This is a genomic window from Luteimonas sp. 22616 (assembly GCF_052044325.1).
Classification (GTDB): Bacteria; Pseudomonadota; Gammaproteobacteria; order Xanthomonadales; family Xanthomonadaceae; genus Luteimonas.
On sequence record NZ_JBQEMW010000001.1, the window covers coordinates 1,396,215 to 1,453,044 of the forward strand.

Annotated in this window: 51 protein-coding genes and 1 tRNA gene (2 of these 52 only partly in view); 30 read left to right on the forward strand and 22 right to left on the reverse strand. The window is 68.3% G+C overall.

All coding sequences use genetic code 11. The features are described 5' to 3' along the window. A protein-coding gene (locus ACTJIL_RS06480) for a DUF885 domain-containing protein (protein ID WP_440754729.1) crosses the window boundary here: on the forward strand, positions 1-433 show its final stretch. It extends 1,388 nt beyond the left edge of the window; the window shows 433 of its 1,821 coding nt (coding positions 1,389-1,821); its start codon lies off the left edge, out of view; the stop codon is at positions 431-433. 240 nt (positions 434-673) lie between these two features. Here the strand turns inward: ACTJIL_RS06480 and ACTJIL_RS06485 are convergent, their stop codons facing one another. The 3 genes from ACTJIL_RS06485 to apbC all read right to left on the reverse strand — a co-directional run bounded on the left by ACTJIL_RS06485 (position 674) and on the right by apbC (position 2,798). Further along, a complete protein-coding gene (locus tag ACTJIL_RS06485; protein ID WP_440754730.1) occupies positions 674-1,147 on the reverse strand; it encodes an RDD family protein in 474 nt (157 codons plus the stop codon). 77 nt (positions 1,148-1,224) lie between these two features. Continuing rightward, positions 1,225-1,794, reverse strand: coding sequence for a dCTP deaminase (gene dcd / locus ACTJIL_RS06490; protein ID WP_440754731.1), 570 nt, complete (start codon positions 1,792-1,794; stop codon positions 1,225-1,227). A gap of 140 nt (positions 1,795-1,934) precedes the next feature. Beyond that, on the reverse strand, positions 1,935-2,798 hold the full coding sequence (gene apbC / locus ACTJIL_RS06495) for an iron-sulfur cluster carrier protein ApbC (RefSeq protein WP_440754732.1): 864 nt from the start codon (positions 2,796-2,798) through the stop codon (positions 1,935-1,937). Positions 2,799-3,033: 235 nt separating this feature from the next. Between apbC and ACTJIL_RS06500 the strand changes: the two genes are divergently transcribed. The 5 genes from ACTJIL_RS06500 (at position 3,034) to rnfB (ending at position 9,935) form a co-directional block, all read left to right on the forward strand. Continuing rightward, on the forward strand, positions 3,034-5,928 hold the full coding sequence (locus tag ACTJIL_RS06500) for a TonB-dependent receptor domain-containing protein (RefSeq protein ID WP_440754733.1): 2,895 nt from the start codon (positions 3,034-3,036) through the stop codon (positions 5,926-5,928). A gap of 176 nt (positions 5,929-6,104) precedes the next feature. Then, a complete protein-coding gene (locus ACTJIL_RS06505; protein ID WP_440754734.1) occupies positions 6,105-6,554 on the forward strand; it encodes a DUF2147 domain-containing protein in 450 nt (149 codons plus the stop codon). 236 nt (positions 6,555-6,790) lie between these two features. Beyond that, positions 6,791-8,866 carry a methionine--tRNA ligase gene (metG, locus tag ACTJIL_RS06510; protein WP_440754735.1) on the forward strand — a complete coding sequence of 692 codons (2,076 nt, stop codon included), beginning with the start codon at positions 6,791-6,793 and terminating at the stop codon, positions 8,864-8,866. Positions 8,867-8,886: 20 nt separating this feature from the next. Continuing rightward, positions 8,887-9,477 carry an HAD family hydrolase gene (locus ACTJIL_RS06515; RefSeq protein WP_440754736.1) on the forward strand — a complete coding sequence of 197 codons (591 nt, stop codon included), beginning with the start codon at positions 8,887-8,889 and terminating at the stop codon, positions 9,475-9,477. Between the two features lie 38 nt (positions 9,478-9,515). Then, a complete protein-coding gene (rnfB, locus tag ACTJIL_RS06520; RefSeq protein WP_440754737.1) occupies positions 9,516-9,935 on the forward strand; it encodes an Rnf electron transport complex subunit RnfB in 420 nt (139 codons plus the stop codon). Between the two features lie 4 nt (positions 9,936-9,939). Here the strand turns inward: rnfB and ACTJIL_RS06525 are convergent, their stop codons facing one another. From ACTJIL_RS06525 to ACTJIL_RS06555, 7 genes are all read right to left on the reverse strand, one after another. Then, positions 9,940-11,538: a sulfotransferase gene (locus ACTJIL_RS06525; protein WP_440754738.1), complete on the reverse strand. Its 1,599-nt coding sequence runs from the start codon at positions 11,536-11,538 to the stop codon at positions 9,940-9,942. After that, entirely contained in the window at positions 11,535-12,551 is a 1,017-nt protein-coding gene (locus ACTJIL_RS06530; protein ID WP_440754739.1) for a TraB/GumN family protein, read from the reverse strand. The genes ACTJIL_RS06525 and ACTJIL_RS06530 overlap by 4 nt, the downstream gene beginning before the upstream one ends. A gap of 33 nt (positions 12,552-12,584) precedes the next feature. Next, positions 12,585-13,526, reverse strand: a complete 942-nt coding sequence (locus tag ACTJIL_RS06535; RefSeq protein ID WP_440754740.1) for a DUF1684 domain-containing protein — start codon at positions 13,524-13,526, stop codon at positions 12,585-12,587. A 2-nt stretch (positions 13,527-13,528) separates the two neighbouring features. Beyond that, on the reverse strand, positions 13,529-15,355 hold the full coding sequence (gene mutL / locus ACTJIL_RS06540; protein ID WP_440754741.1) for a DNA mismatch repair endonuclease MutL: 1,827 nt from the start codon (positions 15,353-15,355) through the stop codon (positions 13,529-13,531). A gap of 114 nt (positions 15,356-15,469) precedes the next feature. Next, entirely contained in the window at positions 15,470-17,008 is a 1,539-nt protein-coding gene (locus ACTJIL_RS06545) for an N-acetylmuramoyl-L-alanine amidase (RefSeq protein WP_440754742.1), read from the reverse strand. 75 nt (positions 17,009-17,083) lie between these two features. Continuing rightward, positions 17,084-17,581: a tRNA (adenosine(37)-N6)-threonylcarbamoyltransferase complex ATPase subunit type 1 TsaE gene (gene tsaE, locus ACTJIL_RS06550; protein WP_440754743.1), complete on the reverse strand. Its 498-nt coding sequence runs from the start codon at positions 17,579-17,581 to the stop codon at positions 17,084-17,086. Beyond that, positions 17,578-19,053 carry an NAD(P)H-hydrate dehydratase gene (locus ACTJIL_RS06555; RefSeq protein ID WP_440754744.1) on the reverse strand — a complete coding sequence of 492 codons (1,476 nt, stop codon included), beginning with the start codon at positions 19,051-19,053 and terminating at the stop codon, positions 17,578-17,580. The genes tsaE and ACTJIL_RS06555 overlap by 4 nt, the downstream gene beginning before the upstream one ends. Before the next feature lie 26 nt (positions 19,054-19,079). On the opposite strand from ACTJIL_RS06555, the gene queG reads away from it, so the two are divergent. After that, positions 19,080-20,159, forward strand: coding sequence for a tRNA epoxyqueuosine(34) reductase QueG (gene queG, locus ACTJIL_RS06560; RefSeq protein ID WP_440754745.1), 1,080 nt, complete (start codon positions 19,080-19,082; stop codon positions 20,157-20,159). 78 nt (positions 20,160-20,237) lie between these two features. Here queG and panD read toward each other — a convergent pair whose 3' ends face one another. The 5 genes from panD to pcnB all read right to left on the reverse strand — a co-directional run bounded on the left by panD (position 20,238) and on the right by pcnB (position 24,449). Continuing rightward, complete coding sequence (panD, locus tag ACTJIL_RS06565) at positions 20,238-20,618, reverse strand: aspartate 1-decarboxylase (RefSeq protein ID WP_440755866.1); 381 nt, start codon at positions 20,616-20,618, stop codon at positions 20,238-20,240. 212 nt (positions 20,619-20,830) lie between these two features. Further along, entirely contained in the window at positions 20,831-21,676 is an 846-nt protein-coding gene (gene panC / locus ACTJIL_RS06570; RefSeq protein WP_440754746.1) for a pantoate--beta-alanine ligase, read from the reverse strand. A 76-nt stretch (positions 21,677-21,752) separates the two neighbouring features. After that, positions 21,753-22,568, reverse strand: coding sequence for a 3-methyl-2-oxobutanoate hydroxymethyltransferase (panB, locus tag ACTJIL_RS06575; protein WP_440754747.1), 816 nt, complete (start codon positions 22,566-22,568; stop codon positions 21,753-21,755). A gap of 43 nt (positions 22,569-22,611) precedes the next feature. Beyond that, positions 22,612-23,109, reverse strand: a complete 498-nt coding sequence (gene folK, locus ACTJIL_RS06580; RefSeq protein ID WP_440754748.1) for a 2-amino-4-hydroxy-6-hydroxymethyldihydropteridine diphosphokinase — start codon at positions 23,107-23,109, stop codon at positions 22,612-22,614. Further along, positions 23,106-24,449 carry a polynucleotide adenylyltransferase PcnB gene (pcnB, locus tag ACTJIL_RS06585; protein WP_440754749.1) on the reverse strand — a complete coding sequence of 448 codons (1,344 nt, stop codon included), beginning with the start codon at positions 24,447-24,449 and terminating at the stop codon, positions 23,106-23,108. Before pcnB ends, folK begins: the two co-directional genes overlap by 4 nt. Before the next feature lie 135 nt (positions 24,450-24,584). Between pcnB and ACTJIL_RS06590 the strand changes: the two genes are divergently transcribed. Next, positions 24,585-24,660, forward strand: a tRNA-Glu gene (locus tag ACTJIL_RS06590). A 463-nt stretch (positions 24,661-25,123) separates the two neighbouring features. Next, a complete protein-coding gene (gene fdxA, locus ACTJIL_RS06595) occupies positions 25,124-25,447 on the forward strand; it encodes a ferredoxin FdxA (protein WP_027079780.1) in 324 nt (107 codons plus the stop codon). A gap of 120 nt (positions 25,448-25,567) precedes the next feature. On the opposite strand, the gene ACTJIL_RS06600 is transcribed toward fdxA, so the two are convergent. From ACTJIL_RS06600 to dapA, 3 genes are all read right to left on the reverse strand, one after another. After that, positions 25,568-26,077, reverse strand: a complete 510-nt coding sequence (locus ACTJIL_RS06600; RefSeq protein ID WP_440754750.1) for a hypothetical protein — start codon at positions 26,075-26,077, stop codon at positions 25,568-25,570. 12 nt (positions 26,078-26,089) lie between these two features. After that, the gene (locus ACTJIL_RS06605) at positions 26,090-26,617 is read right to left on the reverse strand and encodes a hypothetical protein (protein WP_440754751.1); all 528 of its coding nucleotides are present in this window, start codon (positions 26,615-26,617) and stop codon (positions 26,090-26,092) included. Between the two features lie 94 nt (positions 26,618-26,711). Then, a complete protein-coding gene (dapA, locus tag ACTJIL_RS06610) occupies positions 26,712-27,620 on the reverse strand; it encodes a 4-hydroxy-tetrahydrodipicolinate synthase (RefSeq protein ID WP_440754752.1) in 909 nt (302 codons plus the stop codon). Positions 27,621-27,754: 134 nt separating this feature from the next. Here dapA and ACTJIL_RS06615 point away from each other — a divergent pair, with 134 nt between their 5' ends. From ACTJIL_RS06615 to ACTJIL_RS06625, 3 genes are all read left to right on the forward strand, one after another. Further along, positions 27,755-28,387, forward strand: a complete 633-nt coding sequence (locus ACTJIL_RS06615) for a glycine cleavage system protein R (RefSeq protein ID WP_027079776.1) — start codon at positions 27,755-27,757, stop codon at positions 28,385-28,387. Further along, positions 28,387-28,875, forward strand: a complete 489-nt coding sequence (locus tag ACTJIL_RS06620; RefSeq protein WP_051176140.1) for a peroxiredoxin — start codon at positions 28,387-28,389, stop codon at positions 28,873-28,875. The genes ACTJIL_RS06615 and ACTJIL_RS06620 overlap by 1 nt, the downstream gene beginning before the upstream one ends. Before the next feature lie 97 nt (positions 28,876-28,972). Further along, positions 28,973-30,367: a PhoH family protein gene (locus tag ACTJIL_RS06625; RefSeq protein WP_440754753.1), complete on the forward strand. Its 1,395-nt coding sequence runs from the start codon at positions 28,973-28,975 to the stop codon at positions 30,365-30,367. Between the two features lie 219 nt (positions 30,368-30,586). Here the strand turns inward: ACTJIL_RS06625 and ACTJIL_RS06630 are convergent, their stop codons facing one another. Both ACTJIL_RS06630 and ACTJIL_RS06635 read right to left on the reverse strand, forming a co-directional pair. Continuing rightward, the gene (locus tag ACTJIL_RS06630; protein ID WP_440754754.1) at positions 30,587-32,239 is read right to left on the reverse strand and encodes a SulP family inorganic anion transporter; all 1,653 of its coding nucleotides are present in this window, start codon (positions 32,237-32,239) and stop codon (positions 30,587-30,589) included. Then, positions 32,236-32,493, reverse strand: a complete 258-nt coding sequence (locus tag ACTJIL_RS06635) for a helix-turn-helix domain-containing protein (RefSeq protein WP_027079772.1) — start codon at positions 32,491-32,493, stop codon at positions 32,236-32,238. Before ACTJIL_RS06635 ends, ACTJIL_RS06630 begins: the two co-directional genes overlap by 4 nt. Before the next feature lie 140 nt (positions 32,494-32,633). Between ACTJIL_RS06635 and thiD the strand changes: the two genes are divergently transcribed. Continuing rightward, the gene (gene thiD, locus ACTJIL_RS06640) at positions 32,634-33,434 is read left to right on the forward strand and encodes a bifunctional hydroxymethylpyrimidine kinase/phosphomethylpyrimidine kinase (protein ID WP_440754755.1); all 801 of its coding nucleotides are present in this window, start codon (positions 32,634-32,636) and stop codon (positions 33,432-33,434) included. Further along, positions 33,431-34,306 (forward strand): alpha/beta hydrolase family protein, encoded by an 876-nt coding sequence (locus ACTJIL_RS06645; protein ID WP_440754756.1) that lies wholly within the window; start codon positions 33,431-33,433, stop codon positions 34,304-34,306. The genes thiD and ACTJIL_RS06645 overlap by 4 nt, the downstream gene beginning before the upstream one ends. 106 nt (positions 34,307-34,412) lie before the next feature. Here ACTJIL_RS06645 and galE read toward each other — a convergent pair whose 3' ends face one another. After that, positions 34,413-35,519, reverse strand: coding sequence for a UDP-glucose 4-epimerase GalE (gene galE, locus ACTJIL_RS06650; protein WP_440754757.1), 1,107 nt, complete (start codon positions 35,517-35,519; stop codon positions 34,413-34,415). A gap of 193 nt (positions 35,520-35,712) precedes the next feature. Between galE and ACTJIL_RS06655 the strand changes: the two genes are divergently transcribed. From ACTJIL_RS06655 to ACTJIL_RS06730, 16 genes are all read left to right on the forward strand, one after another. Next, a complete protein-coding gene (locus ACTJIL_RS06655; RefSeq protein ID WP_440754758.1) occupies positions 35,713-37,017 on the forward strand; it encodes a nucleotide sugar dehydrogenase in 1,305 nt (434 codons plus the stop codon). A gap of 204 nt (positions 37,018-37,221) precedes the next feature. After that, positions 37,222-38,229: an NAD-dependent epimerase gene (locus ACTJIL_RS06660; RefSeq protein ID WP_440754759.1), complete on the forward strand. Its 1,008-nt coding sequence runs from the start codon at positions 37,222-37,224 to the stop codon at positions 38,227-38,229. 167 nt (positions 38,230-38,396) lie between these two features. Further along, the gene (locus ACTJIL_RS06665) at positions 38,397-39,137 is read left to right on the forward strand and encodes a class I SAM-dependent methyltransferase (protein ID WP_440754760.1); all 741 of its coding nucleotides are present in this window, start codon (positions 38,397-38,399) and stop codon (positions 39,135-39,137) included. Between the two features lie 132 nt (positions 39,138-39,269). Beyond that, positions 39,270-39,890, forward strand: coding sequence for an XrtA/PEP-CTERM system exopolysaccharide export protein (locus ACTJIL_RS06670; protein WP_440754761.1), 621 nt, complete (start codon positions 39,270-39,272; stop codon positions 39,888-39,890). 2 nt (positions 39,891-39,892) lie between these two features. Next, entirely contained in the window at positions 39,893-41,455 is a 1,563-nt protein-coding gene (locus ACTJIL_RS06675) for an XrtA system polysaccharide chain length determinant (protein ID WP_440754762.1), read from the forward strand. Further along, positions 41,452-42,198: a polysaccharide biosynthesis protein gene (locus ACTJIL_RS06680; RefSeq protein ID WP_440754763.1), complete on the forward strand. Its 747-nt coding sequence runs from the start codon at positions 41,452-41,454 to the stop codon at positions 42,196-42,198. The genes ACTJIL_RS06675 and ACTJIL_RS06680 overlap by 4 nt, the downstream gene beginning before the upstream one ends. Before the next feature lie 9 nt (positions 42,199-42,207). Next, positions 42,208-43,533 carry an outer membrane beta-barrel protein gene (locus ACTJIL_RS06685; RefSeq protein WP_440754764.1) on the forward strand — a complete coding sequence of 442 codons (1,326 nt, stop codon included), beginning with the start codon at positions 42,208-42,210 and terminating at the stop codon, positions 43,531-43,533. Between the two features lie 11 nt (positions 43,534-43,544). After that, on the forward strand, positions 43,545-44,339 hold the full coding sequence (locus ACTJIL_RS06690) for a polysaccharide deacetylase family protein (RefSeq protein ID WP_440754765.1): 795 nt from the start codon (positions 43,545-43,547) through the stop codon (positions 44,337-44,339). A gap of 2 nt (positions 44,340-44,341) precedes the next feature. Then, the gene (locus ACTJIL_RS06695; protein WP_440754766.1) at positions 44,342-45,493 is read left to right on the forward strand and encodes a glycosyltransferase family 2 protein; all 1,152 of its coding nucleotides are present in this window, start codon (positions 44,342-44,344) and stop codon (positions 45,491-45,493) included. Further along, positions 45,490-46,803 (forward strand): glycosyltransferase family 4 protein, encoded by a 1,314-nt coding sequence (locus tag ACTJIL_RS06700; RefSeq protein WP_440754767.1) that lies wholly within the window; start codon positions 45,490-45,492, stop codon positions 46,801-46,803. The genes ACTJIL_RS06695 and ACTJIL_RS06700 overlap by 4 nt, the downstream gene beginning before the upstream one ends. Then, on the forward strand, positions 46,796-48,031 hold the full coding sequence (locus ACTJIL_RS06705) for a glycosyltransferase (RefSeq protein WP_440754768.1): 1,236 nt from the start codon (positions 46,796-46,798) through the stop codon (positions 48,029-48,031). The genes ACTJIL_RS06700 and ACTJIL_RS06705 overlap by 8 nt, the downstream gene beginning before the upstream one ends. Beyond that, on the forward strand, positions 48,024-49,136 hold the full coding sequence (locus tag ACTJIL_RS06710; RefSeq protein WP_440754769.1) for a glycosyltransferase: 1,113 nt from the start codon (positions 48,024-48,026) through the stop codon (positions 49,134-49,136). The genes ACTJIL_RS06705 and ACTJIL_RS06710 overlap by 8 nt, the downstream gene beginning before the upstream one ends. Positions 49,137-49,231: 95 nt before the next feature. Then, the gene (locus ACTJIL_RS06715; RefSeq protein WP_440754770.1) at positions 49,232-50,974 is read left to right on the forward strand and encodes an asparagine synthetase B family protein; all 1,743 of its coding nucleotides are present in this window, start codon (positions 49,232-49,234) and stop codon (positions 50,972-50,974) included. Then, positions 50,964-52,142: a glycosyltransferase family 4 protein gene (locus tag ACTJIL_RS06720; protein WP_440754771.1), complete on the forward strand. Its 1,179-nt coding sequence runs from the start codon at positions 50,964-50,966 to the stop codon at positions 52,140-52,142. The genes ACTJIL_RS06715 and ACTJIL_RS06720 overlap by 11 nt, the downstream gene beginning before the upstream one ends. Further along, positions 52,142-54,001, forward strand: a complete 1,860-nt coding sequence (gene asnB / locus ACTJIL_RS06725; protein WP_440754772.1) for an asparagine synthase (glutamine-hydrolyzing) — start codon at positions 52,142-52,144, stop codon at positions 53,999-54,001. Before ACTJIL_RS06720 ends, asnB begins: the two co-directional genes overlap by 1 nt. A 2-nt stretch (positions 54,002-54,003) precedes the next feature. After that, on the forward strand, positions 54,004-55,329 hold the full coding sequence (locus tag ACTJIL_RS06730; protein ID WP_440754773.1) for an O-antigen ligase family protein: 1,326 nt from the start codon (positions 54,004-54,006) through the stop codon (positions 55,327-55,329). 93 nt (positions 55,330-55,422) lie between these two features. Here the strand turns inward: ACTJIL_RS06730 and ACTJIL_RS06735 are convergent, their stop codons facing one another. Next, positions 55,423-56,830 carry the 3' portion of an acyltransferase family protein gene (locus ACTJIL_RS06735; protein WP_440754774.1) on the reverse strand. The gene runs 677 nt beyond the window's last position, so only the last 1,408 of its 2,085 coding nucleotides appear in the window; its start codon lies off the right edge, out of view — the gene reads right to left on this strand; the stop codon is at positions 55,423-55,425.

Sequence of the window (56,830 nt, forward strand, 5' to 3'; positions counted from 1 at the left end):
GTTCGACGCCGGCCTAGACGGTGCCACGCCGGAGGTCCACATCGGCCAGCTCAGCAACGCGCTGCTGCGCGACGTGCGCTACCTCTCCGCGATCGGCCTGCACACCGGCGGCATGACCGTGGCGCAGTCGGAACAGATGTTCAGGGACAAGGCCTTCCAGGATCCCGGTAATGCGCGCCAGCAGGCCGCGCGCGGCACTTACGACCCGGCCTACCTCAACTACACGATGGGCAAGCTGATGATCATGCAGCTGCGCGAGGACTGGACTTCAACCCGCGGCGGTCGCAGCGCGTGGCGGGCGTTCCACGACCAGTTCCTCAGCTACGGCGGCCCGCCGGTGCCACTGGTGCGCGCGCAGATGATGGGCGGCAAGCCGGAGGCGAAGCTGTGGCAGCCGCCGGGGATGGGCGCGACGCCGCTCTCGTCGAACTAGCGACTTCCAGATGACTGCCCCTGTAGGAGCGGCTTCAGCCGCGAGCTTTTCGATGAGGCATCGTTGACCCGGCGAAGAGCTCGCGGCTGAAGCCGCTCCTGCAAGGACGAAAGCCAAGGACAAGGCGCATGGCGCGTGCACGCTGCGCGGCGGAAGGTACGTGGGGCCTGGCGTGCCCTTGAACGACGAAGCCCCGGGATTCGAACCCCGGGGCTTCATGGTATGCGACATGCGTCCGACTCAGTCCACGTGCACCACGCGGGTGCCGGCGATCAGGTCATGGCCGCAGCGGCGGTCGTTGCGGAAGATCAGCAGCACGTCGACCAGCGCGAGCACCGGCCCGATCATCGGGACGTTGCTGGCGACCTGGATGGGCAGGTAGCGCAGGCCCAGCAGGCGACCCAGCGGAGGCTTGTTGCCGGCAAGGTCCACGATCTTGATCTTGAGCGCCTTCTTGCCCCAGGTTTGCCCGGTCGCATTGAGCGGGAAGCCCTGCACGACGACAAAGATCACGAAACCGATCACCGCCCACATCAGCGTGGTGCCGAAGGGCACCTGCTCCCCGGCTTGCGCCGCAGCCGTGGCGGCCTGCATGTACCCGCCCATGTACATCACCGGCATGACGACCGCCAGCATGATGATGCCGTCGATGATCGCCGCGCCCAGCCGCGCCCAGCGGCCGGCCAATTCGTCGCCCGAAGAAAATTCAGCCACTGCGGCATCCGGCCCGCGATAAGGATTCTGCTCGTCCATCTGTCTCCCCTCTGCCTGGTTGGTTTGGATTACGTGGTTCAGGTACGCGGCAATGTCACCCCTGTCTGCCCCTGGTACTTGCCGCCGCGGTCCTTGTAGGAAGTTTCGCATACCTCGTCGGACTGGAAGAACAGCATCTGCGCCACGCCCTCGCCGGCGTAGATCTTGGCCGGCAGCGGGGTGGTGTTGGAGAACTCCAGGGTCACGTGGCCCTCCCACTCGGGCTCGAGCGGGGTCACGTTGACGATGATCCCGCAGCGGGCGTAGGTGCTCTTGCCCAGGCACACCACCAGCACGTCGCGCGGGATGCGGAAGAACTCCACCGTCCGCGCCAGGGCGAAGGAGTTCGGCGGGATGATGCACACGTCGGATTCCAGGTCGACGAAGCTGCCCGGGTCGAACGCCTTGGGGTCGACGATGGTGGAGTTGATGTTGGTGAAGATCTTGAACTCGCGCGAGCAGCGCACGTCGTAGCCGTAGCTGGAGGTGCCGTAGCTGACGATGCGGTGGCCATCGGCGGCGTGCTTGACCTGGCCGGGCTCGAACGGCTCGACCATGCCGTGCTGTTCGGCCATGCGGCGGATCCAGCGGTCGCTCTTGATGCTCATAGGGTGATTTCCATCGAATCAGCGGCCAGCGGCCGAAGCCGCGCATTGTAGGTCGGGGCCACGGCCCCGACGAGGTTGTCGGCATGCCGGGATACGGTCGAAGTGTCACTGGAAAGCCGTCGGGGGCGTAGTAGCCCGACCTACACCAGCGACGATGCGATCGGCATCGCCGCGCGCGGGCGCTTGTCCAGTTCGGCGATGACGTTGCGGGCCAGCTGCCGGTAGGCCTCGGCCGCGGTCGAACCGGGCGCGGCCGCGACAATCGGGGTACCGGCGTCGCCCTGTTCGCGGATCGCAATCTCCAGCGGCAGCGACCCCAGCAGCGGCACGCCGTACTTCGCCGCCATCCGTTCGCCGCCGCCCTGGCCGAAGATGTGCTCGGCGTGGCCGCAGTTCGTGCATACGTGCACGGCCATGTTCTCGACCAGGCCCAGCACCGGCACCTGCACCTTCTCGAACATCTTCAGCGCCTTCTTCGCATCCAGCGTGGCCACGTCCTGCGGCGTGGTCACGATCACCGCGCCGGCCACGGGAATCTTCTGCGCCAGGGTCAGCTGGATGTCGCCGGTTCCCGGCGGCAGGTCGATGAGCAGGTAATCCAGTTCACCACCGTCGCCGCCCCACAGGGTCTCGCCCAGCAGCTGGGTGAGCGCCGAGGTCGCCATCGGCCCGCGCCAGATCATCGGCGTTTCCTGCTCGACCAGCAGCCCGATCGACATCGCCTCGATCCCGTGCGCCCGCATCGGCTCGATCGACTTCCCGTCGGGGCTGTCCGGCCGGCCCGACAGGCCGAGCATCGTCGGGATGCTCGGGCCATACACATCGGCATCCAGCACCCCGACCCGCGCACCCTCCGCGGCCAGCGCCAGGGCCAGGTTGACGGCCGTGGTCGACTTGCCGACCCCGCCCTTGCCCGAACCGATGGCGATGATGTTGCGCACCCGCGGCAGCGGGCTGAGGTTGGGCTGGACGGCGTGGGCGCTGACCCTCCTGGGAGTGTTCAAGCAGCTGGCTCCTTCAACGACGGGTCACGGAGTTTACCGCCCCCTTCCCCGGTGGCTGCCGCGGCGCCGGCCCCGACCTCGCACGGGCCGGAGAACCGACCGCCCTCCCCATTAAACCCACGTGACAAATGTTGTTAGGTTCATGTTACTTTCACTTTGGGGATGACCCGGCGCTATCTGAAATCCGGACCAATGCCGGAAAGGCATTGTTTTTGCTCATAATTTTGGGGGAACCATGATGTCACCACGCAAGACCGCATCGCCCGCCCGCAGCCGGCTGAGTGCCGCGCTGTTCGTCGCATTGGCCCTGCCGCTCACCGGATCCGCGCTCGCGCAGGATGCGGCGACCGCCACCCCGGATGAGTCCGAGGTCAAGGCCAAGACGCTCGACAAGGTCGTCGTCACCGGCTCGCTGATCCCGCAAAGCCAGCTCGAGACCGTTACGCCGGTCATGACCATCACTGCCGAGGACATCCACGCGCGCGGCTTCACCAGCGTCGCCGACATCCTGCAGCAGAACAGCTTCGCGAGCGGCGGCATCCAGGGCGGCGAGACCTCGGCCTCGTTCACCCAGGGCGCCGAAGCGGTGAGCATGTTCGGCCTCTCGCCGGGCTACACCAAGTACCTGATCGACGGCCGCCCGATGGCCAATTACCCGGCGCTGTACAACGGCTCTGACGTGTTCAACAGCATCAGCGGCCTGCCGATCGACCTGATCGACCGCGTCGAGATCCTCCCCGGCGGCGCGTCGTCGCTGTACGGTTCGGACGCGCTGGCCGGCGTGGTGAACATCATCCTCAAGAAGAACATCGACGGCACCTCGCTGCGGGTCCGCGGCGGCGCGTATACCGGCGGTGGCGGCTCCAGCACGCGCATCAGCCTGTCGTCCGGTTTCTCGGCCGCCAATGACCGGTTCAATGGCGTGCTCGGCCTGCAGTACGAAGAGAAGGACCCGATCTGGGGCTACCAGCGTGACCTGACCGATTCGATGAACCAGAACGGCTACTCGGCCCCCGTGGCGCCGCGCGATTACCTGGTCTACGGCTACCGGAACATCGGCACGATGGGTCTGGGCGATTTCGGCTACGTGTTCCCGGACGCGGCCGACAATTGCTCCAGGGTGACCGACCAGTTCGGTGGCACCGAGCAGGTGCAGTTCCGTCCCGGCTCGGGCACGTACTGCGGCTCGATGTACTCGCCGGGCTGGCGCACCATCCGCAACGGCAAGATGAGCGGCCAGGCCTACGGGCACGGCACCTTCGACCTCAACGACAACATGCAGCTGTACGGCGACGTGCTCTACAGCCACGAGGCAACCCAGTACGCCACCGGCAGCAACTACACCTGGTGGGGTACGGGCACCAAGTACGGGTATTTCTACGACCCCGACTACGATGGCCTGATCAACCTTCAGCGAGTCTTCACGCCCGAAGACATCGGCGGCGAAGGCTACAAGGACATCATGAACAAGATCACCACGAACAACTACCAGGTCGCGTTCGGCCTGCGCGGTACGTTCGGGGAGAACTGGGACTACGACGCGAGCGTCACCCGCAACGAGTCGAAGTACACCGACCGCTCGTTCGTTCGCTGGGCGGACAAGATCAACGGCTACTTCGACGAACACGTGCTTGGTCCGCAGGACGGCGTCGACCCGTACTTCAACTATTACCCGGTCTTCCACCCCGACTATGCCGCGTTCTACAGCATGGATCTCTCGGCGGAGGACTTCGCCAACTTCACCGGCTATGCGATTTCCAAGGCCAGGACCTGGGACAACGTCTTCCGCGCACAGGTGACCAACACCGGACTGTTCTCTCTGCCGGGCGGCGATGCAGGCATGGCGGTGGCGATCGAAGCCGGCAACGAAGGCTGGGACTACGCTCCCGACCCGGGCTTCCTGAACGGCGACATCTGGGGTTCGACCGACGTCACCGGCGCCGGCCATCGCACGCGCTACGCCGCGATGGGTGAACTTCGCATGCCGATCGTCGACATGCTGACGGCATCGCTGTCCGCACGATACGACTCGTTCAAGGCCGGCGGCCGCACCATCGACAAGCCGACCTGGAGCGCGGGCCTGGAATTCCGCCCGATCGACAGCCTGCTGCTGCGCGGCAAGTACGGCACCGCGTTCAAGGCGCCGACCTTGTCGAACATGTTCCAGGGCCTCAGTGGCTTCTACAGCTACGCCACCGACTACTACCGCTGCGGCATGCCGGACAACGGCGGCTACGATCCGGCCGACACCGATGGTTGCTCCTACGACAGCGTGCAGTACTTCGGCACCCAGTCCGGCAACACCGAACTCGATCCGATCAACGCCGACGTCTGGAGCGCGGGCGTGGTGTTCTCGCCGATGAGCAACCTGTCGTTCAGCGTCGACTACTTCAACTGGGACATCTCGGACGAAGTGGCACAGCTCTCGGCCAACCAGGTGCTGCTGCAGGAATACTACTGCCGCAACAACCTGCCCAGCCCGGGCATCACGTCGTGCGAGAACGTCGCTGCGTGGGTGGAGCGCGGCGCCGGTGGCAACCTGGTTTCGGTCTATACCCCACAGGTGAACATCGCACGCCAGAATCTCGAGGTCTTCACCGCAACCGCCAAGTACGGCCTGAATACGGACAACTTCGGCGATTTCGCGTTCTCGGTGAACTACACCCAGACCCGCAAGCACACGCTGCAAACGGCGCCTGACGAGCCCGAGATCGACCTCATGAACCGCCCCGCCGCCAACTGGGCCTACGATGCCGGCCCGAAGTACAAGGCCGACGCCGCAGTGAGCTGGTCGATCAGCAAGTGGACCACCACGCTCTATGCCAACCAGCTCGGGCCGAGCTGGAACTACCTGGCGGCAGCAACCGATGATCCGAGCTACGTGCACTCTTCCGGTGAAAAGGCCGGCAAGTGGGGCGCTTACAATACCTACAACCTCGGCATCGACTACCAGGCACTCGAGAACCTGCGGCTGTCCCTGCAGGTCAACAACGTGACCAACAAGCTGCCGGACTTCCAGGCCCGCAACTACCCGGGCACCAGTTCTGTGCCGTACAACAACTTCCTGTACAGCGGCATGGGCCGGTCGTTCTACATGGAGATGCGCTACGACTTCGGCACCAGCCGCTGATCGCAGCTCACGCGTAGTCAATGCAATGCAAAGCCCCGTCCATGGACGGGGCTTTTTTCATAACCGCTTCCAAACCACGAGCCCGGAACCGACTGGCCCCGGTGGAAAATGCGGTATAAATCCGCGACGGACAGACCGTTCATCCGTCGGACACCAAGCATCCCTGGAGGGATCCCATGCGAATCAATTCAAAGCTCTGGCTGTGTTTGCTCGCCGCGTCGGCACTGCTCCCGATGTCTGTCGCCGCCCAGGATCCGGCATCGCCCACCGGCCGCTGGAAGACCATCGACGACGAAACCGGCAAGGTGAAGTCGATCGTCGAGATCACCCAGTCGGCAAACGGCACGCTGCAGGGCAAGGTCGTGGAGATCCTGCAGTCCGACCGCGGCCCGAACCCGACCTGCGACAAGTGCAAGGGCGCCAACAAGGACAAGCCGGTGAAAGGCATGACGATCCTGTGGGGCCTGAAGAAGGACGGCGACGAGTGGAGCGGTGGCACCGTGCTCGACCCCGCCAAGGGCAAGACCTACAAGTCCAAGGTCGAATTGCTCGAAGGCGGCAAGAAGCTCGGCATGTCCGGCTGCATCGCCTTCATCTGCCGGCAGCAGGTGTGGGTGCGCGAGTAAGGCTCGACACTCCTGGTGCAATCGTGCGCCCCGGCCTTGGCCGGGGCGTTTTGTTTCGGGCTCCGTCTTCCCATCCTTGTAGGAGCGGCTTCAGCCGCGAGCTTCTGGGACAGCGGCCGTGATCGATGACTCGAAGAAGAGCTCGCGGCTGAAGCCGCTCCTACAAGGGCACCAGGGTCGCCGTGGCCCCTACACCCCCATGCGATAATCACCGGCCGCCCGAAACCACGACCGCCATGCCCCGCAATGCCCTCGTCACCAGCGCCCTGCCCTACGCCAACGGTCCGCTGCACCTGGGCCACCTGGTGGGCTACATCCAGGCCGACATCTGGGTACGCGCACGGCGAATGGCGGGCGGAACCGCGCACTTCGTCTGCGCCGACGACACCCACGGCACGCCGATCATGCTGGCCGCGGAAAAGGCCGGCACCACGCCGGAGCAGTTCATCGCCGCCGTGCAGGCCGGGCATGAGCGTGACTTCGCCGCCTTCGGCGTCGCCTTCGACCACTACGATTCCACCCATTCGGCCGGCAACCGCACGCTGACCGAGGCGATCTACGGCAAGCTCGACAACAACGGCCATATCTCGCGGCGCTCGGTCGCGCAGCTTTACGACCCGGTGCGCGGCATGTTCCTGCCCGACCGCTACGTCAAGGGCATCTGCCCTAACTGCGGCACGCCGGACCAGTACGGCGACAACTGCGAGCACTGCGGCGCGACCTATTCGCCGACCGAGCTCAAGTCGCCTTACTCGGTGGTCAGCGGCGCGACGCCGGAGCTGCGCGAGTCGGAGCATTTCTTTTTCGAAGTCGGCCAGTTCGAGGCCTTCCTGCGTGAATGGCTGGCCGGCGACGTGGCCGTGCCCGGGGTTAAGGCCAAGCTGCAGGAGTGGCTGGACGGCGAAGGCGGTCTGCGCGCCTGGGACATCTCCCGCGACGCGCCGTACTTCGGCTTCGAGATCCCCGGCCATCCGGGCAAGTTCCTGTACGTCTGGCTGGACGCGCCGATCGGCTATCTCAGCAGTTTCCAGGCGCTATGCGAGCGCAACGGCGCGGATTTCTTCGAGTACATGGCGCCCGGCAGCGAAGCCGAACTGCACCATTTCATCGGCAAGGACATCGTCAACTTCCACGGCCTGTTCTGGCCCGCGGTGCTGCGCGGCGCCGGCATGCGCGTGCCCACGCGCCTGCACGTGAACGGCTACCTGACCGTCGACGGCGCCAAGATGTCGAAGTCGCGCGGCACCTTCGTGATGGCACGCACCTACCTCGACAGCGGCCTGCCGGCCGAGGCGTTGCGCTATTACTACGCGGCCAAGTCCTCGGGCGGGGTGGACGATCTCGACCTCAACCTGTCGGACTTCGTCGCGCGGGTGAACTCGGACGTGGTCGGCAAGTTCGTCAACCTCGCCAGCCGCTGCGCCGGCTTCATCGAAAAGCGTTTCGACGGCCGCCTCGCCTCTGCACTGCCGGAACCTGACACGTATGCGCGCTTCGTTGCCGCGCTCGGCCCGATCCGCGATGCGTACGAACGCAACGAACCGGCCACCGTCCTGCGCCTGGCAATGGCCCTAGCCGACGAAGCCAACCGCTACATCGACGAACGCAAGCCGTGGGTGCTGGCCAAGCAGGAAGGCGCCGACGCGGACCTGCAGGCGGTATGCACGCAGGGGCTGAACCTGTTCCGCGTGCTCGCCGGCGCGCTGCGGCCCGTGCTGCCGGCCATGGCGCGCAGCATCGAGGAATTCCTGGATGCGCCGCTGGCGGCCTGGCGTGATCTCGACGCTCCCCTGCTCGACCGTGCCATCCGCCCCTACAGCCCGCTGTTCACCCGCATCGACCCGAAACAGATTGCCGCCATGACCGAAACCAGCAAGGAAGACCTCAAGCCTGTGGGTAGCGCGGGAACGACTTCGGCTGCCGCCACCGTTGCGCCAAAGAAGGAAAAGTCCGCGACTGAAACCGCTCCTGCAGGCGACGGTTTCATCGGCATCGACGACTTCGCCAAGCTCGACCTGCGCGTGGGCAAGGTGCTGACCTGCGAATTCGTCGACGGCTCCGACAAGCTGCTGCGCTTCGAACTCGATGCCGGCGAACTGGGCAAGCGGCAGATCTTTTCCGGTATCCGCGCCAGCTATGGCGAGCCAGAGGCGCTGGTGGGCCGCAATGTCGTGTTCATCGCCAACCTGGCGCCGCGCAAGATGCGTTTCGGCCTGAGCGAAGGCATGATCCTGTCGGCCGGCTTCGACGCCGGGCAGCTTGCGCTGCTGGCCGTCGATGAAGGCGCGCAACCGGGAATGCCGGTCCGCTGAAGGCGCCAATCCGGCATCCCATGCACCTCGCGCTGTTTGACTTCGACCACACGATCACCACGGTCGACACCTACAGCGGCTTCCTGCGCCGGATTGCGACGCCGCGGCAGTTGTCACATGCGAAATGGAAAGTCGGGCCGTGGCTGGCCGGCTACCGCGTAGGCATCGTTCCGGCGGCCGGCATCCGTGCGCGGGTCACGCGGTTGGCTTTCACCGGGAGACCGGCGGAGGAAATCGAGGCCGAAGGCGCACGCTATGCCGCGCAGGCCCTACCGCAGGTCCTGCGCGCGGAGATGATGCACCGCATCGACGCGCACCAGGCTCGCGGCGATACCGTGGTCGTGGTGTCCGGATCGTTGGACGCCTACCTCCGGCCCTGGTGCGAACGCCACGGGCTCGAACTGATCTGCAACCGGCTCGAAAGCCGGGACGGCAAGCTGACAGGACGCTACCACCAGGGCGACTGTGGCAGCGACAAGGTCGCCCGCATCCGCGCACGCTACGATGTGGATGCGTGGCCGCGGATCCATGCCTACGGCGACAGCCGCGAGGACTGCGGCATGCTGGCGCTGGCGCACCATCGCTGGTACCGCGGCCGCCAGATCGCCTGAGCACCCACCGGCGCGTACGCCTCCTGCACCGACGAAGCATGCCAACCGCCATCGAAGCCCTCGCCAACCGCCTCGACCGCCTCCTGCCGCAGACCCAATGCGGCCAGTGCGGTTTCGACGGCTGCCGGCCGTATGCGGAAGCCATGGCCGCAGGCGAGGCCGGCGTCGAGCGCTGCCCGCCCGGCGGCGATGCCGGCGCGCGTGCGCTGGCACGGGTACTGGGCGTGGCGCCGCGGCCCTATGACCGCAGTCGCGGCGAACACAGGCCGCCGCAGGTCGCGCTGGTGGTGGAGGCCGACTGCATCGGCTGCACCAAATGCATCCAGGTCTGCCCGGTCGACGCCATCATCGGCGCATCGAAGCTGATGCACGTGGTGGTCGAAGATCTGTGCACCGGCTGCGAACTGTGCGTGCCGGCCTGCCCGGTCGACTGCATCGTGATGCTGCCTTCCGGATGAGCACTCAGTCGTCGACGGTGATCCCGCCGTCGACCAGCAGTTGCCGCAGCGGGTCGAGCTTGTCGCCGTAACGCTTCCAGCGCTGTACCGAACCGCGGTTCATGCCCGAGCGCACCTGCACCGCACTGGCCGTGGCCACCGGCGACTGGTTGTCCTCGAAGCGCAGGCAGGCGTCCTCCCACGGCAGGCCGCAGAAATCGAGCAATCCGCGCGTGGCGTTTTCCTGGTCGTCGACCAGCGCTTCATAGCGAAGCTCCAGGATCCGCCCCGGCATCTGGTGTCGCCAGAACGCCATCAATCGGTCGAACAGCAGGTAGTAGCGACCCGTGTCGAGCAGGTCGAGCGAATAGGCGTAGTTCGGCAGGTCCGGCGCGAACAACTGCCGGAAGTTGCTCAGGCAGGTGTCCATCGGGTCGCGACGCAGGCAGACGATCTTCGCCTTCGGCAGCGCTCGCGCAATGAAGCCGGCGTAAAGGAAGTTGTGCGGAAGCTTGTCGACGAAACGCGGCGTGCGGCCCGTGCCCGCCGGCCGGGTACTGTCGATGTAGGCCTTGCCGAGCGCCTCCCAGGCATCGAACGCGGGATCCAGGCTGGAAATGGTGTCGAGCAGCGAGCGTGCGGGCCGGCCGGTGGCCCGCTGCAGGGCGACGCCGAAGTTGACCAGTTCGCCTGCGGAGCCGACCTGGCTGTGGGTCGACAGGATCCGGTCGGTCAGCGTGGTGCCGGAGCGCGGCATACCCAGCACGAAGATCGGCTCGGCGCTGTCATGGCCCTTCGCGTCGGCGAGCGGGCGATCGAACCAGCGCTGCAATGCCGCGAACGTCGCCGCGTCACGCTCTGCCGACGGGCCCATCTTCGCGCGCTGCGCACCCTTGCCCTTCGCGTAGTGCTCGAACGCCTGCGGGTAATCGCCGAAGTCCTCCATCTCCTTGGCCAGCGACATGTGCAGGTACAACTGCGCCTCGGCATCGTCCGGATACCGGGCAAGCAGCGCCAGCATCCTGTCCACGTGGTTGTGTTCACGGGTCTGTTTCCGCAACTGCGCCAGCGCCAGGTAAGCGCGCCAATAGGTTGGATCGGCAGCCACGCAGGCTTCGTACTCGCGCTCGGCGGCTTCCATGTCGCCATGGAAGACGTACGAGGTGGCCATGTTGAACCGGAAGTTGGCGTGGCCCGGCATCAGTTCGGCGGCGCGCCGGAAGGCCTCGGCGGCGCGATCATGCGTTTGCGCCCGGCTGTAGACCACCCCCAGCGTGTCGAACGTCATCGCGTCTTCGCAGGGAAGCGACATGGCCCTGTCGGCCGCCGCGATTGCTTCGTGCAACTGGTGGCTCGATGCCAGGGCACGCGCGTATTGCGCAAGATAGTCGGCACGGTCCGGGGTGTAGTCGGTCGCCCGCTGCAGGTGGCCCAGCGCCAGTGGAATCTGCTGCATCTGCAGCGCAGCCACGCCGGCGATAAAATGCACGCCGCCGTGTCGCGGTGCATGCGGCGCGACCTCGGCCGCGAGACGCTGTGCCATCGGCCAGTCGCGACGATTGAGCGCTTCGATGGCCCGGGCATACAACGCCCGCGGATCGATCCCGCCGGCCGTGGCGTTCATCGGCCCGGGCCGGGCGGGACTGCCGCGCACGCCGAGCACATGCGCTCGACGATGTAACCCTTCCCGCGCAGCTTCTCCACCACGCCATCGTCGCCCAGCAGATGCAGCGCGCCGACCACCACCAGGGTGTCATCGGTTCCTGGCGCCGCCAGCAGCTGTTCGATCTTCGGGACCCAGGCGTCGTTGCGCTCGACGTTGATGTGCCGATACAGCTTCGGGTAGCGGTTGCGCATGTCGTCGCCCATCTCGTTCCAGATCGCGTCGGCGTCACCCGCGCGCCAGTAGGCATGCAGCGTCTGGAGGTCGTCGTTGGCGGCCTGCGACAGCGCCTCGTCGATGAACTGCAGTTGCTCGTCCGCGTCCATGCCGTCGAGCAGTGCGATCTGCTGCGCGGCGGTTTCGAAACCCCCGGTGCGCTTGCCGGCGAAATCGGCGGCGGCGATGAAGTGCTGGTCGAGGCCGAGCTTCGGATCCAGGCCCTGCTTGCCCATCTCGGTCATGCTGATCATCAAGCCCACGAACCACGGCTCGAACATCTGCATCCGCTCCGGGGTCAGCCCGGATGCCTGCAGCGTATCGGCGTTGGCGGCCTGCCAGTCCCGCAGGCGTGCGGCAGTGTCCGGCGGCAGCTGGCCGTCCAGACGGGTGCCGTCGGTGCGTACCGCGGCCTGCATCATCTGCACCGGAAGCTGCGGCGAGTTCATTTCCTCCGGGGGCAGCTCGAAGAACACCGCCTCCGCATCCGCGAACGCGTCGTTGACGTCGCCCGACAGCGGATAGTCGTCCGGCTTGAGCAGGTGGAACGAGCCCAGCAGGTAGACCGTGTTGTCGGCATCGGATACCCGCCACAGCAGCGGCAGCGGCGGATCCCTGGGCGGAACGAACACCACCTCCGGTGCAGGTACGGGCTCAGGCGCGTCGGCCAGCGGCGCCTGCGCGTACGCAAGGCCCGATGCGACGACCAGTACGGCGGCGAGCCGGGGCCAGGAGAACAACGAACGCAATGGCGACATTCCGGTTTCCTTATCGATTGCCGGCGGAACGGATCAATGCGCCGACCCGGCGTACTTCTTCTCGCCCGCAGTGACCGCCAGGTCGAGGCGGTTCTCCGGTGGCGGCAGCGGGCAGGTCGCGAACGCGGTGAACGCGCACGGCGGGTTGTAGGCCTGGTTGAAGTCGACCACGACATTGCCGTCGGCATCTGGCTTGTCGGCGTACACGAAGCGACCGGCGCCGTAGCTGTCGTGGCCATTGGTGCGGTCTGCGAACACGAGGAACAGCCGGCCATCGCCTTCGTCCAGCGCGTCGATGCGCCAGGTCTTGCCGTCACGCTGGAACTCCACCGCACCCGGGCTCGGTTCGTCGTTGATCGAGCCGATGATGTCGGCCACCGCGATGGTCTTGCCCGGCGGATTGGGAACGAACTTCGCGGCGACCTTCCACGACGGATCGGCCGGCCAGTAATCGAGGCCGGCGAATCCGGTGCGCGTTTCCGCATCGGCATGCTTGACCCGCAGTGCGTGGCGACCATCGCGCTTGATCAGGGTGATCAGGCCCTTGCCGTCGTCGAAGCCGATGACGCTGGGCGTTTCCGACAGATCGTCGTACAGCTCGACACGGCCGGTGACGGGTTCGCCGTCGAGCGTCAGCGCCACGCCTTTTTCGGGGGTGAGGAAGATCCGCTCGCCTTCGCGCTGCAGCAGGCCCAGCTTCGGCGGCCCCTTGGCCAAGCGGATGCCGCTGACCGCATCGCTGCCGATGAAGTGTGCCTTGAGCTCAATCCAGTGCAGGCCGATCAGGCTGGTCCAGCCGTCGGGCTTGCGCAGGCTTTCATCGCGCTTTGCGCGCCAGGCATTCTCTTCAGCCGTGAAACTTGCATCGGGTTGCATCATCTTGTCTCCGGCCGGCGCCTGCGGCGAATCGCTGCAGCCGGCAAAGGTCATTACGCAGCCGGCAAGCGCCAGCCCCAGGGTGAATTGCTTGCGCATCGTCAACGTCCTCGCAGGAACCAGCGGTCGATTTCGGGCAGGGTGAAGCGCGCCCACGTCGGGCGGCCGTGGTTGCACTGGCCCGAGCGCTCGGTGGCTTCCATCTCGCGCAGCAGCGCGTTCATCTCGGGAATCGTCAGCCGCCGGTTGGCGCGGATCGCACCGTGGCAGGCCATGGTCGACAGCAGTTCGTCGCGCGCGGCGCGGATGCGCAGGCTCTCTCCGTGTTCGCGCAGGTCGGCGAGCACGTCGCGCAGCAGTGCTTCGGTATCGCCATGGGCGAGCAGCGCCGGCACGCTGCGCAGCAGCAGTGACTGCGGGCCGGTGCGCGAAATCTCGAAGCCAAGGTCTGCAAGCGTGACGGCCTCGCGCTCGGCGACATCGGCTTCGCGCTCGCTGACAGCCACCGTCTGCGGCACCAGCAGCGGCTGGGTGCGCAGGCCTTCGCCGTCGTGCGCGGACTTGAGCTTCTCGTAGCCGATGCGCTCGTGCGCGGCGTGCATGTCGACCACGATCAGGCCGTCGCCGGTCTCGGCCAGCACGTAGATGCCGTGCAGCTGGGCGACGGCGTAGCCCAGCGGCGGGATGCGTTCGTCCTCGACCGGCGGCAGCATCGGCGCGGCCGCACTCTGCGCCTGCTGCGCAATCGCGGTGGCGGGCGTCGAATACAGCTGCGCGTAGGCGGAACGGGCTTCGTCGACGCGCAGCGACAGGTCGGGCTGCGGCGCGCGCGTGGCCCAGGGCGGCAGCGAACCGGTCGCGCCGGCGTCCGTGCCCACCGGATGGGAAGCGCCGGTCGACACGGCTACGCCCGCGCCGGCACGCGTCTCCGCCAGCGCACCCTGCAGCGTGCGATAGACGAAATCGTGCACCAGCCGCGCATCGCGGAAGCGCACCTCGTGCTTGGCCGGATGCACGTTGACGTCGACCCGGGTGGGGTCGAGTTCGAGGAACAACACGTAGGCCGGCTGGCGGCCGTGGAACAGCACGTCGGCGTAGGCCTGCTTCACCGCGTGCGCGACGCTGCGGTCGCGGATGCTGCGGCCGTTGACGTACAGGTACTGCTGGTCCGCGCTTGCACGGGAATACACCGGCTGCGCGATCCAGCCGTGCAGGCGCAGGCCGGCGCCTTCGTGTTCGATCCGCAGCGCGTGCTTCGCGAACTCCTCGCCCAGCGTCTCGCCGAGGCGCTCGCCGGATGACATGCCGGGAAGACCCGACTGGCCGTCGCCCTTGTAGCGGCGCGATGGCTTGCCGTTGTGGGACACGCGCAGTTCGACGTCCGGGCGCGCGAGCGCCAGCGAGCGCAGCCATTCCTCGACATGGCCCAGTTCAGTGCGTTCGGCACGCAGGAACTTGCGCCGCGCCGGCACGTTGTAGAACAGGTCACGCACTTCGACCGTCGTGCCGCGCGGGTGCGGCTTCGGTGCCACCGCGCCGACACTGCCGCCGTCGACCTGCAGGCTGGCACCGTGCGCGTCGTCCTCGCGGCGCGACGACAGCACGAAGCGGCTGACCGAGGCGATCGACGGCAGCGCCTCGCCGCGGAAGCCGAGCGTGGCGACCGCTTCGAGGTCGTCGAGCGAGGCGATCTTGCTGGTCGCGTGCCGGGACACCGCCAGCGGCAATTCGTCGGGTGCGATGCCGCCGCCGTCGTCGCGGATGCGGATCAGGCGGACGCCGCCTTCCTCCAGGTCGATGTCGACCCGGCGCGCGCCGGCGTCGAGCGCGTTCTCGACCAGTTCCTTGACCACGGACGCAGGCCGTTCGACGACCTCGCCGGCGGCGATCTGGTTGATGAGGGTGTCGGGAAGCTGTTGGATGCTCACCGGGGCAATGATACCGGCCGGTGGCGTGTGCATGCAGGCGCAACGGGAGCCGCGACCTCGGCCGCTCCCACTGCAACAACGCTTGATCTACGCCGCTCTCGTCCGAGGGGCCCGCTACGGGCTGCCGCCGGCCCCGGAATCGGCCTGGGCCGAAGCGCGCGCGGCATACAGCGTGCCCGGCGGCGGCTGGCGCAGGAAATAGGTGTCGACGCCGCGCAGGATCGCGGTCGCCAGCTTGCGCTGGTAGGCCGGATCGGTGAGCAGGCGTTCTTCGGTCGGGTTCGAGATGTAGGCGGTCTCGACTAGCATCGATGGCATGTCGGCGGTGCGCAGCACGGCGAAGTTCGCGCGTTCCACGCGACGCGTGTTGCCGACGTCGCCGAGGCTGTCGAGCACGTGGCGCGCGGCATCCTCGGACGCCTTCATGTGCCCGCTCTGGGTGAGGTCGAGCAGCACCGAGGCCAGCGTGTTGCCCGACTGCGGCATGCGCCCGCCGATCAGGTCGGCGGAGTTTTCCTTGTCGGCCAGCCAGCGCGCGCGCTGCGAGGACGCGCCCTTGAGCGACAGCACGTAGACCGACGCACCCGATGCGCTGCGGTTCTCGGCGGCATCGGCGTGGATCGAGACGAAGATGTCGGCCTTGGCCGCGCGCGCCAGCTGCGCGCGCCGGTTGAGCGGAATGAACACGTCCTTGTCGCGCGTCATGTAGGCCTTCAGGCCGGGCGTGGCGTTGATCTGCCGCGCCAGCTCGCGGCCGACGGCGAGGGTGACGTCCTTCTCGCGGCGGCCGCTCTTGCCGATCGCGCCGGGATCCTGGCCACCGTGGCCGGGATCGATCGCCACGATCAGCGGCCGCATGCCGCTGCGACGTGCCAGCGGCGGTGGCGGCGCGACGCCGGGGGCATCGGCAGGCACCTGCGATGCGCCGGTCACCGGGGTCGGGACGCCGGTCGCGATCCGGGTGGGAACCCCGGTGGCGACGGTGCCGGGCGCTTGCTGCACCGTTGGAGGCTGGGCCGGGACAGCTCCGGACGGGGCTGGCGCGGGTGGCGTCGACAGGAGCGGCGTGGAAGGCGCCGTGGTGGCGGCGGCCACCAGCCGCGAGGTCGCGGCGGCAGAGGCGATGGCCGGATCGGGCGGCGGCGGCGAAGCCGGCTGCGCGGAGGCACCTGTTGGCGGCGCAGCGTTGGTGGCCGCGACCGGGACCGAAGCCGTTGCCGCGGCGATGCGCGCGATCGGATCGCCGGTGTTGTCTCCCGGCCACTCCAGCACCAGGCGCGTGCCGCCGGCGGCCGGCTCGAAGTGCGGCTTCAGCGCCACCACGGGCGCGTGCAGGTCGAACACGATGCGGGTGGTGCCCGGTACCGGATGCCCGGTGCGGACGTCCTTCACCAGGCCCGCCGCCGCTGGCAGCTTCAGGCCGCGCACCGGGTCCACGCCGGGCAGGTCCACCACCAGCCGGTCCGGATTGGACAGGCTCAGGATCCTGTACTCGACCTGTGCGTCCAGGGCAATTTCGGCGCGGGTGCCCGTAGCGCCCACCGATACTTGCAAGTTATTGATTTCAGAGGCGTGCGCAAGATTCCAGCACAGCGCTGCCAGCAGCGCCAGGCCGAGAATGACTTGTTGGACGGAGATCCCCTTCGCTCGCATGCGGGCTAGTCAATCACCAAGCCGCAAGTTTTGCAACAACTTTTCCCTTATGAATCCGTAGCCTGCCGACCTTTGCTACGGGTTCGATTCAGGAAGCGGCCGCAAGTCACCCTCAATTTCCATTCGCTTAACCCATTCATCACCCGCGGGGCTCATCGCGAGCAGCCGGACGGCCCTGCCAGCGCCCTGGACCTGCAGGTCGACCTGCAGGTCGGCGGCAGGCAGGCTGCCGGTGCCGCGTTCGGGCCATTCCACCAGCCACAGGGCCGCGCCGGCCTCGTCCAGGCCGAGGAATTCCAGCTCCCCGGCGCCGCCGATCCGGTACAGATCCAGATGCAGCGCCTCGCCGCCAGGGATCGGATAGCGCTCGACCAGCGTGTAGGTGGGGCTGCGGATCGGTCCCTGGACGCCGAGCGCGCGCAGCCATGCACGCGCCAGCGTGGATTTCCCCGCCCCCAAGTCGCCATGCAGGTACACCACCGCCTGCGCCGGCTGGGTGACCGCCAGCGCCTGGCCCAGCGCGTCGGTCGCCTCGGCGTCGGGCAGGAAGCGTTCGACGGTCGTCCTGCTCATGGATTGGCCAGCCGTCGCAGCGGCGCGAACAGGTCGGAAGGCAGCAGGCCACGCTCGCCGCCGTCACGGGCCGCGGCATCGCCCGCCGCGCCGTGCAGCAGCGCACCACAGCACGCGGCGTCGAATGCTTCCAGCCCCTGCGCACGCAGCGCCGCGATCACACCGGTGAGCACGTCGCCCATGCCGCCGACCGCCATGCCGGGATTGCCCGCATCGATGATTCGCGCCCTGCGCCCCGGCGCGGCGACCACCGTGCCGGCCCCCTTGAGCACGATCGTGCAGTTGTAGCGTTCGCACAGTGCGCTCGCACTCGCGCGGCGATCGGCCTGCACTTCGCCCGTCGATATGCCGAGCAGTCGCGCCGCTTCACCGGGGTGCGGGGTCAGCACGGCATCCGGCGAAAGCTGTCGCGGATTCGCCGCCAGGATGTTCAGCGCATCGGCATCGATGACCAGTGGCCTGGCGATGCCAATCAAGGCTGAAAACAAGGCATTTCCCCATGATTCCTGCCCGAGGCCCGGACCGATCGCGATGACGTCCGCAAGTTCGGCCAGATCATGCAGGTCTGTTGGCGCGTCGATCGCGTGTGCCATCACCTCCGGCCGTCGCGACAGCAACGCCGGCACATGCGCGGCGCGGGTGGCAACGTCGACCAGGCCGGCGCCGCTGCGCAGCGCCGCTTCGGCGCACAGCATCACCGCCCCACCCTTGCCGTGATCGCCACCGACACACAGCACGCGGCCCGATTCGCCCTTGTGCGAGTTGCGGTGGCGCGGCGGCAGGAAGCCATGCAGGCTGCCGGCGTGGAGTGCTTCGGCAACGGCCGCGCTCGCGGGCAGGATGTCGTCGCCCACGTCCAGCGCGGCGAGCTCGCGCACGCCCACGTGGTCGAGCGCGGCGCCGGTCGCCAGTCCGGCATGCGCGCCGAGGAACTGCAGGGTGCGCGTGGCGCGGACGGCAACGCCGGGGACGCAGCCGGTGTCGGCATCGACGCCGCTGGGCACGTCGAGCGAGAGGACCGGTGCGGCGGCATCGTTCATCGCGGCCACCGGCGCCGCAGACGCCTCGTCCGGCGCGCGACCCAGCCCGATCCCGAACAGCGCGTCGACGACCAGGTCGGCGGCGTCGATTCCACCGGTGAAATCGGCCACCTGCCCGCCTGCCGTGAGGTATTCGTGCTTGGCGCGCCTTGCCATCTCGCTGCGCGGCGCGTGCCCCGGCAGGCGCAGCACGCGCACCTCGCGCCCGGCCTCGAGTGCATGTCGCGCCAGCACGTAACCGTCGCCACCATTGTTGCCAGGACCGCAGACAACGACGATGCGCTGCGCCTGCGGCCAGTACGCCAGCGCGCAATGCCATGCCGCCAGGCCCGCGCGCTGCATCAGGGTGAAATCGTCTCCCGCCAGCGACGCAGCCCGCCTTTCGGCCTGCCGCAGCGCGGCGTTGTCGTACAGGGGAAAGGAGCCGCTCATCGCCGCGATTCTATACTTGCCGCGCCGTGTCCCAGCCCACCGCCAACGCGCCCGCCCCCGACTATCCCGCACTCGCCGCGCGGATCCGCCTGCTTGCGCGCGAGGCCGGCTTCCAGCGCTGCGGCATCGCCGGCATCGACCTGGGCGACGACGAGCGGCACCTGCGCGACTGGCTGGCCAAGGGCCTGTACGGATCGATGGAATGGATGGCGCGGCACGGCGACAAGCGCTCGCGCCCGGCGGAACTGATTCCCGGCACCTTGCGGGTGATTTCCGTGGGGCTGGATTACGGCCGCAACGACGACAACAGCGCCTGGGACACGATCGCCGACGGCGAGCGCGCCTACGTAGCGCGGTACGCGCTGGGCCGCGACTACCACAAGCTCATGCGCGGCCGGCTGCAGAAGCTGGCCGAGCGCATCGGCGAGGAAGTCGGGCCGTTCGGCCATCGCGTGTTCGTCGATTCGGCGCCGGTGCTCGAACGCGCGCTTGCACGCAACGCAGGCCTGGGCTGGATCGGCAAGCACACCTGCCTGATCGACAGGGACGGCGGCTCGTGGTTCTTCCTCGGCGAGATCTACATCGACCTGCCGCTGCCGGTCGATCCACCGGCAACCGCGCACTGCGGCACCTGCATGCGCTGCATCGACGTCTGCCCCACCGGCGCGATCACCGCGCCGCACCGGCTCGATGCGCGGCGCTGCATTTCCTACCTCACCATCGAACACGAAGGCAGCATCGACGAGGAGCTGCGGCCGCTGATCGGCAACCGCATCTTCGGCTGCGACGACTGCCAGCTGGTGTGCCCGTGGAACAAGTTCGCGAAGACCACCGACGAACCTGACTTCCGCGCCCGCAACGACCTCGACCGCGCGACGCTGGCGGAGCTGTTCGCATGGACGGAAGACGAGTTCCTGCGGCGCACCGAAGGCTCGGCGATCCGCCGCAGCGGCCATGCGCGCTGGCTGCGCAACATCGCCGTCGCGCTGGGCAATGCGCCGACGACGCCGGAGGTGGTGGCGGCGCTGGAATCGCGCCGCGACGAGGCCGATCCGGTCGTGCGCGAACACGTCGAGTGGGCACTGGCGCGGCACGGGCTGCCCTGACGCCGAGACGGCGGCGCTACTCCATGCCGGGGCCGGGTGAAGCTCGCGACTGAAGCCGCTCCTGCGAGGCGCGCGTTATCAGGCGGCCTGAGCCGGGATCGAGTTGTTGGTGTGGGTCAGCACGTTCTGGCGATCGACGTAGACCAGCGTCGGCTTGAACTTTTCCGCTTCGGCCTCGTCGCAGGCGCCATAGGCGCAGATGATCACCAGGTCGCCCGGTTGCGCGCGGTGCGCGGCGGCGCCGTTGACCGAGATGATGCCGCTGCCTTCCTCTGCGCGGATCGCATAGGTCGCGAAGCGCTGGCCGTTGTTGACGTTGTAGATCTCGATGCGCTCGTACTCGCGGATGCCGGAGATGTCGAGCAGGCGGCCGTCGATCGCACAGGAACCCTCGTAGTGCAGCTCGGCGTGGGTGATCGTGGCGCGATGGATCTTGGCTTTGAGCAGGGTCAGTTGCATGGGGGTGGCCGTGGGGAGGCTGGCGGACAAGTCGTCATTTTACAGGATGGGGCCGCGCCGGCCGCAGCCAAGGGGCCGGGCAAGGTCGGCAGGAGCGGCTCCAGCCATCGCGCCGGCTTCATTGTGGGAGCGGCTTCAGCCGCGAGCTTTTCTGGATTCATGACGGTGAATCAAAAACTCGCGGCTGAAGCCGCTCCCACGAGTGCTGGCAGTTACAGGGTGAACTCGAGGTTGTCGATCAGGCGGGTGGCGCCCAGGCGCGCGGCGATGAGGGCGACGCGGTCGCCGCGGCTGTCTTCCGGTTCGGCCAGTTGGCGGTCGCGCACCACGGCGTAGTCGACCACGAATCCTGCGCCCTCGAGCATGGCCCTTGCCTGCGCCTCCACGCCCGCGCGCGGCGTGCCGGCCTGCGCTGATTCGCGCATCGCCAGCAGAGTGCGATGGATCGTCGGCGCGACGACCCGTTCTTCCGCGGACAGGTACTGGTTGCGCGAGCTCAGTGCCAGGCCATCGGCCTCGCGCACGATGTCCGCCGGCAGCAATTCGACCGGAAACGCCAGGTCGCGCACGAAGTAGCGGATCACCGCCAGCTGCTGGTAGTCCTTGCGCCCGAACGCGGCCACGTCCGGCAGCACCTGGTTGAACAGCCGCGACACCACGGTGACCACGCCATCGAAGTGCCCCGGGCGGTGCGCGCCGTCGAGCACGTCGGTGATGCCGGGCACGCGCATGCGCACGGCATTGTCGGCGCCGAAGGGATACATCTGTTCGACCGACGGCAGCCAGACCAAATCGCAGCCCGCGGCTTCGAGCCCGGCGGCGTCGGCCTCCGGCGTGCGCGGGTAGCGGTCGAAGTCCTCGTTCGGGCCGAACTGGGTGGGGTTGACGAACACGCTGGCGACGACGCGGTCGGCGTGCTCGCGCGCAAGCTTCACCAGCGAGAAATGGCCGGCGTGCAGGTTGCCCATCGTTGGCACCAGGCCGACGCGCAGGCCTTCGCGCTTCCACGCGGAGACGCGTGCGCGCAAGGCGGGAAGTCCGGTCACGGTTTCGATCATGGCCCTATCGTTCGCAGAAGCGCCCATGGGCGCGATTGGCAGTCCTGGTAAGGCCCCAGTCGCGCCATGGGTGCTCTTACAGGTAGGAATGCGCTTCGTCGGGGAAACTGCCGTCGCGCACGGCGGAAACATAGGCCTGCACCGCGCCCGCCACCGAACCGCCTTCGGCCAGGAAATCCTTGACGAACTTCGGCCGCCGGTGGCCGCTGTGCAGGCCGAGGACGTCGTGCAGCACCAGCACCTGGCCGTCACAGTGCGGGCCGGCGCCGATGCCGATCGTCGGGGTCGCGCCTTCCGCGGTGATCGCCTGCGCCAGCGACGATGGCACGCATTCGAGCACCAGCAGCGTTGCACCCGCTTCGGCAACAGCCGCGGCATCCGCGCGCAGCTTGCGCGCCGCTTCGTCCTCGCGTCCCTGCACCTTGTAGCCGCCCAGGCGCAGCACCGACTGCGGGGTCAGGCCCAGGTGCGCGCAGACCGGGATCTCGCGTTCGACGAGGAACCGGATGACGTCCAGCTTGTGGCCCGCGCCTTCGAGCTTGACCATGCGCGCGCCGGCCTGGAGCAGGCGCGTGGCGGCATCGAGTGCGCGCTCCGGCGTCGCATCGGCCTGGAACGGCAGGTCCGCCACCAGCAGCGCGCGTGATACGCCGCGGGCAACGCAAGCGGTGTGGTAGGCGATGTCGTCGACCGTGACCGGCAGGGTCGAGTCGTGCCCCTGCACCACCATGCCCAGCGAGTCGCCGACCAGCAGCAGGTCGACGCCGTTGTCGTCGAACACGCGCGCGAAGCCGGCGTCGTAGGCGGTGAGCATCGCCAGCTTGTGGCCGCCGCGCTTGGCTTCGGCCAACGCCGGGACGGTCAGGGGTTTGCGGTCATCGGGGGTGTACATGGTGGGGTCCGGGAGGTACGCGGCACGCCGCGATGGCGGGCCGTCAGGGTAGCGCTTCGATCCCCTCGACGGCCACGGCCGCAAGCGCCGAACGCACCGTTCCATGCTCGTGAATCACCGCTTCGGGCGCGATCGCGGCCAGCGGCACCAGCGCGAACGCGCGTTCGTGCAGGTGCGGATGCGGCACGCGCAGGCCGGGCTCGTCGATGACGTCCTCGCCGAACAGCAGCAGGTCGAGGTCGAGTGTGCGCGGGCCCCAGCGCGCCTCGCCGTCGTGCCGCTCGCGACCGAACTGGCGCTCGACCTCGAGCAGCGCATCGAGCAGTGCGCGCGCGTCGAGCCGGGTTTCCAGCTTCACGGCGGCGTTGACGAAATCGGGCTGCTCGACCTGGCCCCAGGCGGGCGTCCGGTACAGGCGCGAGGCACACAGCAGGCGCGTGTCGGGCAGGTTGTCGAGCGCGGAAAATGCCTCGCGCAGGGTCGCGGCGGCGTCTCCGACGTTGCCGCCGAGCCCCACGAACGCAATCGCGGCTGGTTTCATTCTGCGGACGCGGCAGGCCTGCGGCGACGCCGGCGCCGGCGCGGCGCGGCGCCCGCGTCGTCGCCCTCGCCTTCCGGCTCGGGATGCAGCGCGATCGCGTTGTCCGGATCGTTCTGCGCATCGCGCCAGAAGGTGATGTCGTCGGTGTGCTCGTCGGACGCCACCTGGCGCAACGCCAGGAAGTCGAACGCGGCGCGGAAGCGTGGATGCGCGAGCGTGCGCATCACCCGCTTGCGCTGCCGCTGGCCGGACTGGGTGGACGACAGCCGCGACTGCAGCAGCCAGATTTCCTGCATCGGCAGCGAGAAGCGGCGCGGCAGCGCGATGGTGTTGAGCTGGTGCACCGTGACCCGGTCGGCGGCCCGGCGCTGGGCCTCGGCTGCCTGCACGCCCTGCGCCTGCAGCGCGATCAGCGCACGGCAGTACGCCGGCCACAGCAGCAGCGCGAACAGGAACGCCGGCGAGACCGGCTCGTCCGCGCGCACCCGCGCATCGGTGCCGCGCAGCCCCTCGATGACCACGCGCCGCAGGGCGCCGCTGCGGTTGGCCTTGAGCGCCGCGGCCGATTCCGGGAACAGCACGTCCAGCAGGCCGAAACGCTCCAGCCCGAGGAAGCATTGCTCCGCGTAGCCGGACAGGAACAGCTTCAGGCATTCCTCGAACAACCGGGCCGGCGCAGCGTCGCCCAGCAACGGCGCCAGTTCGGGAATCGGCGCCGCGGTGGCATCGTCGATGCTGAAACCAAGCTTGGCCGCGAAGCGCACCGCGCGCAGCATCCGCACCGGGTCTTCGTGGTAGCGGGTCGCCGGATCGCCGATCAGCTTGAGCACGCGGTTCTGCACGTCCTCGAAGCCGCCGACGTAGTCGTGCACCGAGAAGTCGTCGATCGTGTAGTACAGCGCATTGGCTGTGAAGTCGCGCCGCACCGCGTCGTCCTCGATGGTGCCGTAGACGTTGTCGCGCAGCAGGCGGCCATCGTCGTGCACCTGGCGGTCTCCGCTGCCGTCGTCGCTGTTGGCGCGGAAGGTGGCGACCTCGATGATCTCGCGGCCGAATACCACGTGCGCCAGGCGGAAGCGGCGGCCGATCAGGCGGCAGTTGCGGAACAGGTGCTTGACCTCGTCCGGCGTGGCGCTGGTGGCGACGTCGAAGTCCTTGGGATGGCCGCCGACCATCAGGTCGCGCACGGCGCCGCCGACCAGGAAGGCCTGGTGGCCGCCCTCGCGCAGTCGGTACAGCACGCGCAGCGCGTTGGGACTGATGTCCTTGCGCGAAATCGGGTGTTGGTCCCGCGGGACGACACGCAGGGTCACGGAAGCAGATTGGGTCTGGGTCGGCATCGGGCAGCCAGTGGATCTCCGGGTGGGGCTGCCGCTTGGCGGCATCCGTATCGTTGCTATACTAGCAAGCTGCACGGCACCAGACGGATGCCAGGCAGGCCGGCCGTCCAGCCGGAGTCGCCCAGGCGACACCCCGCTCCCTTCGTCTAGAGGCCCAGGACGTGGCCCTCTCAAGGCTAAAACACGGGTTCGAATCCCGTAGGGAGCGCCAAATATTCTGTCGTGTCCGAAGCCAACCTTCGCAACGCGACTGGGTCCATGAACGAAGCGACTCTCGCCTGACACCTACTCCCCCTCTCCCGCTTGCGGGAGAGGGATGGGGTGAGGGCAGGTCGCCGGCCGTGCATCCAAAGCCAGTCCACGCAAGCCGCGGCACGCGACCAGACGCGACTCACGCCCGGCACGACCGCCCTTCTCCCGCTCACGGGAGAAGGGCGCGGGATAAACAAAAGCCCGCGCAGAGATGCGCGGGCTTTTGTTTGTGGGCCTTTCACCCCTGCATCCCACTGATTTTCTGTGGGAGCGGCTTCAGCCGCGATCTCTTGAATTGCGATCAGGCCCAGACCAAAAAGCTCGCGGCTCAAGCCGCTCCCGCGAGGGTTCCCACGGGCTTTGGCCCGCCCGCACCGCGCAAGCCGCTAAAATGGCCGCGCCATCGAACCCGAGTCCCCGCCATGCCCTTCGTCGTCACCGAGAACTGCATCAAGTGCAAGTACACCGACTGCGTCGAGGTCTGTCCGGTCGACTGCTTCCACGAAGGGCCCAACTTCCTGGTGATCGACCCGGACGAGTGCATCGACTGCACCCTGTGCGAACCCGAATGCCCGATCAACGCCATCTACCCGGAGGACGACGTCCCGGCCGGGCAGGAGCAGTTCGTGGCGCTGAACGCCGAGCTGGCCAAGGCCTGGCCGGTGATCACCACGCGCAAGGACGGCCTGCCGGACGCGAAGGACTGGGAAGGCAAGCCGGACAAGCTGCCGCTGCTCGAGCGCTGAGTTGCGGCAGGACGCTGGCCAGCCTGATCAGCGCAATCCCACCTTGTAGGAGCGGCTTCAGCCGCGAGCTTTTCGTGCGACAGGCATTCCGACCCAAAAAGCTCGCGGCTGAAGCCGCTCCTACAAGGGCTTGCGCCTGGGCTTGCCTGTCGACGGCAGCTTGACCGGCTGCCGGTAGAGCGCGACTTCCGCCGGCACGCGCAGTGCCAGCACCTGCAGCAGGTCCGCGGCTGCAGCGCTGCGGGTCGCCTGCCCTTCCGGCCCCAGCGCATCGACCCGGGTGCGCAGCCCCTGCCCGGGCGTCTCGATCACCAGCGCGCGGGTGCGGACAAGGAAGCGCTCGCCGCGATAGCGGACCACGTACAGGCCCAGCATCTGCGCGCGTCCCTCGTACCCGACGCCATCGAGCCCCACCAGGATCTTGCCGATCGTGTTCCAGGTGTCGAGCATGCTTTCGGCGACGGTGAACGCACCGCCATCGGCGGGAACGGGCGCGGCCACGGGTTCGGGCCGCATGTCCGCGCCGCCGCGGCATCCGCCCACCAGGACCGCAAGCGCCGCGGCCATGGCCATGAACGCAGCGCGGCCCGTCACCGGGCCGCGTGGCAAAACGATGGAACGGGTGGTCATGCCCGGCCGGGATCAGCCCGCGCCAAGCGCCGCCTTCAGCGCGGCCACCAGCTTGACCGGGGCCTCGCCCGACGCGGGCATGCCGCGCGGATCGACCGCCGACACGTAGGCGCCGGCCTGGACCTTGGTCACCCGCAGCAGGAACTGGCTGCCTTCGTAATCGACGTCGTAGGTGCCCAGGATCTGCGCCTTGCTGGCGATGGTGACGCCTTCGGTCGATACCAGCACTTCACCGATCTTGTCGAACACCGCATCGCGATCGCCCTGCACGGTGAAACCGGTGTTGTCCGGCACCGTCGACGCAGCGGGCGCCGCCATCGATGAACGGCTGACCGATTGCGTCGCATCGCCGGGCAGCTTCATCGCACCGGCGGTATCGGGCAGGTTCAGGTCCGGCGGCACTTCCAGCGGGCGGTTTTCCGGGCTCTGCGCATAAAGATCGTTGCCCTTGCGGAACCAGCTGCAGCCGGAGGCGGCGAGAACGGCCACGGCCAGCGCGGCAACGGCAAGGAAGCGGATCGAGGGGGCGGAATGACGCATCTGGATCTCCTGCGGGTCAGGCCGCGAGTGTATCGCGGCCGGAGTGGGCTGTTCACGCGAATCGGACCAAAGACGCCGGCCCGGCGATGCTTCGTCAGCTGGCGTTGCCGGTGCCGGCGAATTCGCCCTCGATCCGGGCGATCGCATCCGACATCCGCTCGGCCAGCCCGGCGTGCGCCGGCGACAGTTCGGTCAGCGGCAACCGCAGCCCCCGGCCCAAGCCCTGGCGGGCCAGCAGCGCCTTGAGCGGGATCGGGTTGGATTCGACGCCGAGGAAGTCGTAGAGCTCGTGCAGGCGGGCATCGAGCGCCACCGCCTCGGCTTCGTCGCCTGCGCGCGCGAGGTCGCACAGCCGGCGGAACGCTCCCGGCACCACGTTCGAGGCCACCGACACGATGCCGTCGGCGCCCGCGAGCATCGCGCGCACCGCGGTCGGATCGTCGCCACTGAGCACTGCGAAATCGTCATTGCGAAGTTCCAGCAGCGCCTGCATGCGTTCGGGTTCGTTGCGCGCTTCCTTGATGCCGACGATGTGCTCGTGGCCGGCCAGGTCGGCCGTGGTCGCGGGCAACAGGTCGCAACCGGTACGCCCGGGCACGTTGTAGAGCACCACCGGCAGCGCGCCATCGTCGGCCACTGCGCGGAAATGGGCGACGAGGCCGGCCTGGGTGGGGCGCACATAGGGCGGCGTGACCACGAGCGCCGCCTCGGCGCCGAGCGCGGCGGCGCGACGGGTCTGTTCGATGGTCTTGGCGGTGCTCGACAGGCCGGTGCCGGCAATGACCGGCAGGTGCCCGCCCAGTTCCTCCACCGCCGCGCGCAGCAGCGCATCGTATTCGGCGTCGAACAGCGTCGCGGCCTCGCCGGTGGAGCCGGCGACGACGACCGCCTGCGTCCCGGCCTGGCGCTGTGCCTGCAACAGGCGGCGCCAGGCGTCGAGGTCGAGTTCGCCGGCGGCCGTGAACGGCGTCGCGAGCGCGGTGATGCTTCCGGAAAGTCGCACGCTGGGGTCCGCCGGGCTTGGATTCATGGGGTTCGCGTGGGGATTCTCGCACTCCCGCGCGGGCGCTCGATCTGCTGGTGAATGCCGCTGATCTTGCCATTGATCTTACTTGCGGCGCGAAAGCACGGGCAAGTATGCTGGCGGCTGCATCCCGGCCACGCCGGGCCGCCGTTGACGACCTTCTCGCCCCGGACGCCGCCTTGACCGATCCAGACACCGCTGCACGCCCCGCGCCGAACGAGAACTACCTGCTGATCAACGCCTACACGACGCATCCGCAGTCGCCGTTGCTCCCGGTCACGCGGCGCATCTCCGACAGCGGTTGCAACCTGGTCGACACGCGCCTGTCCACGGTCGGCCGCGACGTGTCGGTCACCGCGCTGGCGACCGGCTCGTGGGATTCGGTCGCCAAGCTCGAGGCGATGCTGACCCGGCTCGAACGCGAGGAAGGCCTGAAGCTGGTCTGGTACCGCACCGGGCCCAAGCCCGTGCAGTCCAACCTGCTGCCGTACATCGTCGAGGTGGTGGCTTCGGACAAGCCGGGCATCCTGTTCCAGCTGGCCGATTTCTTCGACCGCCAGACCATCACCATCGAGAGCCTGCACTGCTCGCGCTATCGCGCGATGCAGACCGGCGCCGACATGTTCTCCGCGCAGGTCACCATCGGCGTGCCGGCCGACATGCACATCGCGGCATTGCGCGACGACTTCCTCGAGTTCTGCGACCACCTGAACCTCGACGCCATCATGGACCCGATGAAGTTCTGATGCCCGACACCTATGCATTGAACCCCGGCGACAAGGTCCCGGCGAAGCTGCCACTGGCGCTGTCGAACGGCGAAACCGCAAAGCTGGGCGACTACGCCGGCCAGTGGCTGGTGCTGTACTTCTACCCGAAGGACTCGACGCCGGGCTGCACCACCGAAGGCATCGACTTCAACGCACTGCTGCCGAAGCTGCGCAAGCTCGGCGCCACGGTGCTGGGCGTGTCGCGCGACTCGCTGAAAAGCCACCAGAACTTCTGCGCGAAGCAAGGCTTCCGTTTCGAACTGGTCAGCGATACCGACGAAACGCTGTGCCGGGCCTTCGACGTGATCCACGAGAAGAACATGTACGGCCGCAAGGTCCTGGGCATCGAGCGCAGCACGTTCCTGATCGACCCGAAGGGCCGGATCGCCGCCGCATGGCGCAAGGTCAAGGTGCCGGGCCACGCCCAGGCCGTGTTCGATGCATTGAAGGCAGCCCAGGCACAGTGACATCCCCGATTTCCACCCCGCTCCACTGCCCCGCCCCGCGGGAAGCGGTGGCCTGCTGCTGTCCGCTCGTCAACACGCCACCCGCCAGGACCACCCGATGACCAAAGGCAAGCGCATCTACGTGCTCGACACCAACGTGCTGATGCACGACCCGACCGCGCTGTTCAAGTTCGAGGAGCACGACGTGTTCCTGCCGATGCAGGTGATCGAGGAACTCGACAACGGCAAGAAGGGCACGTCCGAGGCCAGCCGCAACGCGCGCCAGGTCAGCCGCTTCATCAACGAACTGATCGAGGCCGAGGGCGCGGACAAGATTGCCTCCGGCCTGCCCCTCAAGCGCCCGAACGGGCTGCAGCTGCGCGGCGCCGAAAGCATCGGCCGGCTGCGTTTCCAGCTCGGGGCGCTCGAATCGCGCAAGCGCGGTGGCGACAAGGCCGACAACGACATCATCGATTCGATCCTTGCCTTGCGACAGGCCGAACCCGGCACGCCGGTGGTGTTCGTCTCCAAGGACATCAACCTTCGGATCAAGGCAGCGATCGCCGGCATCGCCAGCGAGGACTACGAGAACGACCGCGCGCTGGACGATTTCAGCCTGCTCTACACCGGCGCCAACCCGCTGCCCGAGGACTTCTGGCAGCGCCACGGCAAGGACCTCAAGTCCTGGACCGACAAGGGCCGCACGTACTACGAGATGACCGTGGCCGAGGACGAGGACTGGTATCCGAACCAGTTCCTGTACCTGCCCGGCGACGAGCAGACCGAGCTGCGCGTGGCGAAGGTGGACGGCGATCGCGCCACGCTGCAGGTGGTCGACGACTACCGCAACAGCTCGCACTCGGTCTGGGGCATCAATGCGCGCAACCGCGAGCAAAACTTCGCGCTCAACGCGCTGATGGACCCGGAGGTCGACTTCGTCACCCTGCTCGGCACCGCCGGCACTGGCAAGACGCTGCTGGCGCTGGCCGCCGGGCTGGCGCAGACCATGGACCAGCAACGCTACCGGGAAATCATCATGACCCGCGCCACGGTCAGCGTCGGCGAGGACATCGGCTTCCTGCCCGGTACCGAGGAAGAAAAGATGACGCCGTGGATGGGCGCGCTGACCGACAACCTCGAGGTGCTCACGCACAATCAGGAAGGCGGCAGCTGGGGCCGCGCGGCCACCAACGACCTGCTCGCCTCGCGGATCAAGATCCGCTCGCTGAACTTCATGCGCGGGCGCACGTTCCTGAGCCGCTGGCTGATCCTCGACGAGGCGCAGAACCTGACGCCCAAGCAGATGAAGACCCTGATCACCCGCGCCGGCCCGGGTACCAAGATCGTGTGCCTGGGCAACGTCGAGCAGATCGACACGCCCTACCTCACCGAGACCACGTCGGGCCTGACCTACGCGGTCGACCGCTTCAAGAGCTGGGCGCACAGCGCGCACGTCACCCTGCGCCGCGGCGAGCGCTCGCGGCTGGCGGATTACGCCTCGGAAGTGCTGTAGGGCAGGCGCGCGCCTGCACCGCCCCCCCCTCATTCCCGCGCAGGCGGGAATGAGATCAGCGCCCGGAAAATCCAGAATACAAGGCGGCATCCCCGAGTGTTCTTGCCGGGAATCCATGAACATTGGCGGCCCTGCCTGAAAGCTCGCGGCTGAGACCGCTCCCACAAAGTCGAAGGCCGTCATCCCCGCAGGCTGTCGGGGATCGATGCCGTCGCCGGCTTACGATCCTGCGCGCTGCGACTCGATGTACTGCAGCGCCGCTGACAGGTTCTTGAAGTAGCTGGCCGGGTCGTCGCGGCGCACGATTCCGACGCGCATCAGCTTGCGCAGCACGCCCAGGTTGGCGCCGCTGGGCAACACCTCGATGCCGCGCCTGCGCAGGTTGTCGAGGGTGGACTCCAGCCGCTTCAGGCCGGTGGCGTCCATGAACGGCACCCGTTCCAGCCGCAGCACCACATGCCGCGGCGGCTCGCGCGTCCACGACAGTGCGCGCTCCAGCGAGTCGACCGAGCCGAAGAAGAACGGCCCCTCGATCGCGTACACCGCCACGTTCTCCGGCAGCGCTTCAAGCCCGGCTTCGGCGAGTTCCTGCGCCAGGCTGGCCTGCCCGTGCTCGACCACCTCAACCGAAGCGCTCATCCGGCGCATGAACTGGAACATCGCCAGGATCACGCCGATGTTCACCGCCACCACCAGGTCGGTGAGGATGGTCAGCGCGAATGTGATCAGCAGGATCGCGACGTCCGCGCGCGGCGCCTTGCGCACCAGGCGCAGGAAGCGCCGCGCTTCGCTCATGTTCCACGCCACGACGAACAGGATCGCCGCCAGCGCGCACAGCGGCACCTTGCCCGCGTACGGGGCGAGGACCAGCAGGATCAGCAGCAGCGTGATCGCATGCACCACGCCGGCCAGCGGCATCGTGCCGCCGTTGCGGATGTTGGTGGCGGTGCGGGCAATGGCGCCGGTCGCGGCGATGCCGCCGAACAGCGGCGAGAGGATGTTGGCCACGCCCTGGCCGATCAGCTCCTGGTTGGAATCGTGCTTGGTGCCGGCCATGCCGTCGGCCACCACCGCCGAGAGCAGCGACTCGATCGCGCCGAGCATGGCGATGGTGAATGCAGAGGGCAGCAGGAGCAGCATCCGGTCGAAGCCCATGTCCGGCAGCTCCAGCTTCGGCAAGGCGCGCGGGATTTCACCGAAGGTGGATTCGATAGTGGCCACGCCGCGCAGGTCGAACACCGTCACCACGGCCGTGGCCGCGATCATCGCCAGCAGCGGCCCGGGCACGCGCGACAAGCCGGGGATGCGCGGCCCGGCCACCGCCAGCGCCAGGCTGCCCAGCGCCAGCAATGCGGTCGCCGGATGCAGTTGCCCGAACGACTGAAGTAGCTGCCAGGTCTTGAGGTAGAACGCCCCCTCGCCCGGTGCCGGCAGGCCGAAGAAGTACTGCCACTGGCCGATCCAGATGATCACCGCGATGCCGGCGGTGAAGCCGACGATCACCGGATCGGGGATGAAGCGGATCACCGCGCCGAGCCGTGCCAGCCCCATCACCACCAGCATCACGCCTGCCATCAACGTGGCCAGCAACAGCCCGCTGACGCCGAATTGCGCCACCACGCCAGCCAGGATCACGATGAACGCGCCGGTGGGCCCGGCGACCTGCACCCGCGAACCGCCGAACAGCGAGACGGCAACGCCGGCAATGATCGCCGTATACAACCCCTGCTCCGGCTTGACCCCAGACGCGATCGCGAACGCCATCGCCAGCGGCAGCGCGACCACGCCGACGATCACACCGGCGACGATGTTGGGCATCCAGTGGGCGCGGCGGAACAGCCCCGCGCGCCAGGCTTCGACGACCGCGATCATGCGCCGTCCCCCGACTTGAGCCGCACACCGCGTCCCCCGGATGGACTTGCAGTGTTTTCCCCGATCAGTTCCAGGCCCGCGCCGTCGAGTGCGGCGACCACCTTGGTCAGCGAATCGACGTTCCCGCGCACGTTGCCGGTACTCGTCTCCATCCGCTGGATCGTCGGCAGCGAAACTCCTGCCAGCCGCGCCAGGGTGCGCTGGTCCACGCCGAGCAACGCCCGCGCCGCCCGCATTTGCGCCGCCGTGATCATCGGTTCGCCTCAGTCTTCATGCATGCTTGTTGATGTTTAAAACATCACAAAGACCGTATGATACTGCAGCAGATGCGACGCATGTAAAGTCGCGCGCAGACATTCCGCTAGCCATCCACGCCCCGGATACAACGCCCGCCATGCCCAGATCCATCAGCGCCCTGACCATCGCCGGCTCCGATTCCGGCGGTGGCGCCGGCATCCAGGCCGATCTGAAAACCTTCGCGGCGCACGATGTGCACGGCCTGTCGGCAATCACCGCGCTGACCGCGCAGCACACCCGTGGGGTGACCGCAGTGCACGTGCCGCCGGTGGCGTTCCTGCGCGCGCAGATCGATGCCTGCTTCGAGGATTTCGACATCGGCGCGGTGAAGCTGGGGATGCTGGCCTCGGCCGAGGTGATCCACGCGGTGGCCGACGCGCTGGAGGCGTATCGCCCGCGCCACGTCGTGCTTGACCCAGTCATGGTCGCGACCTCCGGTGCACGGCTGCTGGAGGCCGACGCGCTCGACGCCCTGCGCGGGCGCCTGCTGCCACTGGCAACGGTGTTGACGCCGAACATCCCCGAAGCCGAACTGCTGCTCGACGCGCGGATCGCCGACGGCGCCGCCGCGGACGCTGCATTGATCGCGCTGCGCGCGCTCGGCGCGGAGGCGGTGCTGCTCAAGGGCGGCCACCTCGACGAAGGCGACGAGGTGACCGACCGTTACGCCGATGGCGGCGCACAGTCCCGCTACCGCCACCCGCGCATGGACATCGACGGCCACGGGACCGGCTGCACCCTTGCCTCGGCGATCGCCGCCAACCTGTGCCTGGGCATGCGCCTGCCCGATGCCTGCCGCAACGCCACCGACTACGTGCACGAGGCCATACGCCGCGGCCATGCGCCGGGCCGCGGCAACGTGCGCGTGCTCGACCACTTCGGCGCGCGCCGACCATGACTGCGACGCCCGAGGCGCACGTTGGCGAGTCCGCGCCAGTCATCTCCCGCGACATCCCCCTCGTCGCAACCGACGGGCACCGTTACCAGTTGCTGGCACGGATCCCCGACCACGCGAAACGCACGCTGCTGTGGCTGCCTGCGCTGGGCGTGGCGGCCCGGCATTACCTGCCGCTGGCCGATGCATTGGCAGCCCGCGGCATTGCGGTGTTCGTGCACGAATGGCGCGGCCATGGCAGCAGTTCGCTGCGCGCGGGACGCAACTGCGATTGGGGCTACCGCGAACTGCTGCAATGCGATCTGCCCGCGAGCGAGGCGGCGATCGCCGAGGCGCTGCCCGGCGCCGTGCGGACGATCGGTGGCCACAGCCTCGGCGGACAGCTGGCCTGCTGCCGGCTCGCGCTCGACCCGCAGGCCGCGCAGGCGCTGTGGCTGGTCGCCAGCGGCGCACCGTATTGGCGGGCCTTCCCGCCACCGGCGCGCTGGTGGCTGCCGCTGGCCTGCCGTTTCCTGCCATGGCTGGCCGACGCGCGCGGCGCCCTGCCCGGCCATCGCATCGGTTTCGGCGGCAACGAGGCGCGCGGATTGATCCGCGACTGGGCCCGCACCGCGCTCAGCGGGCGCTACGCCGCCGCCGGGCTGGACCACGATCTCGAGGCGCGGATGGCGACGGTCGAAGTGCCGGCAAGGGCCGCGATCATGCGCGACGACTGGCTGGCGCCCGAGTCGTCGCTGCGTTTCCTGTTGTCCAAGCTGCCGCGCTCGCCGCTGCAGGCAACGACCTTTGACGCCAGCACGCTGGGAACGCGCGCCAACCATTTCGCGTGGATGCGTGAACCCGACGCCGTGGCTGCGTTCTTCGCCAACCCGTAGGAGCGCGCCCCATGGGCGCGAAGGACGTACCGGGAAAGCAGCGCGCCCATGGGGCGCTCCTGCGATGTCCAAGGCAGCGCGTCACCGCCTCGCGATGGCGCGCCATTCAACCGGCAGCGAGCGCGGCCCATTCGTGCAGCGCGGTTTCGCCTGCCGCCTGTTCGACTGCCGCCTGTTCGACTGCCGCCTGTTCGACTGCAGCCTTGCCGTAACCGTCCGGATTCGTCGACTGCCAGCGCCAGGCATCGCGGCACATCGCATCGAGGTCGAGTTCGGCGCGCCAACCCAGCAGCCGCTGCGCAAGTGAAGGATCGGCATACACCTGCGCGACATCGCCGGCCCGGCGCGCCACGATCTCGTACGGGATCGCGCACCCCGAGGCCCTGGCGAATGCCTGCACAAGTTCGAGCACGCTGACGCCGCGGCCGGTGCCGAGGTTCACGGTCAGGCTGCGGTCCTCGCCCACCAGGTAGTCGATAGCGTCGGCATGCGCGCGCGCCAGGTCCATGACGTGGAGGTAGTCGCGCACGCCGGTGCCGTCGACCGTGGGCCAGTCGCCACCGAACACCTGCAGCCGGGCGCGGCGACCGACCGCCACCTGGCTGACATACGGCATGAGGTTGTCGGGAACACCGCCCGGATCCTCGCCGATCAACCCCGACGGATGCGCGCCTACGGGGTTGAAGTAGCGCAGGTTGGCGGCGCGGAACGACGGGTCGGATTCGCACAGGTCACCGATCAGCTGTTCCATCACCAGCTTGGTGCGGCCGTAGGGGTTGGTGGTCCGCAGCGCGGCATCCTCGCGCACCGGCACGCTGTCCGGGTCGCCGTAGACGGTGGCCGACGAACTGAACACCAGCCGCTTCGCGCCCGCGGCCTGCATCGCCTGCAGCAGGTGGATGGTGCCGCTGATGTTGTTCTCGAAGTACGCCAGCGGCCGGCGACAGGAATCGCCCACGGCCTTGAGCGCGGCGAAATGCACCACTGCGTCGAAGTGCGGGCCTTCGAACAGCGCGTCGACGTCGGCGCGCACCCGCAGGTCGGCCTGCTGGAAGAAGACCGGCCGGCCGGTGATGCGCCGCAGCCGTCCGAGCACGCGCGGCGAACTGTTGATGAAATTGTCCGCGACCAGCAGGTCGTGGCCGCGCTCGGCCAGCACCGCACAGGCGTGGCTGCCGATGTAGCCGGCGCCGCCACAGACCAGGATCCGCATTTTCCCTTGCCCCATCGAATGCACTGCTTCCAGCAACGCGGTAAACGCGCGATTCCGGCAACCGGTGCGGCGCGGATGCAGGCTGATGGCCTCGCATCGTCGATGAATGCGTTTGTCCAGTCGCCAACTGCTCCCTTCCTTGTCGACACGGCCGGTCCGATAGACTGTCCGGATCGACCCACCGGGCCCTTCGATGACTTCACCCGACATGACCGCGGCGCTGCCTGCACAAGACGACATCCGGATCGCCGTGATCGGACTGGGCTACGTGGGGCTGCCGCTGGCAGCGACCTTCGGCCGCCGCTACCGCACGCTCGGCTTCGACATCGATGATGGCCGCATCGCCGAACTGCGCCAGCACCACGACCACACGCTGGAGATGTCCGGCGACGAACTGCGGGCAGCGGACAAGCTCGAGTTCAGCAGCGACCCGCAGGCGCTGGCCGGCTGCAACGTGTTCATCGTCACCGTGCCGACGCCGATCGACGACTACAAGCGGCCGGACCTGCGCCCGCTGGAATCGGCAAGCCGCACCGTGGGCCGGGCGATCGGCCGCGGCGGCGTGGCGATCTACGAGTCGACCGTCTACCCCGGCGCCACCGAGGAAGTGTGCGTGCCGATCATCGAGGCCGAGTCGGGGCTGACGTTCAACCAGGACTTCTTCGCCGGCTACAGCCCCGAGCGGATCAATCCCGGCGACCGCGAGCACCGCCTGGAAACGATCCTCAAGGTCACCTCGGGCTCGACGCCGGAAGCGGCCGACTTCATCGATGCGCTGTACGCCAGCATCATCACCGCCGGCACCCACAGGACATCCAGCATCCGCGTCGCCGAAGCCGCCAAGGTCATCGAGAACACCCAGCGCGACGTCAACATCGCCCTGATCAACGAGCTGTCGCTGATCTTCCACCGCCTCGGCATCGATACCCACGAAGTACTCGAAGCGGCGGGGACGAAGTGGAACTTCCTGCCGTTCCGGCCGGGCCTGGTCGGCGGCCATTGCATCGGCGTGGACCCCTACTACCTGACCCACAAGGCCCAGCAGATCGGCTACCACCCGGACGTGATCCTGGCCGGGCGCCGGATCAACGACTCCATGGGCAGCCATGTCTCCGAGCGGGTGGTCAAACTGATGCAGCAGCGCGGCTTCCAGACCGCGGGCGCCAGGGTGCTGGTGCTGGGGCTGGCGTTCAAGGAGAACTGCCCGGATCTGCGCAACACCCGCGTGGTGGACATCATCCGCGAGCTGAAGAGCTACAACGCCGAGGTCGACGTGCACGACCCCTGGGTCGCACCCGCGCACGCCGAAACCGAATACGGACTGTCGCTGATCGAAAAACCGGAGCCCGGCCGCTACGACGCGGTGGTGCTGGCGGTGGCGCACGACCGCTTCGTCGCGCTCGGCGCCGACGGCGTGCGCGCGTTCGCGAAGCCCGGCGCGGTGCTGTTCGACGTCAAGCGCGCGTTGCCGCGCGCCGAGGTCGACGGCTGCCTGTGAGCCGGGCGCCTGTAGGAGCGGCTTCAGCCGCGAGCTTCTGAGCGCGGATGCAAGCTCCGGGAAGACGCTTCAACGCCCGCCTGTCATCGGGCTCCCGAAAGGCTCGCGGCTGAAGCCGCTCCTGCAGGGGACACCGGCTTCGGCTGCCGATCACCTGTTACCGGTTACCCTTTTACCCTCACCGCATCGACCCAAGACACCACCATGCGCATCCTCGTCACCGGCGCCGCCGGCTTCATCGGCTCGAAACTCAGCGAGCGCCTTCTCGCGCGTGGCGACGAGGTGCTGGGCTACGACAACCTCAACGACTACTACGACCCGCGGCTGAAGGACGCCCGGCTGGCGCGGCTGACGCCGCTACCCGGCTTCTCGTTCCTGCGCGCATCGCTGGAAGACCGCGCCGCGCTCGACGCGGCCTTCGCCGACTTCAAGCCGCAGCGGGTGGTCAACCTCGCCGCCCAGGCCGGCGTGCGCTACTCGCTGGAGAACCCGCACGCCTACGTCGAAAGCAACATCGTCGGCTTCATGAACATCCTCGAAGCCTGCCGCCACAACGGCGTCGAACACCTGGTCTATGCGTCGTCGAGCTCGGTCTACGGCAACAACCGCAAGCTGCCGTTCGCGGTCGAGGACAGCGTTGACCACCCGGTGAGCATGTACGCGGCCACCAAGAAGGCCAACGAGCTGATGGCGCACACCTACAGCCACCTGTTCAACCTGCCGACCACCGGCCTGCGCTTCTTCACCGTCTATGGCCCCTGGGGGCGGCCAGATATGGCGCTGTTCCTGTTTACCCGCAAGATCCTCGCCGGCGAGCCGATCGACGTGTTCAACCACGGCCACCACACCCGCGACTTCACCTATGTCGACGACATCGTCGAGGGCGTGATCCGCACCCTCGTCCACGTGCCCGGCCCCGACCCGGCGTACGACCCGCTGGCGCCCTCACCCGCCACGTCCAGCGCGCCCTATCGCGTCTACAACATCGGCAACAACCAGCCGGTGGAACTGCTGCGCTACATCGAGGTGCTCGAGGACTGCCTCGGCCGCAAGGCGGAGAAGCGGCTGCTGCCGCTGCAGCCCGGCGATGTTCCGGACACCTACGCCGATGTCGCCGCCCTGCAGCGTGATACCGGCTACTCGCCGTCGACGCCGATCGAAACCGGCGTCGCGCGCTTCGTGGAGTGGTACCGGGGCTTCTACGGCGCCTGAGCCCGCTCCGCCGTCCAGGCGCACCGATTCCACACCCATGCGCCCCGCTCCGCAAGCGGGCTCGCGAACACGCTGCAACGCTCCCCTACCGCGGCACTGGCCGGAGCCGGCAGCTTCGCCCGTTGTTGCTGGTGACAGTGCAGGCACATGGGGAACCGCCGATGGCGATGAAACAGCTTTCGGACGAACAGCTGGCGACGTTCGACACCGAGTACGTCACCGAGGCGCTCTGGACCATCCTCACCGGCCACATCGACCGCACCCATCCCGACGGCCGCTTCACCTTCCTCGACATCGGCGGCGGCAACGGCGTGTTCGCCGACCGGCTGCTGGCTGCCTATCCGGCCGCCGAAGGCGCCGTGCTCGACAACTCCCGGCTGCTGCTCGACCGGAACAAGCCCAGCCCGCGCAAGACGCTGATCGAAGAATCCGCCGAGAACCTCGAACAACTGGGGGGCAAGTACGACCTGGTGTTCTTCAACTGGGTCCTGCACCACCTGGTCGGTGACGGCTACGGAAAGTCGGTGCGGCATGTCGACCAGACCCTGCGCAAGGCCGCGGCGCTGCTGACGCCCAACGGCCATATCTCGATCTTCGAGAACATGTACAACGGCCTGCTCGTCGACAACGCACCCAGCCACATCATCTTCAACCTCACCTCGGCCAAGGCGATCGCACCGATCATCCGCCGGCTTGGCGCCAATACCGCGCGGCTTGGCGTGTGCTTCCAGTCGAAGTCGCGCTGGCAGCAGATCCTGCGCGACGCAGGCATCGGGTCGGTCGACTACGACGAGGACAGCCCATGGCCCGTGCCACTGGCGTGGAAGACGTTCCTGCACGTGGGCAACGTGCGCTGCGGGAACTTCTGGGGAAGGCCGCTCGCATCGGGACAGACCGCGTCTCCCTGAGACTGCGCCGATCACGTTGCCCGACCACATCACCTCGATCACTTCATCGCGATCACTTCACTGTATGCGTCGAATGGCCGGATCGAGCGGTTTCACACGTTGATAGACGCACAGCACCAGGATCGAAATCCAATGCGAATCCACTCCGTACTCCCCATCCTGCTGTCGATCTTCCTCGCCGGATGCGCCACGTCCGGTGGCGGCGCGGCAGACATCCCGCCAGCCCACGCGACCACCACGACCGACGACTACCACATCGGCGTGGATGACATCGTCCAGGTGTCGGTGTGGCGCAACCCCGAGCTCGGCATCACCGTGCCGGTACGCCCGGACGGCAAGATCACCGTGCCGCTGGTCGGCGACATCGATGCCGGTGGCCGCACGCCGTCGGAAGTCTCTGCGGACATCCAGGAAAAGCTGGGTGCATACGTGCGCGACCCGCAGGTCGCGGTGATCCTGACCGACCTGCGCAGCCACGAATACCTGTCGCGGATCCGGGTCACCGGCGCGGTCAAGCAGCCGATTTCGATCCCCTATCGCCAGGGCATGACCGTGCTCGACGCGGTCCTGGCCGCCGGCGGTACCAGCGAGTTCGCCGCTCCCGACCGCACCGACCTGTATCGCAAGAACGATGGCGGATCCACGCAACGCTACCCGGTGCGGCTGGACCGGATCCTCGGCAGCGGCGACCTGTCCACCAACTTCCCGGTCGCACCCGGCGACGTCATCACCGTGCCGGAACGCATCCTGTGACCATGAACGCCATGGAGCCGGCGTCGCACCACGCCTCGCCGCTGATTGCACAGTTCCCTTTGCTGCGCGAGGAGATGCGGCGGCGGCCGGTCATGCTCGCGGCGACCTTCGCCGGCATCGCCCTGCTCGCGCTGGCCATCGGCATCATGCTGCCCCGCAAGTACGCCTCCTCGACCACGATCCTGGTCCAGGAAAGCAACATCATCGCGCCGCTGATGGAAGGCCGCGCGGTGCCGACGGGCGTCAGCGACCGCGCTGGCATCACCCGCGAAGTGGCGTTCAGCAAGAAGGTCATGCACAAGATCCTCGAAGTCGGCGGCTGGATGAACGACAAGCCAACGCCGGTGGAGCAGGACAAGCTGATCGAGAAGATCGTTGCCCGCACCCAGATCACCAACCCGCGCTCCAACCTGATCCAGATCACCTATACCGACCCCTCGCCCGAGCGCGCATTCGAGGTCACCCGCAACTTGGCCAACCTGGTGATCGACGAGAGCCTGGCGACCAAGGAGCGCGAGAGCCGGCAGGCCTACGAGTTCATCGACGACCAGGTGAATCAGTACCACGGCAAGCTGACCGACGCCGAGGCAAAGCTGGAGCAGTACCGCAGCGCCAATCCCGACGCGCGGGCCGGCGTCGATGCAGACGTCAACGCCCGCATCGGGGAACTGCGCCGCCAGATCGAATCCGCCAAGCTTGAGCTGATCGACCAGCGCTCCGAGGAGTCGGCTCTGCAGTCGCAGCTGTCCGGCGAGTCGGAGATCAGCGCGGTCCAGACCCGCGCCAGCGAGTTCCGCGCGCGACTGATGGAACTGCAGGCCGAGCGCGACAGGTTGCTGCTTTCCTTCACCCAGCAGCATCCGGACGTGGTGCGCGTGCAGCACCAGATCCGCGACCTGGAGGAGGAACTGAAGGACGAAACACAGCGGCAGCAGACGCGTTCGGCCCAGGGGGGATCGATCAATTCCGCGAGCGAGTTCAATCCGCTATACACCGAATTGCGCAGCAAGCTGGCGACAGCGCAGCGGCGCACCGCGGCAACCGGATCGCGCATCGCCACCGCGCAGGGCATGTTGAACGACGAACTCGCGCGCAGCGTCCGGATCGCGTCGTCGGAAAGCGCGCTCGCCGAACTGACGCGTGATTACGAGGTCAACCGCGATCTCTACCAGGACCTGCTCAAGCGCCGCGAGAACGCACGCGTGTCCATGAACCTGGACGCCGAACGCCGCGGCCTGAGCTTCCGTATCCAGGAACCGGCGGCGTTGCCGTTGCGGCCCGCCGGCCTGCGGCTGCTGTACGTCGCCGTCGGCGGCCTGCTGCTGGCTGCGCTGATCCCGCTGTTCCTGCTGCTCGGCGTGATCAAACTCGATCCGCGCGTGCGTGCGCCGCGACAGATCGAAACGCTCGCAGGCCTGCCCGTGCTCGGCGTCATCCCGAGATTCCCGACGCGCGCCACGCGCGCCCGCAACCTGCGCAGGCTGAGCCTGGCCGCGATGCTGTTCGTGAGCGTCCCGGTCGCATATGGCGCCGTCTGGGCCCTCAAATGGCTGCACGTCCAATGACCGATTCGACTGCCCCCGCCCAGCTCCATGACGAGATCGCAGAGCGCCGGCGGATGGCCGGGCGCTCGATCACGCCGCTCGCAGAACCGGGAACGCTGACCAATACCCAGCTGCAGGATCGCGCCACGATCTACCGCACCGACCGGATGCAACCGGAAGTCGATGCGTTCCGTGAACTGCGCACGCGTCTGCTGGCCGTGGCGGAAGGCAACTTCATCACCCTGGTCGCGCCGGTCAGCGCCGGCAGCGGCGGCAGCTTCGTGGCCCGCAACCTGGCTGCGGCGTTCGCGTTCGATGCCACCAAGAGCGCGCTGCTGGTCGACTGCGACCTGCGCCATCCCTCCCAGCACAAGACGATGCGGATCGACCCGGCCAATGGCGGCCTGATCGACTACCTCGACGACGACGAAACCGATATCGCCGACGTGATCTACCCCACTGGCGTCGGCCGATTGTCGTTGCTGCCGACCGGCGCCGCGCGCGAAACCGGTGCCGAGTACTTCTCGTCGCTGCGCATGCGCGTACTGCTGGACTCGCTGCGCGGGCGCCAGGGCGGCCACTACATGGTGCTGGACGGCCCGCCGGTCCGGGGAAACCCGGATGCACGCATCCTCGCCGACCTGGCCGACGTGGTGGTGCTGGTTGCCGGATACGGATGCGACACGCCCGCCACGATCGCCCAGGCGGCTTCCAGCTTCGATCCCGCCAAGTTCGCGGGCGTGGTCTTCAACGAAGGCGTGTGAGGTCAATCCGTGAGCAGCCAGCCCCGTTTCCACGCGTTGCGCCACATGCGGACCGGCCTGTTGCCGTTGGCGCTGCTGGCGGCCCTGCCCTGCCCGGCCGAATCGTTGCGGGTGGATTACGTGCTCGGCGCATCGCTTCTGCACAGCGACAACATCAATCTCAGCGAAACCGACCCGGACAGCGAAACCGTGCTCTCGCCGGAGATCAGCTTCGAAGCCACGCAGTCCGGCTCCAGCACCAGTTTCAAGGCGCGCGGCAGCCTGCAGTATCTGGATTATCGCGACAACACCTACGGTGACGAGGCACGCGGCGAGTTCGCCGGGCAATTCAACTGGATGCTGCTTCCGCAGCGCCTGAACCTGGTTGTCGAGGATTACCTGGGCCGCCAGCCGGTCGACTTCACCGCCGGTTACAGCCCCGGGAATCAGCAGCAGATCAACGTCTTTACCGCCGGGCCCAGCCTGTTCGCGCGGTTCGGTACCGCGACACGGGCCCAGCTCGACCTGCGCTACAGCGATACCTATGCCGAGGAAACGCGCGAGTTCAACGGCAACCGCTACCTGGTCGCCGGGCGCCTGTTCCGGGACCTCGGCACCAGTCGCTGGCTTTCGGCAAACGTCGAGGCGAGCAGCGTCCGCTTCGATCTCGATACGCCATCGGCCGACTACGACCGCTACGACGCCTACGTCGCCTATCGGCACGAATCCACGCGCCTGAACATGGATGTCGCGGTCGGCTACACCCGGCTCGAACAGGACAACGTCGCCGGCACCGAATCCTCGCCCCTGGCCCGGGCCCAACTCGACTGGCAACTTGCACCGCGCAGCATGCTCAGCGCGACGGCCAGCTATCAGTTCGCGGACACGGCGTCGGACCTGGTCGCCAACAGCAGCCGGCTCGACACCCTGGTGATCGAGGACGTGGCCGCGCCGACCGGCCTGGTCGGACCGGCCGTGTATCGCCAGCGCCGCTACGAAGTCGGCTACCGGTACACGGGGGATCGCTGGAACTTCCAGGTCCGCCCCTACCTGGAGCGAACCGATTACAACGACACGGCGCTGGTCGGCTGGGAGACCCGCGGCGGCTACTTCAACGCCGAGTACCAGCTGCGTCCGCGCCTCAGCCTGACCGCATCGGCGATGCGTGAAGACCGCGAGTTCGCCGACGGGTCGCGCAACGACCGGGACACCCTGGCGCGCATCGGGCTGACCTATGAATTCAGCCGCCACCTCAGCGGCTCGGTCGGCTGGCAGCGCCGCGAACGCGAGAGCGACGTGCCGGGCCAGGACTATCGCGAAAACGTGGCGACGATCAGCGTCAGCTACCGCCGGTAGGGGCACTGGCGATGCAACCGACTTCATCCACGCCACCACGGCGCGCCATTGCCCTGATGTACCACGCGCTCTCGCGTGGCCAGGTGCCGCCGGGACAGGACCCGCACTACACGCTCGACGAGACGCGCTTCCGCGGGCAGTTGCAACAGGTGGCTGAGGCCGGAGGTGCCTGTTCGGCGCGCGGCTGGCTGCATGATGGCGAACAGCGGCCCGTGCTGCTCACCTTCGACGACGGCCACATAAGCAACTACGAGCTGGCCTTTCCCGCGCTGGTCGAACACGGGATGCGCGCCGACTTCTTCGTCAACCCGGGCCATGTCGGCAAGCCCGGCTTCGCCAGCTGGGCGCAACTGCGCGAGATGGGCTCGGCCGGCATGTCGATTCAGTCGCACGGTTACGACCACGTCTACCTGACCAGCCTGGGCCGCGACGCATTGCGCGAACGGCTGCACGCGGCGCGGATCACGATCGAGGACGGCATCGGCAGTGCAGTGACCCTGCTGGCGCCTCCAGGCGGGCGCATGCCCGCCGGACTGGTGGGAATCGCACGCCAGTGCGGCTACGGGCGCGTGCTTTCATCGCGCCCGGGGCGCCTGCCGGCATCCCGCGGCACGACCGTGCTGCCGCGGCTGGCGATCACGACCGCAATCGATGCGCATCGCTTCCACGCATGGATCCACGGCAAGCACACCTCGATCCTGCGCGAACAGTTGCGCTATGGCTCGTTGTCGCTGGCCAAGGGCATCCTCGGCGATTCGCGCTACGAACGTGCCCGGATGCTCGCGCTCGCCGGGCGCAGGAGCTGACCGTGGCGACCGTGTTCTGGCTGGCGGCTGCACTGGTCGCGTTCGCGTACGCCGGCTACCCGCTGCTGATGGCGCTGCGGGCGCGCTGGCACGCGCGTCCGGTGGTGCCGGGGGACAGCCTGGCCACGATCGACGTGGTCCTGGTCGTGCACGATGCCGCCGCGCTGGTCGAGGCCAAGCTGCGCAACCTGCTGGAACTCGACTATCCCGCCGAACGCCTGCGCATCAACCTCGCTTGCGATGGTTGTTCCGATGCCACCGAGGCCATCGCGCGGGCGATCGGTTCGCCGCGGATCCGGGTGTTCGCATTCGGCCAGCGTCGCGGGAAGTCCGCGTGCATCGCCGAACTCGTCCCGCAACTGGATGCGGAACTGATCCTGTTCACCGACGTACGCCAGCGGATCGACACCGACGCCGCGCGGATGCTGGCCATGACGCTCGCCGACCCCGCTGTCGGCGCCGCCAGCGGCGAACTGGTGCTCGAGGCGGACAACGGCTACGGCCGTGGCATCGACGCCTACTGGCGCTACGAGAAGCTGCTGCGACGACTGGAAAGCGCCAGCGGCTCGATCGTTGGCGCCACGGGCGCCCTGTATGCCGCGCGGCGCGAACTGCTTGTACCGCCGCCAGCCGGGATCATTCTCGACGACATGTGGATCCCGCTGGCGATCGCCGCCGGCGGGCACCGGGTCGTGTTCGTGCCACAAGCGCTGGCGCACGACCGTGGCGCCAGCGACAGCGCTTCGGAAGAAACCCGCAAGCGGCGCACGCTCGCCGGCAACTACCAGCTGCTGCATCGCTGGCCGCAGCTCGCCCTGCCCGGCGCGCACCCGCTGGCGCTGCGCCTGTGGGGACACAAGTGGCTGCGCCTGGCAGCACCCTGGTGCCTGCTGGCGCTGCTGGCCAGCAACCTGTGGCTGACACGCGGCGGCGACATGTTCTACCTGGCCAGCCTCGCCCTGCAGGTGGCGGCGTACCTGCTGGCGCTGTCCGCGCGCCTGCGCCCTTCGCTGGCCACAGCCTGGCTTCCTGCGCGGTTGTGCGGCGCATTCCTGAGCCTCAACCTCAGCGCCGCACTGGCGCTGGTCGACTACCTTCGCAATCCGCAGGCGCACCTGTGGCAGACCACGCGACTGGAGGCGGCCCGCCAATGACCACTTCCCCGCCCCCGCGACGCGTGGTCTACGTGGTCTCGCTGTTCCCGTGCTGGTCGGAGACGTTCATCGTGCGCGAGATCAGCGCATTGATCGAATCCGGCGTCGACGTGCGCGTGCTGTCGCTGAAACCTGCGACCGAACAACTGGTGCACCGCGACGCGGCCGCGCTGCTGGAACGCGTGCGCCATCCGGGGAGAGGGTTGGCCGCAGCGGGCCGCCGGGTGCGGGCGATGGTCCGCCATCCCTGGATCCTGCTGCACGCGCTCGCCAACGTCGTCGCCGACGGCTGGCGCACGCCGCGCACCGCGGCCAAGTCCGTCGCTGCCCTGCTGCGCGGGATGGAGCACGTCGGCTGGATGCGCGACTTCGACCCGGACTTCATCCATGCCCACTGGGCCACCTATCCGTCCACGGTGGCATGGGCGCTGGGCCGCATGCTCCGCCGGCCGTTCGGCTTTACCTGCCACGCGCACGACATCTTCGTCGAGCGCCAGATGCTGGCGCGCAAGATCGAAGAAGCCTCGCTCGCCGTCACCATTTCCCACCACAACGTCGGCTGGCTGACCACGAACGTCACCCCGTGCGCCGACAAGCGGCTCAAGCTCGTCCACTGCGGCGTCGACCTGGACGCCTTCCCGTGGCACGGCGAGGGACGCGACCCACACACTATCCTTGCCGTCGGCCGGCTCGATCCGATCAAGGGCTTCGAGACCCTGATCGACGCGCTTGCGGCGCTGCACGCCGGCGGCGTTGCGTTCCACTGCCGGCTGGTCGGTTCGGGGCCGCTCGATGCGGCGCTGCGCGAGCGCGCCCGGTTCCATGGCATCGCGGGCCTGGTCGAGTTCACCGGCGCCCGGTCGCAGGACGAGGTCCGGGCATGGATGCGCACGGCCACCGTGTTCGCGATGCCCTCGCGGATCGGCGACGACGGCGACCGCGACGGCATTCCCGTCGCGCTGATGGAAGCGATGGCCAGCGGCTGCGCCGCGGTCGGCACGCGCGTTTCCGGCATTCCGGAGCTGATCGAGGACCGGGTCGACGGGCTGCTGGTCGAGCCCCGCGATCCGGCGGGACTTGCCCGGGCGCTGCAGTGCCTGTTGCACGATGGCGCGCTGCGCCAACGGCTCTCGATCCGCGCTCGGGAACGCATCGAGCGCGATTTCGATTCACGCAAGGAAGCCGCGCGCCTGCGCCGCCTCATGCAAGACGCAGTGGCCGGCGACGCCCTGCCTGCCCGGCGTGGCACGGCCGTCGCCGCCACCCCGAATGCACGACCGCAACCCCGGATCGGACACGCCCATGAATGACACCCCTGCCACCCGCCCGCTGCGCGTGCTGTACGTGGTCTCCCTGTTCCCGTGCTGGTCGGAAACCTTCATCGTGCGCGAGATGCACGCCCTGGTCGGACACGGCGCCGATATCGGCATCCTGTCGCTGAAACCGCACAGCGAGCGCATCGTGCAGAATCGCGCCGCCGAGCTGCTCGACCGCACCCGCTACCCGCACGGCGCGCTGCGCTCGGTCCTGGAAATGTTGGCGCTGGCCGCGCGCCACCCGCTCAAGGTCGGCGGCTTCGTGGCCACGCTGTGCGCGCGCATGTGGCGCCAGCCCGGCAACCTGGTGCGCAGCCTCGGCGCACTGTGCCGCGCGGCCGGGCAGTGGCGCTGGATCCGCGAGTTCGACCCGCAGATCATCCACGCGCCGTGGGCGACCTACCCGGCGACCGTGGCCTGGTTCCTCTCGCGCCTGAGTGGAAAGCCCTTCTCGTTCACCAGCCGGGCGCACGACATCTTCGTCGAGGACCACATGATGGCGGCCAAGCTTCGGCAGACCGCGCTGGCGGTGACGATCACCCGCAACAACGTGCGCCACATGGCGCGCTGGATGGACGCGCCCGGGGCGATCCCGATCCAGGTCGTGCATTCGGCCCTGGACCTGCCCGAGATCGCCTACCGCCGCGACGCGCGCATGCCGCACCAGCTGCTGTCGGTGGGCCGGCTCGACCCGATCAAGGGCTTCGACGTGCTGCTGCCCGCACTGGCCGAACTGCAGCGGCGCGGCATCGCCTTCGACAGCACCATCATCGGCGAGGGCGAGGAACTGCAGCGGCTGGAAGCCCAGCGAGACGCGCTGGGCCTGCACGATCGTGTGCGCTTCGCAGGCGCCCAGCCCAACACCCGCGTGCGCGACGCGATGGCCGAGGCGACGCTGATGGTGATGCCTTGCGTAGTGACGAAGGAGGGCAACGCCGATGGCATCCCCAACGTGCTTACCGAGGCGATGGCGTCCGGGCTGCCGGTGATCAGCACTCGCGTATCCGGGATCCCGGAACTGATCGACGACGGCGTCAGCGGGCGACTGGTGGAGTCGCGCGACCCGCTCGCCCTGGCTGATGCGATCGCGCAGATGCTCGCCGATCCCGGCCTGCGCGAACGCTGCGCCGAGGCGGGGCGCAAGAAGGTGGAACGCGAGTTCGACGTCCGCAGCGAGGCCGGGCGCCTGTTCACCCACATGACGGACGTCGCCCATGGCTGAGCCGCTGCGCGTGCTGGTGGTCAGCGACGAGATGGAGGTTGGCGGCAGCCAGCGCCAGATCGCCAGCCTGCTGTGCGCGCTGCCCCGCGAGCAATGCCACGTCGAGCTCGCCTACTTCCGCCGACCCTCGTTTCTGGTCGACGACATCGAGCACGCCGGGATCGCCGTGCACCGCATCGACAAGCGCGGCCGCGTCGACCCGGCCTTCCTGCTGCGCCTGGCGCGCTTCCTGCGCAACGGCCGCTTCGACGTGGTGCACTGCTTCTCGTTCACCGCGGAGCTGTGGGTGCGACTGGCGCTGTTGCTCGCCCCCGGCGCGGTGATGGTGGCCTCGATGCGCGACATGGGCCACGGGCTGACGCCGCTGCAGTGGCGGATCAAACGCCTGGTCTGCGGCAGCGCGCGCGCGGTGATCTCCAACTCCGCGCGCGCCGCCGAGCGCATCCGCGCCCTGCTCGGTCCCGCGCAGCCGGTGCACGTGATCGCCAACGGCATCGACGTGCCCGCGCCGCTTGCGCCGGGGGAGCGCCGGGCGTTGCGCGCGGAAATGGGGGCCAGCGACGATCGTGCCGTGGCGCTGTTCGTCGGGCGCCTCGCCTACCAGAAGAACGTCGAGCTGCTGCTCGCCGCGCTGGCCGCGCTGCCGCCGGCGCGGCGCCCGCGCACCGCGCTGGCCGGCAGCGGCCCGTTGCGCGAAGCGCTGCAGGCGCGCGTCGGCGAGTTGGGCCTGGCGTGCGACGTGCGGTTCCTCGGCGAACGTCGCGACGCGCGCGAGTTGATGCAGGCGGCGGATTTCCTGGTACTGCCGTCGCGCGACGAGGGCCTGTCGAACGTAGTGCTCGAGGCGATGTCCGCCGGCCGGCCGGTGCTGGCCACGCGCGTGGGCGGCAACGCCGAACTGGTCGAGGACGGCACCAGCGGCATGCTGTTCGATTGCGGCGACGCCGCCGCCCTCGCCGCCGCGCTGGACCGGTTCGCGGGCGATCCCGCCTGGCGCGACCGTCTCGGCAGCGCGGCCCGTGCGCGCGTGATCGATCGCTACTCGCCCGCCGTGCTCGCGCGCGAAACACTCGCCGTCTACCGCCAATGCATGGAGCCGCTATGAACCTGGCGAACCCTCGTTCCGAAGCCACCCGCCCCGCCCCGCTTCGATCTGACGCGCCAATCCCCGCGGGCCAGGCGGCAGGCACGCAGCCGAGCGTGGTCGGCGATTTCCTGTTCGGACTCGGCGAGGCCGCGGACTACGTCGCCGGCAAGGGCACCCTGTTCGAGCGCGTGCAGCGCACCGGGCACGCGGTGCTGGCCAGCTCCGGCGCGGTGCGGGTGACCCAGGAAGACGGCGGGCTGCACTGCCTGCTCGCCGACCTCGTCGCCGGCGACCCGCGCAATCCCGATCCCTCCGGCTGGCGCGGCCGCTTCGTCAGCCTGCGCCTGGACCCCGTCGTGTCGTCGGTGGACGTCGCCGTTGACCAGTTCGCCACGCTGCCGTTGTACTACCTCGCGCGCGGCGGCTCGCTGCTGCTGGCCACCGACCTGCGCCACCTGCTCGATTGCCCCTGGGTGCGGCGCGAGGCCGACCCGCTGGCGGTCTACCACCTGCTCAACTTCGGCTTCATCCCCGCGCCGCATACCATCGTCGGCGAGGTCCGCCGGCTGCAGCCGGCCAGCCGCCTGGCATTCGCCGACGGACGCCTGGACATCCACCGCTACTGGCGCCCGCCGTATGCCGAAGACCTGGACGGCGACGAGGACAGCCTCGCCGAACAGCTGCGCGAACGGATCGTCGCCACCGTGCAGCGCTATCGCCCCGAGGGCGACGCGGGCTGGGGCTGCTTCCTGTCCGGCGGCACCGACAGCTCCAGCATCACCTCGATCCTCGCCCGGCAGGACCCACAGCGGACCGTGCACGGCTTCTCGATCGGCTTCGCCGAGGCCGGCTACGACGAACTGGATTTCGCGCGCATGGCCGCGCAGGCCTGCGGCGCGCAATCGCATGCGCGCGAGGTCGGCCGCGACGACACGCTGGCGCTGCTGCCGACGCTGATCGACCTGTGCGACCAGCCGTTCGGCAACGCCTCGACCATCCCCAGCTATTCCTGCGCGCACCTGGCCGCCGACAGTGGCGTGACGATGCTCCTCGCCGGCGATGGCGGCGACGAGATCTTCGGTGGCAACGAGCGCTACGCCAAGGACCACTGGCTGGGCAGCTTCCACGCACTGCCGCGGCCGCTGCGCGCCGTTGGCCAGGCCATGGGCCGCGTCGCCGGCCACGGCCGGTCGCTGCTGCTGCAGCGGGTGGCCAACTTCACCGAGCGCGGCGCGCTGCCCAACCCGGACCGCTTCTACACCGACGAATCCTTCGCCTCGGAATACTACGACGCGCTGCTCACCCCGGCCTTCGCCGCGCGCGTGCCGCGCGACGCCTCGCTCGACTTCCTGCGCGAGAGCTACACCGATTGCCGCGCGCGCAGCGAACTGCACCGGCTCATGTGCCTGGACCTGGATTTCGCCATCGCCCAGTGCGACCTGGTCAAGGTGCATGGCGCCAGCCGCGCGGCAGGCGTCAGCGTGCGCTACCCGTACCTGGACGTGGACCTGGTGGAATTCACCGGCCGCCTGGCCGCGCGCTGGAAGGTCCACGGTTCGCGCAAGCGGGTGCTGTTCAAGCGCGCCATGGCCGACGTGCTGCCGCGGGCGATCCTCGAAAAGCGCAAACAGGGTTTCGGACTGCCGGTGGCGGTGTGGCTGACGCACGACGCGACATTCCGCGAACTGACCCGCGACACCCTGCTGGGCGAACGCGCGCGCAGCCGCGGCTGGCTGCAGCCGGCGCAGGTCGAGAAGCTGCTGCGCGAACACGACGCCGGCAGCTGGGACTGGTCGGGCGAGATCTGGCGCCTGCTGGCGCTCGAACTCTGGATGGAGCACTACCTTGACCGTTGAAGCGCGCCGGCTGCGCATCCTGATGGTGCTGGAAAGCGAATTCCCGGTCGCGCGCGGCGGCGGCTCGGAGATCCAGCTACGCACGCTCGGCGAAGCGCTGCGCAAACGCGGCCACCGCGTCACCGTGCTCACGCCGCGCCTGGCGCTGGGGCCGCAGGCCACCGCAAGCCGCCATTTCGGCCTGGCCGTCGGGCGCCTGGCGTACCCGCGCATCCGCGTGCTCGGCGGACTGGTCATGCTGGCGCGCATGGCGCTGTTCCTGCGCGGCCACGGCCGCCGCTACGACGCGGTGCACGTGCACATCGCCCATCACCTGGCGCTGGTGTGCTGCGCGGTCGCGCCGACGGTGGGCCTGCGCAGCGTGGTGAAGGTGTCGGGCTGGTGGGAACTGGGCCGCGGCCTGATGCGCCCGGACGGCGGGCTGCTGGCCCGCCTCGTGCGCCCGCTGTGGCGGCGCGTCGATGCCTGGCAATCGGTGAGCACCCGCATTTCCGCCGCGCTCGCGGGCCTGGGCGTGGCGCCCGAGCGCGTGCATGCGATCCCGAACGCGATCGACCTCAAACGCTTTCCCGCGCGTGACGCCGCGCGCCCCGCCGGCACGCCGCGGACACTCGTCTTCGTTGGCCGCCTGGCGCCGGAAAAGGACCTGCGCAACCTGGTTCGCGCCTGGAGCCAAGCCTGCGGCGGCCGCAGCGACCGGCGCCTGTGGCTGGTCGGCACCGGTCGCGAGATGAAACCGCTGCAACGGCTGGTGGAGAAACTCGGATGCGCCGGCAACGTCGAGTTCCTCGGCCACCGCGACGATATCTCCGCCGTGCTCGCACAGGCCGATGTCGGCGTACTGCCGTCGCTGATGGAGGGCCTGTCCAACACCCTGCTCGAATTCATGGCCAGCGCGATGCCGGTGCTGGCCTCGCGCGTCAGCGGCAGCGAGGACCTGGTCAAACCCGGACGCACCGGTTGGCTGCACGAACCGGGCGACGTGTCCGGCATGGTCAAGGCACTCCGAGCCATGGACGCCGCTGACGACGCCGAGCTCGCGGTCATGGGTCGCAACGCGCGTGCCGAAGTCGAACGCCATGCCGCCTGCGACCGCGTCATCGACCAGTTGCTGACGGCGTATTCTCCCGACACCGTCGTCGGGCTCAAGCGCATGGAGGCATGCTGATGTGCGGCATCGCAGGTTACGTGGTGGCACCCGGCGCACAGCCGCCCAGCCTGGAGGTCGGGCGGGCGATGAACTCGGTGATCCACCATCGCGGCCCCGACGACGAGGGCCTGTTCTGCGACGCACGCGCGCTGCTCGGCATGCGCCGGCTGTCGATCATCGACCTCGAGTCAGGCCACCAGCCGATGGCCAGCGCCGACGGCGGCGTGCAACTGGTGTTCAACGGCGAGATCTACAACTACCGCGAACTGCGCGCGGAACTGGTGGACCTCGGGCACGCGTTCCGTACCCATTCGGAAGCCGAAGTCATCGTCCAGGCCTACCGGGCCTGGGGCGAGGACTGCTTCCGGCGCCTGCACGGCATGTTCGCCATCGCGCTGTGGGACGCGCGGCGCGAACTGCTGCTGCTCGCGCGCGACCGCTTCGGCGAGAAGCCCCTGTACGTGGCGCAGCAGGGCGACCGGCTGCTGTTCGCCAGCGAGCTCAAGTCGCTGCTGCAGGTACCGGGCTTCGACGCCTCGCTCAACCGCGACGCCCTGCGCGGCTACGTCGCGTTCGGCTACGTGCCCTCGCCGCGCAGCATCCTCGCCGACGTCACCAAGCTCGCCCCGGGACACTACCTGCGCCACATCGACGGCCGGACCAGCCTGCACCGGTACTACGCGCTGTCGTTCGAGCCCAAGACCACGCTGAGCGAAGCCGATGCGTGCGAGGAACTCGCGCACCTGCTCGACCAGGCGGTGTCGAGCCGGCTGGTGTCCGACGTGCCGTTCGGCGCGTTCCTCAGCGGCGGGCTCGATTCGTCGGTGGTGGTGGCGCTGATGGCGCGGCACATGTCGCAGCCGGTCAAGACCTTCTCGATCGGCTTCCGCGAGGCGGCCTTCAACGAACTCGACGACGCGCGCCGCGTCGCTCGCCACCTGGGCACCGAGCACCACGAGCTGATGGTCGAGCCTGACGCTGTCGACCTGCTGCAGACCCTGGTCTGGCACCTGGACGAGCCGTTCGCCGATGCCTCGGCGGTGCCCACCTACCTCGTTGCCAAGCTCGCGCGCGAGCACGTGAAGATGGCGCTCAGCGGCGACGCCGGCGACGAGGCGTTCGCCGGCTACAGTCGCTACATGCGCTACCTCAAGCTGCACCGGCTCGGCGCGCTCAAGCCACTGGCCGCCGCGGTGGCGTCCGGCGCCGGCCACGCGCTCGCCGGCGGCAATCGTCGCAGGCTGCTGCGCATTGCGGAAAGCCTGCGCCTGCCCTTCCCCGACAATTACCTGAGCGTGGTCGCGCTGACCCGCGCCGAGCGCGCGCGGGCCTTGCTCGGCGAGGATGGCAGCCACTACGACACCCTGGCCGCCGCCTACGCCGACGACCTGCCAAACGATCCGCTCGACCGCATCGTCGCCATCGATTTCGCCAGCTACCTGTCCGACGACATCCTGGTCAAGGTCGATCGCATGACCATGGCCAACTCGCTGGAAAGCCGCGCGCCGTTCCTCGACCACCGCGTGGTCGACTTCGCCACCCGCCTGCCGGCGCACATGCGCGTGCAGGGCGGCCGTGGCAAGCACCTGCTGCGCCGCACCGCCGAGCGCTGGCTGCCGCCGGAGGTACTGGCCAAACCCAAGCAAGGCTTCGGCCTGCCGCTGGCGCAGTGGTTCCGCGGCCCGCTACGGGAACTGGCCAGCGACGTGATCGGCAGCCGGGCGTTCCGCGAACGCGGCCTGATCGACCAGCGCGCCGCGCAGCACTGCCTGCAGCAGCACCTTTCCGGCGCGGACGACTGCAGCGAGGCGCTGTGGCTGATCCTGAGCCTGGAACTGTGGGCACGCCGCTTCCTGGACCACGGAACCGGGGGCTGACCATGCTGCGGCTGCTGATCCTCGCCATCCCGATCGTGTTCATCCCGAATGCGCTGCACCTGTCGTTCGAGACCGGCATCCCCGGGCTCAATGTCACCAACCTGGTGTTCCTGTTCGCGGTGATCGCGGTGGTGCTGAAGTCGCCCGGGAACCGGATGCAGGGCTGGGGCGAGCTCACGCCGGCACTGCTGGCCTACCTGGTGATGCTGGTCGTCGGCTTCGTCATGGCCCAGTTCATCATGCCCGCCGACATGTCCGAGGACATCACCAAGCTGAAGGATTTCTCCCTGTATCCGCTGATGTACTTCATCTATCGCAAGAGCGGACTGGACCTGCGCCAGACACGATGGCTGATCATCCTGATCATGATCGTGGCCGCCGTCGCCGGCCTCGAGGCCATCCGCGAAGGACTCGACTACGGTTTCGGGCGCTACGTCGAAACGCGGCGCGCATCCGGGCCGTTTGGCGACAACTACGCCAATGCCAACCGCGCAGGTGTGTTCTACGCCATGTTCATGCCGATGTTCATCGCCATGGCCCTGTTCTTCCGCGGCCAGAAGCTGTGGCGGATCGCGGCCGTGGCGGGCTGCGCGATCCTCACCCTGGCCATCATGGCCACGTACTCGCGGCAGTCCTATGCGATCGCGCTGTTCGGCCTGTCGTTGCTGCTGCTTCGTCGCAACCTGGTGCTTGCAGTGATGATCGCGCTGCTGGCGCTCCCGGCGGTCAGCCTGCTGCCGGAGAGCGTCACCCAGCGCGTGGTGGAAACCGAACAGACTACCGCGGCCGGCACCGAGGAACTCGACGTGAGCACCGCCAGCCGCTTCGAGATCTGGGCCGGTGCCGTCGAGATGTGGCACGACCATCCGATGGGCGTCGGGCTGCGGCGTTTCTCGAAGTTCATCGGCAACTATTCGAACCACGCCAACTTCGACGCGCACAACTACTATGTCCTGGTGATGTCCGAACTCGGACCGATCGGACTCGCCGTGCTGCTATGGCTGCTGTGGCGGATGCTGCGACTGGCGGGCAAGGTGCGCCGAACCATCGGCGACCTGTCTGCGGAGGGCAAGGCGCTCGGGATCGGCTTCACGGTGACGATCATCGCGATGGCACTCGGCAACCTGTACGGGAGCCCGTTCACGGAGGGCTCGGTAATGGCGAACTTCTGGATCCTGTGCGGACTGATGGAGCGCTATGCGGCGCAGTGCCAGCGGCCCGTTGCCAGCGCCAGCGTGCAGCCGGTGGAAGATCCTTACCTGGCGATCTCGCGCCGCTTCCCGCTTGCCGCGCGCATCGCGCCAGGCCGCAGCGCGCCGCGTGACTGATGAAGGCAGGCGCAGTCCGCGCACCCGTGTCTTCGGAAGAAGCATGTGCGGCATCTCCCACGTCGCGCTCGCGGGGGCCTGCGCAACGCCGGATCAGAGCCGTTGCGAATCACCGTCCGCCGCGGCCGTGCCCGGCGGTGGATAGTAGCGCCGGGCGAAGTCGTCCAGGACCTTGGCGCTGCCACTGATGCTCAGGTGGTTGCTGTCGAAATAGAAGATGTGCGAATCGTCCATGCCCTGGCAGCGGCTCGAATCGCACAAGCTTTCAAAGCTGTCGAAGACCGAGACCGATGCATCCCGCTCCGTTCCGAAGCGCGCCATCGCGGTCCGATAGGCCGCCTGCCGCTGCTCGGCATCCCGGCGGGACGGCATGCAGGGGCTGCCGTCGTGGCTGCCGATTTCCAGGCTGCGATGGATGCAGTTGTGCACGTCGTCCTCGAGCTTCGGCGCATCCAGGACGATCACGATCCTCTTCCCGGCCGGCCGCAGGCGATCGACCAGCTTCCCGATCGCATCGGCATAGTGTGGGTCGGTATCGCTGTAGCCGAATGCATACGCGATCGCCACCGTATCCACGGATGGCAGTTTGGCAAGCGCCTGCAAGGCCTCCTCGCCGACCTGGTTGCAGCTTTCGTTCGCATGCCTGGCGTACGTCAGGCAGCCATGCACCGCGATCAGCGCAAGGTCCAGGTCCTGCTTCTCCACCAGCGCCGCGGACGCGAACGACATCGCGTGGCTGTCCCCGACCACCAGCACGCGTGGCATGCTGGAATTGCTGATGCATACAACGCCCGGGTCGACGCCGAGGCGGAGCAGCCGCTCGCAGGAACCATCGGATTTGCGCGTCGCCAGGGGCAGGATCAGGTCGTCGGAAATGCCCCGCGAAATCGCGCCCCGCCGTTCCTCGAAGCCGTTGTTGAGGTACGCCGCGAGCCCGGCGATGCCGACGGCGAACACCAGGGTGCAGAGCGCAGCCACCTTGATGCGGATGTTGCGGTGCTTGCGCATCGGGTTCTCGACGAACCGGTAGGTCAGCCAGGCCAGTAGTACGCTCAATGCCAGCACCGCCATCCGCAGTCCGGGACCGGCGTGGCCGCCGCTCAGGAAATCGGAATAGACCAGCAGCGACCAGTGCCACAGGTAGAGCGGGTAGCTGATCAGGCCGAACCATACGAACAGCCGGTTGGACAGGAGTGTCCGGTTGACCCACGTGTCCGGCCCCGCAAGGATCAACGCACAGGCACCGAACGTCGGAAACGCAGCCCACGTCCCCGGCATGGCCACAGCATCGGCGCGCGTGAGCCAGACGATCGAACCGGCGATCAAGCCAAGCCCAAACACCGCCAGCACGTTGGCGAGCCCCGGCCGGTCGCGCGCCGGCGGGCCTGCCCTGGAGGCGCGGTACGCGAGCAGGCACCCCAGCATCAGTTCCCAGAACCTGGCGAAGGGGAGGTAGAAACTGGCGTCGAAATCCTTCCTCGAGAACCACGACGCGTACAGG

What these genes read in the sequence shown, in the direction of transcription:
- ACTJIL_RS06660 (WP_440754759.1), top strand. Translation starts at nt 37,222, where the DNA reads ATGCGCATCCTCGTCACCGGCGCCGCCGGCTTCATCGGCTCGAAACTC.
- rnfB (WP_440754737.1), top strand. Translation starts at nt 9,516, where the DNA reads ATGCCAACCGCCATCGAAGCCCTCGCCAACCGCCTCGACCGCCTCCTG.
- panD (WP_440755866.1), bottom strand. Translation starts at nt 20,618, where the DNA reads ATGCAACTGACCCTGCTCAAAGCCAAGATCCATCGCGCCACGATCACC.
- tsaE (WP_440754743.1), bottom strand. Translation starts at nt 17,581, where the DNA reads ATGAGCAGGACGACCGTCGAACGCTTCCTGCCCGACGCCGAGGCGACC.
- ACTJIL_RS06620 (WP_051176140.1), top strand. Translation starts at nt 28,387, where the DNA reads ATGCCCGACACCTATGCATTGAACCCCGGCGACAAGGTCCCGGCGAAG.
- ACTJIL_RS06655 (WP_440754758.1), top strand. Translation starts at nt 35,713, where the DNA reads ATGACTTCACCCGACATGACCGCGGCGCTGCCTGCACAAGACGACATC.
- ACTJIL_RS06535 (WP_440754740.1), bottom strand. Translation starts at nt 13,526, where the DNA reads ATGCGCAAGCAATTCACCCTGGGGCTGGCGCTTGCCGGCTGCGTAATG.
- thiD (WP_440754755.1), top strand. Translation starts at nt 32,634, where the DNA reads ATGCCCAGATCCATCAGCGCCCTGACCATCGCCGGCTCCGATTCCGGC.
- asnB (WP_440754772.1), top strand. Translation starts at nt 52,142, where the DNA reads ATGTGCGGCATCGCAGGTTACGTGGTGGCACCCGGCGCACAGCCGCCC.
- ACTJIL_RS06675 (WP_440754762.1), top strand. Translation starts at nt 39,893, where the DNA reads ATGAACGCCATGGAGCCGGCGTCGCACCACGCCTCGCCGCTGATTGCA.
- ACTJIL_RS06630 (WP_440754754.1), bottom strand. Translation starts at nt 32,239, where the DNA reads ATGATCGCGGTCGTCGAAGCCTGGCGCGCGGGGCTGTTCCGCCGCGCC.
- ACTJIL_RS06710 (WP_440754769.1), top strand. Translation starts at nt 48,024, where the DNA reads ATGGCTGAGCCGCTGCGCGTGCTGGTGGTCAGCGACGAGATGGAGGTT.
- ACTJIL_RS06645 (WP_440754756.1), top strand. Translation starts at nt 33,431, where the DNA reads ATGACTGCGACGCCCGAGGCGCACGTTGGCGAGTCCGCGCCAGTCATC.
- ACTJIL_RS06665 (WP_440754760.1), top strand. Translation starts at nt 38,397, where the DNA reads ATGAAACAGCTTTCGGACGAACAGCTGGCGACGTTCGACACCGAGTAC.
- ACTJIL_RS06505 (WP_440754734.1), top strand. Translation starts at nt 6,105, where the DNA reads ATGCGAATCAATTCAAAGCTCTGGCTGTGTTTGCTCGCCGCGTCGGCA.
- ACTJIL_RS06525 (WP_440754738.1), bottom strand. Translation starts at nt 11,538, where the DNA reads ATGAACGCCACGGCCGGCGGGATCGATCCGCGGGCGTTGTATGCCCGG.
- fdxA (WP_027079780.1), top strand. Translation starts at nt 25,124, where the DNA reads ATGCCCTTCGTCGTCACCGAGAACTGCATCAAGTGCAAGTACACCGAC.
- ACTJIL_RS06700 (WP_440754767.1), top strand. Translation starts at nt 45,490, where the DNA reads ATGACCACTTCCCCGCCCCCGCGACGCGTGGTCTACGTGGTCTCGCTG.
- ACTJIL_RS06670 (WP_440754761.1), top strand. Translation starts at nt 39,270, where the DNA reads ATGCGAATCCACTCCGTACTCCCCATCCTGCTGTCGATCTTCCTCGCC.
- ACTJIL_RS06680 (WP_440754763.1), top strand. Translation starts at nt 41,452, where the DNA reads ATGACCGATTCGACTGCCCCCGCCCAGCTCCATGACGAGATCGCAGAG.
- ACTJIL_RS06545 (WP_440754742.1), bottom strand. Translation starts at nt 17,008, where the DNA reads ATGCGAGCGAAGGGGATCTCCGTCCAACAAGTCATTCTCGGCCTGGCG.
- ACTJIL_RS06515 (WP_440754736.1), top strand. Translation starts at nt 8,887, where the DNA reads ATGCACCTCGCGCTGTTTGACTTCGACCACACGATCACCACGGTCGAC.
- ACTJIL_RS06605 (WP_440754751.1), bottom strand. Translation starts at nt 26,617, where the DNA reads ATGCGTCATTCCGCCCCCTCGATCCGCTTCCTTGCCGTTGCCGCGCTG.
- ACTJIL_RS06600 (WP_440754750.1), bottom strand. Translation starts at nt 26,077, where the DNA reads ATGACCACCCGTTCCATCGTTTTGCCACGCGGCCCGGTGACGGGCCGC.
- metG (WP_440754735.1), top strand. Translation starts at nt 6,791, where the DNA reads ATGCCCCGCAATGCCCTCGTCACCAGCGCCCTGCCCTACGCCAACGGT.
- ACTJIL_RS06500 (WP_440754733.1), top strand. Translation starts at nt 3,034, where the DNA reads ATGATGTCACCACGCAAGACCGCATCGCCCGCCCGCAGCCGGCTGAGT.
- ACTJIL_RS06690 (WP_440754765.1), top strand. Translation starts at nt 43,545, where the DNA reads ATGCAACCGACTTCATCCACGCCACCACGGCGCGCCATTGCCCTGATG.
- galE (WP_440754757.1), bottom strand. Translation starts at nt 35,519, where the DNA reads ATGCGGATCCTGGTCTGTGGCGGCGCCGGCTACATCGGCAGCCACGCC.
- ACTJIL_RS06530 (WP_440754739.1), bottom strand. Translation starts at nt 12,551, where the DNA reads ATGTCGCCATTGCGTTCGTTGTTCTCCTGGCCCCGGCTCGCCGCCGTA.
- ACTJIL_RS06625 (WP_440754753.1), top strand. Translation starts at nt 28,973, where the DNA reads ATGACCAAAGGCAAGCGCATCTACGTGCTCGACACCAACGTGCTGATG.
- panC (WP_440754746.1), bottom strand. Translation starts at nt 21,676, where the DNA reads ATGATCGAAACCGTGACCGGACTTCCCGCCTTGCGCGCACGCGTCTCC.
- ACTJIL_RS06730 (WP_440754773.1), top strand. Translation starts at nt 54,004, where the DNA reads ATGCTGCGGCTGCTGATCCTCGCCATCCCGATCGTGTTCATCCCGAAT.
- dcd (WP_440754731.1), bottom strand. Translation starts at nt 1,794, where the DNA reads ATGAGCATCAAGAGCGACCGCTGGATCCGCCGCATGGCCGAACAGCAC.
- ACTJIL_RS06705 (WP_440754768.1), top strand. Translation starts at nt 46,796, where the DNA reads ATGAATGACACCCCTGCCACCCGCCCGCTGCGCGTGCTGTACGTGGTC.
- ACTJIL_RS06555 (WP_440754744.1), bottom strand. Translation starts at nt 19,053, where the DNA reads ATGAGCGGCTCCTTTCCCCTGTACGACAACGCCGCGCTGCGGCAGGCC.
- folK (WP_440754748.1), bottom strand. Translation starts at nt 23,109, where the DNA reads ATGAAACCAGCCGCGATTGCGTTCGTGGGGCTCGGCGGCAACGTCGGA.
- panB (WP_440754747.1), bottom strand. Translation starts at nt 22,568, where the DNA reads ATGTACACCCCCGATGACCGCAAACCCCTGACCGTCCCGGCGTTGGCC.
- ACTJIL_RS06635 (WP_027079772.1), bottom strand. Translation starts at nt 32,493, where the DNA reads ATGATCACGGCGGCGCAAATGCGGGCGGCGCGGGCGTTGCTCGGCGTG.
- ACTJIL_RS06615 (WP_027079776.1), top strand. Translation starts at nt 27,755, where the DNA reads ATGCTGGCGGCTGCATCCCGGCCACGCCGGGCCGCCGTTGACGACCTT.
- pcnB (WP_440754749.1), bottom strand. Translation starts at nt 24,449, where the DNA reads ATGCCGACCCAGACCCAATCTGCTTCCGTGACCCTGCGTGTCGTCCCG.